Source organism: Dactylosporangium sp. NPDC049140, from assembly GCF_040648435.1.
Map to the genome: position 1 here is coordinate 429378 of NZ_JBEZDS010000002.1, position 55031 is coordinate 484408.

Sequence of the window (55031 nt, forward strand, 5' to 3'; positions counted from 1 at the left end):
TCGGGGTTGCATGGTCGGCTGCACGTTTGCGTTCGTGGAATGGCGCGGCGGACGTGCGTATGTGCGCCGGTTCGGCGGGAGCGGTCAGAATCGAGCGGTTGGACTGCGCGCAGGCGGCGGCCACCCGTCGAACTCGATGGGCGGAGCGCGCGTAAACGCGCAAGCGGGCCTCCTGGCGGGCAGAATCGGGCGCATGGAGAAGCCACGGATTGTTTCGGTGCAGGAGTACCGGGAGGCTCGCGACGAGCTGCTGAAGGCCGAGAAGGAGGCGACCCGTCAGCTGGACGCGATCGCCGCTCGGCGCCGGCGGCTGCCGATGGTGCGGTTCGGGGAGTACACGTTCGACAGTCCCAGCGGGCCGCGCACGCTGCTCGACCTGTTCGATGGGCGGTCCCAGCTCGTGGTGTACCAGTTCATGGACAACGGACCGGATCACTTCTGCCCGGGCTGCACAGGGTTCACGGACGGCATCCCGCCGACGGCTCTGGCTCCGCTCGCCGCGCGCGGCGTGAGCTGGTCGAATGTGTCCAATATGCCGCTGGCGCAGATCGAGCAGTACAAGGCCGAGCGCGGATGGACGATTCCGTTCGTTTCCTCGCGCGGCACGACGTTCGCGGACGACTGCGACGCCGGCGGCGGGTTCATGCTGAGCGTTTTCCTGCGCGACGGTGACGAGGTCTACCGCACGTACAACACCACCCAGCGCGGCGTCGACCGCCTCGTGTTCATGAACAGCATCTTCGACCTCACCCCGTACGGCCGGCAGGAGGACTGGGAGGACTCGCCCGACGGGTGGCCCCAACACCCGACCTACGGCTGATCGAGCCGACGGGCAGGAACGTCCGAACGCGTGCGAATGTGCGCGAGTGAACGTGCGTGTCGAAGCGCGCATGGACGTGAGCGTTCGGTTGGGCGGGTGGACGTCCGCGACCGAGCGCGCGTAGGCGTGCGGCGGCGGGCGGGCGCGCGGCGTGCGGCGTGCGTGCGGCGGTGGGCGCGCGGCCGGCGGTGTGCGCATGGACATGCCCGACCGAACGCCCGCCAATGCGAGCGGGCGGCATGCGGCGGTGAGCGAGCGGCCTGCCACGTGCGCACGTGCCCAGCGCAGGCGGACGTGCGCATGTGGACGTGCACGACCGAATGCGCGTCGATGTGGACGTGCGGTCGTGCGCGTGCGGCTCTCGGTCTTCGGATGTGTGCGTTCGACCGGCGGCGTGCGGATGTGGACGTGCGCATATGGACAATGGCCGGATGCGGCTGCGTATGGAGCTTTTCGTCGACGATCTCGACGCGTCGGTTGCGTTCTACGTCGAGGCGCTCGGGTTCGTGGTCGAGCGACGGAGTCCCGGCTACGTCAGTGTTCGCCGCGGGGACGTTGTGCTCGGGCTCGGGCCCGTCTCCGGGCTGCCCGCGCTCGGGGACGACGGGCCCGGGTTCAGCCAGGAGCGGCTCGCCGGGCGCGTGCGCGGGCTCGGGGTGGAGATCGTGTTCGAGGTGCGAGATCGTGCGGAGTTGCGCTTGCTGTACGAGCACTGCGCGAACGCGCAGGTTGTGGTGGAGGAGCTGCGCGAGCGGCCGTGGGGGCTGGCTGACTTCCGGGTGGGTGATCCGGACGGGTACTACATTCGGATCACCCACACCTGACGGGAACTCTTGAGCAGCGCAGCCCTGGGGCTGGTGACCCGGACCGGGTACACCCAGGGAGCGGGCCCTGCAGGGCGGTGACCCGGACCGGGTACACCCAGGAAGCGGGCCCTGCAGGGCGGTGACCCGGACCGGGTACACCCAGGAAGCGGGCCCTGCAGGGCGGTGACCCGGACCGGGTACTGCATCCGGGTCACCCAGCACCTACACGGAGCTCAGCCCGTGTACGCCGCGAAGATCTTTGAGAACTCGTACGGGGACTGCGCGATGTTCGTGCACATGTACAGCGCGCCGTTGCAGGCGTTTCTGTCGCGGGTCTCTTCCCAGAACGCCAGCATGCCCAGGTGGTTCGTCTGGGCGAAGGCGACCAGCTGGCGTGCGTCGTTCTGGTCGTACGTGCCGCCGTCGTCGTTCTTGCCCAGCATCGGGGTGACGCCGAGCATGCGCCAGATCTGGGCGTCGGTCTTGCTCGGGTACAAACCCTTCAGTTGCGTGAAGGTGGACTGCGCGGCCTGGACCGCGAAGTTGCCGTAGTCGCCGGTGCTGCGCTGGTAGTCCATCGCCATCACGTTGACGAGGTCCAGGTTGACGCCGGCGTCGCGGGCTGAACGGACCACGTTGACGCCGTCGCTGGTGAGGCCCTCGGGCAGTACCGGCAGGGTCAGCGAGATCTTCACGCTCGGGCGGGCGGCCTGCAGCAGTGCCAGGGCCTGCGAGCGGCGGGCGATCGTCGTCGGGTCGGCGACCGCGGCGCCCTCGATGTCGAGGTCGATGTACTTCAGGCCGTACGCGTCCACGACCGCCTGGTACTCGGCCTCGACCTGGGCCGGCGTCGAGCACGCCTGGGCGAGCTCGATGCCGCTGGCCCCGCCGAACGAGATCTTCACGTCGCCGCCGCGGGCGCGGACGGCGTCGATCTGGTCCTTGGCCCAGGCGGCGCGCGGGTCGTACGCGTTGAACCACGATGCCTTGCACCCGGCGCTGTTGACGAACGCGAGCGTGAAGTTCTTGAGGTTGCCGCTCGTCGCCATGTCGGTGAGCGTCGGGGTGGGCCAGGCGCCCATGTCGACGTACGGGGCCACGGCGAGCGTCGTGCCCGTACCGCCGCCGCCACCACCGCCGCCGGCCTGGGTGGTCGCGCTCACCTGGTTGCTCGCGCCCGAGGCGTTGCCGGCCGCGTCGCGCGCCTTCACCGTGAAGGTGTAGGCGGTCGAGGCGGAGAGGCCGGATACGGTACCGCTGGTGCCGGTGACCGACGCCGCGAGCGCGCCGGCCTGGTAGATGTCATAGCCGGCGACGCCCACATTGTCGGTGGAAGCGTTCCAGGCGAGGCTGACGCTCGACGAGGTCGTGGCGGTGACGCGGAGGGTGCCCGGTACCGACGGCGCGGTCGTGTCTGTAACCCCGGCGCAGGAAGCGCCGTTGAGCTTGCAGTTCGCGGGCTTGCCCGAGCCGGACACGAGGAACCCGAAGCTGGCCGTCCCGCCGGGGGCGACCGTGCCGTTGTACGTCCGGTTGTTCGCGGTCACGTGCGTGCCGCTCTGGCTCATGAGCGCGTCCCAGTAGCTGCCCAGCGCCGAGCCGGACGGCAGGTCGAACTCGACCTTCCAAGCCGAGACGGTGGCGGCCGTCCCGTTCGTGATCGTGTACTTCGCCTGGTAGCCGCTGCCCCAGTCGGAGTCGTAACTCAGCGTCGCGGTAAGGGAACCGGCGGCCTGCGCCGGCGTCGTGATCGCCGCAATGCCGCCCGCGGTCACGAGGACCGCCGCGGCCGCGAGGGCGATCCGGAGTCGGGATGTCATCGCTGCCTCCAGACAAGACAGAATCCTATTGAGGCACAACGATAAATAAACTTAACTAAAAGTCAATGCTTCGATGGCTCGGGTCCGTGGTGGTGCGGACCGTTCCTCCCGCGAGACACCGCTCGGCGCTGGCGCGCCGTCGCTGCCAGGTCCGCGTGTAGTCACCCTCCCTTATCCGGTGGTCCGGCTCCCGGTGGTGGGCCCGGAAAGTCGGGCGCTACGCGCCGCGACTTTCCGATTTTTCGCCTGGCAGGCCATAAATCCGTTACGCCGGAATCTTGGGGCTTCGGCTGGACGCTGCGGATCTCGAACGCGGACTCGACGTCGGTCGACGGCGGTGGGGCGGTTGAGCGTTCGGTCTGCGCGATGATGCGCGGGTACCGGTCGTTCGTGGTGGGCGATCGAAGCGTTTCGTCGTTCGGTTCGCGCGAGTTTGCGACGTTGCGATCGTTTGCGCGGTGGCGAGCACCGCGCAAGCCCGTCGCGACCATCTCGCCGAGCCGGTTGGTGATCGGCAGCGAGCGGCGGGTGCTCTTGCCGACGTTGATGCGCGAGTTGGTTGTGCGTGCCGGCATGCCCCGCGTGTTGGCGTGTCGGTGCGCGTGGCGGACCGTGGGGCGTGCTGTGTCGGGATCGTTTGTGCATTGGCGGCGTTGATGCGCGGTGTCGGTCGTGCATGGTGGCTTGACGGCGTGTCGGTGCGCGTGGCGGACCGTTAGGCGTGCGGTGCCGGGATCGTCCGGATCGGGTGATGCGTCGGGTGGCACAGTGTGAGGCTTCGATGTGCGGACGGGCCGCGTGCGGCATGATGTGCCGATGGGACGGCACGAGCAGCGGCAGCGGTCGGGGGTCTGCATCGTCCGTGATCCGCGCCGCGCCGTGCCGCGGTGGCCGTGGCTGCTCCCGCCGCTCGGGCTCGCGCTGCTTCCGGCCGGGGTGGCCGTGGGGCTCTTCGCGGCCGCGGTGCTGCTGCTGGTGGTCGGGGCGTGCATGCGGTACGGCCAGGGCGGGGTCCGCATCGAGGGCTCCGCGCTCCCGGAGTGGCAGGCGGCCGAGGCGGCGCTGCGGGAGGTGCGGCTGCGGTGGCCCGTGCTCGGGGCGATGGCCGAGCCTGCGGACATCGGGCCGACGCTGGACATCACCCGGTACAACTTGGCGCGTCTCATTGCGGCCCGGGTCCGGCTGCGCGCGAACCTCGACGAGCTGCGCGCCACGCGCAAGGACCTCGGGGCGGGGAATCCGCGCGGCGAGCTGCGTGCGCGCCGTGACGATTCCGGCGGGCGGGAGTCGTGGGGCGAGCTGTATGCGAGCCGGGACGGCGCGGGGGCGCTGCGGGGCGAGCTGTACCCGAGTCGGGACGGCGCGCGGGAGCCAGGCGCGATTCGTGAGGACGCTGGCGCGGGGGCGCCGCGGGGTGAGCTGTACGTGAGTCGGGACAACGCCGACGCGGGGGCGTTGCGGGGCGAGCTGGACGCTGGCCGCGATGTCTCCGGCGCGCGGGAGCTGCGGGCGAGCCGTGATGATTCCGGCGCGGGCGAGGTGCGCGCCGGTCGTTGGGTGCTCGGCGGTGGGGATCTGCGCGATGAGCTCGACGAGCGCATCGAGGCGGCCGAGGATCGGCTCCGGGAACTCGGTGCGCAGCTCGCGGCGCGGACCGCGGCGCTCGGGCGGCTCGCTGCTTCGCTGGACGCGCATGAGCGGCGTGAGGTTGCCACGGCCCGGGCTCGGGTGCTGCTCGCGGGTGACATGCCGGGGGCGACGCTGCTCGCCGATCCGTTCGCGGAGGTGGGGGAGCGGACGGCGGCGACGCTCGCGGCGTACCGGGAGTTGTCCGAGCTTCGGCCGTTGTCGTCTGAGCGGTGATCTGGGAGTCCCCGCAACGTATGGACTGCGCGAACGTGCGTGAGTCGCCGTCTGAGCGGTGGCATGGGGGTCGGCGCAGTGTGCGAAACGTGCGACCAGTCGCCGTCTGAGCGGTGCCGTGGGAACTGCGCGAACGTGCGCAAGCTGCGTCTGAGGGGTGGCGTGGGAGCCGGCGCAGTGCGGGAACCGCGCGACCGTTGCCGTCTGGGCGGTGACCTCAGAGCCTGCGCGTGGCGGGACGACTGTCGGCGGCGGGGCGTCGGGCTCGGGAACTGTGCGAAACGTGATGTAAGGGGCGGTGGCCCTCCTGCGGCGTATCGAAGCTGTCCGAACTGCGACCGTCACCGTCCGAAACGTGATCGTAGGGGAGCGTTCCGGCGAACTACGATTAGGGCATGTCACCGGCCTACGGGCTCGGGATCGACTTCGGTACCTCGAACACGGTAGCCCTGATGCGCTGGCCGGACGGCCGGGTCAGGCCGCTGTTGTTCGATGCCAACCCGTTGTTCCCGTCCGCCGTCTTTGCCCCGACCAAGCCGGGCGCGGGATCGGCCGTGCCCGGAGGCGATCTCGTGGTCGGGGGCGACGCGCTGCACCACGCGCGGTTCGACCCCGCGGGGCTGGAGCCCAATCCTAAGCAGCACATCGACGAGCCGACCATCCTCCTCGGCGAGCGTGAGGTTGCCGTCGTCGATCTTTTCGCGGCGGTACTGCGGTACGTGTTCACCGAGGCCAAGCGCGTCGCCGGGTCCGATGACTTCGCCGTGGCGATCGCACACCCGGCCGGGTGGGGGACGCAGCGGCGGGCGGTACTGGCCGAGGCCGCGCGCCGGGCCGGGCTCGGTGGTAGCGGCGGCCCGGGCAACAGCGGCGGCCAGGGCGGACAGGGCGGCGGCGCGCAGGGTGGTGGCGGTGGCGGGGTGCCCGCGCTGCTCGTGCCCGAGCCGGTCGCGGCCGCGCACGCGTTCACGGCGGTGCTCGGGCAGCAGGTGCCGGACGGGAAGGCGCTGGTCGTGTACGACCTCGGCGCCGGCACGTTCGATGCCAGCGTCGTGGTGCGCCGGGCCGCCGGGTTCGAGGCGGTTGCCGTGGACGGGCTCACCGATGTCGGCGGGCTCGATATCGACGCGACGATTGTGCGGTGGCTCGCGGAGCGGTACTCGCCGGGCGACCCCGAGCTCTGGACCCGCCTCGCCGACGCGCAGGACCCCGAGTCGCTGCGCCACCGGCGGATGCTCTGGCACGACGCCCGCGTCGCCAAGGAGATGCTCTCGCGCGCGCCCGCGGTGGTACTGCAGATGCCGGCCCCGCTCAACGTCGACTCGCAGCTGACCCGCGAGGAGTTCGAGGCGGCCGCGAAGCCGCTGCTGGAGCGCACCGTGTTCACCACGGCCGCGCTCATCCGCCAGGCCGGCATCGCGCCCGGGGACGTGGCCGGCGTGCTGCTCGTCGGCGGTGGCAGCCGCATCCCGCTCGTGGCGACCATGCTGCACCGGGCCCTGAACGTGGCCCCCACCATCACCGAGCAGCCCGAGATCGTCGTGGCGGAGGGGTGCCTGCTGTCGTTGTCGGCGCCGCCCGCCGACGGGACGGGGGAGGGCTCGCCACTGTGGCCGGCCGCGGCCGCGGCGGCCGCCCCGTACGCCTCGATGGCCGCCGGCCCGTCGTCCCCGGCGCCGTCGATGTCGCCCCCGATGGCCGGTTCATCCCCATTCGGCGGAGCCGCTTCGCTGGCCGGAGCCGGAGCCGGAGCCGGAGCCGGAGCCGGAGCTGGAGCTGGAGCTGGAGCTGGAGCTGGAGCTGGAGCTGGAGCTGGAGCCACAGGCGTAGCCGGAGCTGGCGCTGGGCTGGCCGGCGGTGCCGCTGGAGCTGGCGCCGGGGCAGGCGCGCTCGCCGGAGCCGGTGCCGCCGCGGGTCCGGCCGCTGCCCAGAGTCCGCAAGCGGCCCAGAGCCCGCAAGCGGCCCAGGCCCAGCCGATGCAAGCACCGCCCGCGGATCAAGCAGGAACGGATCCGGGCATCATGTGGCCGGATCAGGGCTCGCCCGCCGCGGCCGGATTCACCACGCCACCCGCCGCCTCGACCTCGGCCCCGCCCGCCGGCTACATCCCAACGTCGTATGCGCCGCCAGCCTCGGGCCCGCCGGCCGGGTACGGCGCCCCCGTCTCCGCGCCCCCCGTATCCGGAATGCCGTACTCGGCCCCGCCCGTGTCGGGAGTGCCGGCCTCCGGACCACCCGTGTCCGGCGCACCGGTCTCCGGAGTGCCGCGCGGTCGCGTGTACCAGACGGGCGCGTACCCCACCGTCCAGCCCCCGCCGAACCAGCCCCCGCCGAACCAGCCGCCGCCGTTCCAGCCGCCCGTGCCCGTGCCGATGCCGGCCGTGCCGCGGTACCTGCCGCCGCCGCCCGCCATGGCCGGCGCGCCCGTGTCGCCCGGGCCGTCCAGCCGGGTCGTGCCCGTGTACGACGACCGGCCCCCGGCGCCCCCGCGCAAGGGCGGGCGCAACTGGCTCAACGCGCTGCTCGTCGTCATCGCGCTGCTCGCCGTGGCCGGGGCGGGCACCACCGTGTACCTGGTGCAGCTCGGCAAGGACAAGCCCTCGGCCAACAGCCAGTCCCCGGGCGCCGGAACGTCGGCGAACCCGGGCAACGCCGGTGCGGGCAACGCGGGATCGGCGGATCCGACCGGCACCGGTACCGAGCCGACCGAGACCACCCACGCCCCGGCGACCACGGCCACCAAGACCGAGACGATCACCGCCCCGGACGTCAGCGGCCAGTACGTCGAGTACGCCAAGGAGCAGTTCCGGGACAAGGGTTTCACCGGCACCTTCAAGATCACGAAGCGGCCGACGGACGACCCGGACCAGGTCGACCACGTGCTCGCGCAGGACCCCAAGGCGAACAACCGCGTGGCCAAGAACGGCACCGTGACGCTGACCGTCGGCTCGGAGCCCGTGACGCCGTCCAGCCACCCCGCTCCGACGACGACCGGCCCCCGGCCGACGTCGACCTGACCGAACGAAAGGGTTGTACGCGGTTGGCAGACTGAGGCCGCACCGTCCACTGCGGACACCCCTTGAGGAGCGGCGGATGTCGAACACCAACACGTACCTCGACCAGGTCGTCAGGCAGCAGGAGCGGCTGGAGTCCGACCTGCGCTCGAAGCGCGCCGCGCCCGCGGGCGGGCCGCCGCCACCGCCGGAACGGGCGCGCGCCGAGGGCGGGCGGCAGCCCACACCCAACGCCGTCGAGGTGCGGGTGACCGGGTTCGGGCGCTGGAAGACGGTACTCGTCCCGCCGAACGCGTTCGTCGTGCACACGCGCCGCGGCCGGGCCGAGCCGCTGCACGTCGGGCTCGGGGTGTCGTTCCGGTACAACCCGGCGACCGACTCGTACCTGGTGGTGCCGGGCGCCATGCAGACCATCCTGATCAACGCGTACTGCATCTGCCGCGAGCTTCAGGGCGTACTGGTGCAGGCTTATGTGCAGTGGATCATTCAGGACTTCGCGACCGCGTACCGCCGGCTCGACTTCGGCGACGCCGAGGACCCCATGCGACTGGTCAACCTGCAGCTCAAGGAGCAGGCCGAGGCGGCGATCAAGGACAAGGTCTCAACCCTGGGCGTTGCCGATGTACTGAGCGACAAGCAACCGATCATCGAGGAGCTCACGGCGCGGCTGCGCGCGGTCGCGGAGGGCTCGGGCGCCGACGACGGGCTCGGGCTGCGGATCGTCACGGTGCAGATCAAGGAGGCGGTGGTCAGCTCGCCGCGGCTGTGGGAGAACCTGCAGAAGCCGTACCGCAGCGAGCAGGGCCGCATCGCCCGCCTGGCCGAGCTCGCGGCCGAGGAGGCCGTCGCCGAGCGCGAACTGACGGCCCAGCGCCAGCGCGAGACGCAGCGCATCGCCAGCGACCGCGACCTCGCCGACCTGCGGGCGCAGAGCGCGGCCCACGAGTTCGACCGCGAGGCGAGCGAGGCCCTGCGCCGCTCCCAGCGCGAGCAGGAGGACGCCCGCGCGCTCGCCGACCTGCAGGACGCGACGAACCGGCACGCCTTGACGCTGGAGCGCGAGCTCGCCGCCGAGGAGGCCGAGATCGGGCGCCTGCGCATCGAGCGCGAGGCGGAGCTGACGCGGCTGGGCGCGGAGGCGGAGCTGGCCCTGGGCGCGGCCCGGGCCCGCGACGCGCACGAGCGCGCGCTGCTGGACGTCGAGCGGGAGCGGCAGCGGGCGGAGATCGCCAACGTACGCTCGCCGGAGAGCGTGCAGGCGCAGCTGATCGACCGCCTGCCGGAGATCGTGGCGAAGCTGCCCAAGCCCGCGGAGCTGCGCTCGGTGACGATAGGCGGCAACGACGGCACGTCGATCGCGAGCGTCGTCGCGGAGCTCACGGCGGTCGTCAACGCCCTGCGGCAGCCCTGAGCTCCGGGGCCCTGCGGCAGCGGATGATCTCGACTGCGCTGACGGCGCTGGATTGCAACGGGTAAGGCGAAGGCCCGCCCGGGAAAACCGGGCGGGCCCTCGGAAAAACCGTTACGGCAGAACGTAGTTCTCGTTCAGCGCCGCGCCGCGGTCCGGCTTGTACTGGTCGAAGCCGCGCGGGTCGCACTGCAGGCCACCGTTGATGCAGTGGTCCGAGAGGGCCTTCAGGGTCGGGGCGTCCCACGCGTTGTAGACGTCGTAGTGGAACGAGTACCCGCGGCCGCTGGAGAAGTGCACGTTTGCCATGTTGCCGCTGACCGGCCAGGCCATCTTGAACTCGATCATCGGCACGGCGACCGGGTGGTCCTGCGGGCAGACGCCCACGACCGGGTACGCCATGTGCGACTTGTGGTCCGGCGTGTCCAGGTGCAGGCCGTCCCAGCAGCTGGGGGCCTGGAACCGGACGTTGAGCTGGCTGCCGGCGACGCAGTTGGCGGGGATGTCCCACTGGTTGGTGATGTCGCCGCACTCGAAGCCCTCGACGTGGCCGGGGTGGTTCTTGAACTCGTCGAGCGTCGAGGCCGGGCTGCCGACGACGTAGCGCAGGCCGGCCGGGAACGGGCGGACGCTGCGGTAGTCGAGGACCCCGCTCTTGTAGTAGATGACCTGGCGGCCGACCGGCTGCACGGCCTGGTCGCCGTTGAGCAGCGTCGGCATCCAGTACGCGGTCTTGTCGCCCGGCGTGATGCAGGCGGTGCCGCCGGCCTGCAGCGAGGCGAGCGTCGTGTTCGCGTTGGTGGTGGTGTTGCCCATGAACGTGTGCGAGTGCGACGCGCCCGGCAGGCCGTAGAACACGATCGGGTCGTCCGGCAGGTTGCTGCGGCTCACCGAGCAGTTGGCCTGGAACTCGTGGTGGGTCGTCGGCGGGTTGGTGGCCGGCGGGGTGGCCGTCGACGGGACCACGCCCGTGACCGGCGGGTTGGCCATGACGTACCCGGGGCCGTCCGACGCCGGCGGGGTGGTGCCCGAGGTGCCGTAGACCTTGAACTCGTACAGCGAGTAGCCGTAGCCGGTGCCGCGCTGCGTGCCGTACATGCGCACGTAGCGGCCGGAGCCGGTGACGTTCAGGGTCTCGGTGCCGCCGTTGCTCGTGGTGGTGCTGTAGATGCTGGTCCAGGCGTTGCCGTCGGCCGAGGTCTGGATCTGGTAGGCCTTGGCGTAGGCGGCCTCCCACTGCAGCACGACCTGGGAGATCGTGGCGGTGGAGCCGAGGTCGACCCGCAGCCACTGCGGGTCGCTCCACTGGCTGCTCCAGCGGGTGGTGTTGCTGCCGTCGAAGGCGGCCGCGGCCGGGGACTCGCCGAGCTCCGTCGACGAGGCGAGCGCGGGCCGGTTCTGTGACAGCAGGGTGGCGGTGGCCGCGTCGGCGGACGTCAGCTGAAAGGCGCCGACGACCATCGACGCCACCACGGCGGTGGTGACCCCGATGGGGATCCCGATTCTTCTGAGGCGTCTGGTTCTCAATGCAGCTCCCAGGGGTGTGGGGCGCCGGTGGCGGACCGGCTGGGTGCGCGCTCGGAGAGCGCTCTCCCATGTTGCGCCCGCTGCGGCGACCCGTCAATACGTTGGCCGTGCCGGATGCCTTGTAACCGTGCAAATAGGACGAAGATGAGCGGAATTTAAGACAGTCAGGGAGAGCGCTCTCCACTCGCAACGCCGCGTCCGATCACCGCCAGACCGCGGGTGCGGCGGCAGCCATGCTGAACGGCATGAACGAACTGCATGGCAAGGTCGCGCTGGTCACCGGGGGATCGCGGGGGATCGGGGCGGCGATCGCGCGGGAGCTCGCGGCCCGCGGCGCGGATGTGGCGATTACGTACCAGAGCGGGGCGGCCCCGGCGGCCGCGGTCGCGTGCGAGATCAAGGAGCGGGGTCGGAGAGCGCTTACCCTCCAGGCCGACAGCGCGGACGCGGCGGCGGTCGCGGGCGCCGTCGACGAGGCTGCCGAGCTGCTCGGGCGCCTGGACATCCTGGTCAACAACGCGGCGATCTTCCTGCCCGGCGCGGAGGGCATCGACGACCTCGACCGGACCCTGGCGGTAAACGTGCGCGGCCCCTACGCGGCCGCGCGGGCGGCGGCCCGGCATCTCAGCGCCGGCGGCCGGATCGTGAACATCGGCAACAACGTGGCCGAACGAGTGCCTTTTCCCGGACTCACGGTGTACGCCCTGAGCAAGACCGCCCTCGCCGGCCTGACGAAGGGCCTGGCGCGCGAGCTCGGCCCCCGCGGGATCACGGTGAACCTCGTGCATCCCGGCCCCACCGACACCGACGCCAACCCGGCCTCCCAGCCGAACGCGGCGGCGATGGCCGGGCTGACCGCGCTCGGCCGGTACGCGGACGCGGCCGAGATCGCCTCGGTGGTGGCGTTCCTGGCGGGCGACGACGCCGGCTACGTGACGGGCGCGTCGATCAGCGCCGACGGCGGCTGGGCCGCTTGAGCAGGCGGCCTGGGTGACGGCGAACGCGAGCAGCAGCGGGACCGCGACGTGAGGTACACCCCGCCCAGGCCGATCGCGGCCGCGCCCAGGGCCATCGTGCTCCACCGCGCGGCCGGGCGCAGCGCGAGCGCGACGCTACCGAGCGCGGTGGCGGCCGCCACGCCCTCGACCTGGCCATCCACCGCCGCGGCTGGGCGGCTGCGGGTGCACGCCGCCCGCGCGCACGCCCTCACCAGCGGTCCCGTGGGCCGGCGCCCCGCTGCGCACCGTACGCCCGCGCTGCTGATTCTGTGCATGGTCGTGGGGGCGGTGGCCGGGCCGCTCGGCGTGTCCGTCGGCTTCGCCGTCGGGGCCGCGCTGACCTGGCCCGTCGCGCTGCTGTGGATCCGGCACGCGACCGGGCTGCCGGTCGGTGGGCTGTTCACGCACGGCCTGCGGCCCTCGCGGCCCTGGCGCTCGCCGGCGGCGCGGCCTGGCTGACCGCGCGCCGCCCGGCTCGGGCTGGTGGGGGCTGATCGTCGCGGGCCTGCTGGGTTCCGGCGTACCTGGCCGTGCCGGCCCTGGTGGGGCCCGCCCTGCGGCGGTGGTAGCAGCGGCGGCGACCGTCAGAGGCGCTGGGGCACGCGCAGGCCCAGGTCGTGGTAGGCCGCGTCGATCACTGTCGCGTACGAGGCGATCATCCGCGTGTGGCTGAACCGCTCCCGGCTGCCCAGCAGCCTCGGGGTGAACTCCGCGCGGCGGTCGACCGCCTCCGACCAGCCCGCCGCGATCGCGTCCGGCTCCGCCGCCGTGATCAGGCCGTGGCCGGCGACGATGATCGCGGTGTCGCCGATGTCGGTCGAGACCGGTACGGCGCCGCACATCGCGCCCTCGATCAGGCACAGCGGGGCCGCCTCGCCGCTGGTGGACGTGAGGGCCACGACGTCGCTGGCCGCGTACACGGCCTCCATGTCGCGGCGGATGCCCAGCAGGTGCACGCGGGCCAGGAACCGCGGCTCGTCGTCGAAGAGGTCGTTGAGCAGCCCGCACAGCTCGGCGTTGGCCGTGGTCATGCCCGCCCCGCACAGCAGGACGTGGCCGTTGGGCTCGCGCTCGAGGTAGCGGCGCGCGGAGGCCAGGAACAGCGGGATGTTCTTCATCGGGTCGTAGCGGGCCGCGAGGGTGACCACCTCGGCCTTGGCCGGCACGCCGAGCGCGCGGCGCAGCGCGGCCCGACGCCGGGCCGGCACCGGCTGGAAGCGGGAGAGGTCCACGCCGTTCGGGATCACCTTGAGCAGCCCCGCGGGGATGCCCGCCGCCTCGTACGCCGAGCGCGTCGACTCCGCGCAGCAGATCGCGGCGGCGACCCGGCCGTCCGCGACAGCGGTCTTGAACTCCGTCAGCGCACTGCCCTGGTTCTCCGGGTCGGAGCGATGCAGGCAGACGATCACCGGGCGGTGCGGGAAGCCCGGCCGGTTCACCAGCCGCAGCGGCTGTTCCTTGAGCGACAGGATGATGTCGGCGCGCTCCGCGTGCGCGATCGCGGTCGCGACCTCCGACGGGCTGAACGTCTTGCGGGCCGCGGTTTCGCCCCCGATCCGGCGGCCCAGCGAGCGGACCTCGACGCCGATCGCGCTCAGCGAGCGGTAGCTGGCGTCCTCCTCCATGCGCTGCAGGAGCGTCTCGCGGCGCATTGCCGCGTAGATGCTCAGCACCGAATGGTGGTGGCTCCCACCGGTGTGCAGCCCGGCCACGACCGTGGTGTGCAGGGCCCGGGCACCCCCGGAGAAGAAGCCCTCATAGATCGACATCACGCGGAGTTGGCTAGTCACGGGCAAATCATCACCCGTCGTGGCCGTCCTGTCAGGCTGAACCAGTGAACTGTGCGTTTCCGGGAAGTCACGGATTGGCCGACGTCGTCCCTCGATACGGTGAGTCGTCCGAACGGCGCCGCTGGGTCATCCGAACCGCCACTATCATGTCCATTTTTGTCCGGACAAGTCGCGGCGATCACTCCGGGCCCGGCACGCTCACCAGGCCGGACTCGTACGCCAGGATCACCAGCTGCACCCGGTCGCGCACCCCGGCCTTCGCGATCGCCCGGGTGACGTGGGTCTTGGCGGTGAGCGGGCTGATGTACAGCGCCCGCGCGATCTCCTCATTGGACAGTCCACTCGCGACCAGCCGGACCACCTCGGCCTCCCGCGCGGTGAGGAAGTCCAGCCGCCGCCCGCCGCCCCCGAGCGGCCGCCGCGCGAACTCGGTCACCACCCGGGCCGTCACGCTCGGCGACAGCAGCGCGTCGCCCGCCGCCACCACGCGCACCGCCCGGCGCAGGTCGTCCGGCTCGACCTCCTTGGTCAGGAACCCGCTCGCCCCCGCGCGCAGGGCGGCGAAGACGTACTCGTCGGTCTCGAACGTCGTCAGCACCACCACTCGCGTCCCCGCCAGCGCGGGATCGCCGCAGATGAGCCGGGTCGCGGCGATCCCGTCCAGCCCGGGCATCCGGATGTCCATGAGCACGACGTCGGGCCGATGCGCCCGCGCGGCGCGCACCGCCTCGTCCCCGGTGCCCGCCTCGGCCACGACGTCGATGTCCCGGCTGCGCCGCAGCAGGCTGCCGAACCCGGCCCGGACGAGGGCCTGGTCATCGGCGAGCACGACGCGCACGGTCATGCCGGAATTTTCGCGTGTACCACGAAGCCTCCGTCGCCCGCCCCCGCGCTGAACGAGTCGCCGGGCGGCGCGCCCGCGCCGGACGAGTCGCCGGGCGGCGACCCCGCGCCGAAGGAGTCGCCGGGCGGCGACCCCGCGCTGAACGAGCCCCCGAGCGCCGCGACCCGCTCGGCGAGTCCCCGCAGCCCGTGCCCGGTCCGCCCCGCGCCCGCGCCCGCCCCGTCGTCGGCCACGGTGACCTCGGTGGAAGGTCCATAGTGGACCCGGACCGTCGCGTGGCGGGCCCCCGCGTGCTTGACCACGTTCGTGAGGGCCTCCCGGACGACGGCGGCCGCGACCAGCCGTACCGGCAACGGCACCTGATCCTCGTCGCCGTCGACGTGCAGGGCCGCGTCCAGCCCGGCCGCGCGGACGCTCGCGACGAGGTCCTCGAGCGCCGGCGGGGCCACGGGCGGGGCGACGCCGTCGCCGCCGGTGGTGCGCAGGACGCCCACGAGCGCGGACAGGTCGGCCATCGCGCGGCGGCGGATGTCCTGGGCGAGGCGCAGGGCCGCGCGGGCCTCGTCGGGGTCGGAGTCGAGCGCGTCCGCGGCGACGTTGACGTGCACGCCGACCACGACGAGCGTGTGCGCCACCGCGTCGTGCACCTCCTGGGCCAGCCGCAGCCGCTCGGCGGTGCGCTGCTCGTCGAGCTCGGTTCGCAGCCGCTGCAGAGACTCGGCCTGCAGGTTGCGCCAGTTGCGGTACGACACCGTGAAGCCGATCGCCGCGGACACCCACAACGCGTCGGTCGCGACGCCCGACATGGCCGCGCGGGCGGTGTGCCCGAGCACGGTCCAGTCGAGGTTGAACGCGATCAGCGCGTGCAGCACGACGGCCGCGACCACCGCGGTCGTACGCCGGGCGAGCGCCGCCTGCACGTAGAGGAGGGTGGCCGGCCAGAGCCAGCCCGCGTCGGTCAGGTGCGAGATGCGCAGCGCCGCGATGGTCGCGGCCGCGAGGGCGAGCGCGCTGAGGGGGTACCGCCGCTGCAGGAACAACAGGCCGAAGAGCGCCCCGGCGAGGCTGATCGGCCCCGGGTCGGCGAGCGGGGCCCCGGCCGCCGCGGTCGCGCTGAGCACGCCGAGCACGGTGATCGCGCCGAACGCGCCGGTGGTGGCCCGGGTCAGCGGTTGCATTGGACCACCGTCGCACGTCCGATGACGGTGAGCCCGCTCCCCGCCCGCGCGGCGGTGGGCGGGCCGAGCGTGGAGAGCACCCCGATGAGTGCGGAGGCCAGGCCGATGACCAGGCCCTGGTTCATCTTGTTCATGCCGCCGACGCTAGGGACCAGCGCGGTCGCGGTCGTCCTGCCGGCGGTGACACCGGGGCGTACACCATTTGGTGTATGCCCCGGTCCCGGGTGTCCGGGTGGGTGGGCGAACGGCCCGCGGATAGCTTGGCCGGCATGGCGAACCCACTCCGCTGCGGCAAGCACGTCATCCTGGCGAACCCGGCCTCGCGCATCCCGGTGTGGATGGAGTGCGCGGTGCACCGGTTCACGCCGCTGCAGGTGACCCGCCGCTACACCGGCATCGTGGAGCTGGAGTTCAGCCACGAGGAGACGCTGCGCCTCGACTGGATCGTCGAGCACGCGATGCTCTGAGCGGCGCGGCCGCTCAGTCCAGGTAGCCGGGGTAGAGCAGCGCCAGCTCGTCCGGGTACGCGGCGATCAGCCGGAGCTCGTCGTCGGTCAGCGGGCGTCCCGTCGACGCGTTGACCAGCTGGACGAGCTTGAACGTCCTGGCCTCGTCGGTCACCTCGACGCCGAGGTCCTCCAGCACGTGCCGGTAGCCGGCCAGCCCGCCGTACTCGCCGGTGAGCACGATCCGCCCGGCGCGCGCGTGCCGGTCGGCCGGGTACGGGCCGAGCAGTTCTTCGTCGTAGAGCTCGTAGTTGCGGTGGTCCTTCAGCGCCCCGTCGGCGTGGATGCCGGACTCGTGCGCGAAGGCGTTCGGGCCGACACCGGGCTGGTTGTTCGGCAGCGGCTGGCCGAACGCGTACGCGGCCCAGGCCGCGAACCGCCGCGCCCACGTCAGGTCGAGGGCGTCGCCGATCTCCGCGCCGTCCGGCACGCCGAAGCCGTGGCGCAGGGCCAGGATGCACGAGATCAGGTCGGCGTTGCCGGAGCGTTCGCCGATGCCGTTGACGCACGTGTTGATCCAGGCGTCCTGCCCGGCGGCCAGGTCGCCGAACGCGCCCGCGAGTGAGTTGGCCACGGCCATCCCCAGATCGTTGTGGCAGTGCGTCTCGATCGGCCGGCCGACGGCCGCGGCCAGCTTGGCGAAGCGCTCGCCGATGCGGGCGGGGGTGTCGCCGCCGATCGTGTCGCAGTACCGCAGCCGGTCCGCCCCGGCCTCCCGCGCGGCCAGCCCGAACTCGGTGAGGAAGCCCTCGTCGGTGCGGGAGCCGTCCTCGGCGTTGACCCCGACCGTCTCGGCGCCGGCGGACTTGGCCGCGCGCACGGCCGCCGTCATCTCCCGGATCAGCGCGTCGCGGTCGAGCCGGCCGCGGAACTTGTTCTGCAGCATCTGGTCGGACGTGGAGATGGACAGGTTGTAATGCCGCAGCCCGAGCCCCGCGGAGCGCTCCACGTCGGCGGCGACCGCGCGGCACCAGCCCGACAGCCGCAGCGACCCGAACGCGCCGGCGCGCTCGAGGGCGGTCTGGGCGCGGACGTACGGCACCTCGTGGAACAGGAACGGGAACCCGATCTCGGACTGCGCGACGCCGAGCCGGCCCAGGTAGAAGTTCACCATCGTCTTGCCGAACTTGGACAGCCCGGTCCGGGCCGTCTGTACCCCGTCGCGGTTGGTGACGTCGAGGAAGTGGATTTGAGGCATGCCCTCAGGTTGACTGTCGTACCTGATTTGTGTCAACGTTGACTAAAATCAACATCTAGCGAAGCGGAGGTCCGTGGCATGAGCGAGTGGATGAGTGCCGAGCAGGCGGCGCTCCGGCTGGGGGTCAAGGCGGCGACGCTCTACGCGTACGTCAGCCGGGGCACGCTGACCCGGCGCAAGGCCGACGGCCGCAGCGTCTTCAACCGCGCCGAGATCGAGGAGCTGGCCGGGCGCGGGCGACCGCGGCGCCAGGCCGGCACCACCGAGCTCGTCATCGAGTCGGCCGTCACGATGCTCGGCGCGGACCGGCACTACTACCGCGGGCGGGACGCGGTCGGGCTCGCCGCCACCTGGCGGCTCGAGCAGACCGCGACCTGGCTGTGGACGGGCGCGGAGGCGGGGGCGCCGGAGGTCTGGGAGACGGCGCCCGACGCGCTCGCCGCCGCCCGGGAGGCCCAGCGCGGCCTTTCGCCCGACGTGCTGCCGCTCGAGCGGCTCCAGGTCATCGTCACCGCGCTCGCCGTCGCCGATCCGGTGCGGTACAACCTCGAACCGGCCGCCGTCGCGCAGACCGGCAAGGGGCTCATGGCCGGCATGGTCGACGCCTTGCCGTCCGAGGCTTCGCCGGACGGCCGGGACCGGGGGCTGCACGCGCGGCTGTGGCGCAAGCTGTCGGGTGCCGGGGCCGGGGAGCGCCTCGCCGACGTGCTGCGGTTCGCGCTCGTCCTGCTCGCCGACCACGAGCTCGCCGCGTCCACGCTCGCCGCCCGCGTCGCCGCCTCGGTCCGCGCGGACCCGTACGCCGTGGTCACCACCGGGCTCGGCACCACCAGCGGGGCCCTGCACGGCGGGGCTTCGCTCGGGGTCGAGTCACTGCTGGCCGAGGTCGGCGAGCCGGGGCGGGCCGCGCAGGCGATGGGGGAGCGGCTGCGGCGCGGCGAGCGCATCGCCGGGTTCGGGCACATGGTGTACCGGGCCGGCGACGGGCGCGGGGACGCGCTGCTGGAGCGGGTACGCCAGGCGGTACCCGGCCACCCGCGGCTCGCGGTCGCCGACGCGGTGCTGGACGAGGCGCGGCGGCGCGCGCTGCCCGCCATGAACATCGACTTCCCGCTCGGGCTGCTCACCCACCTGGCCGGCATGCCCCGCGGGGCCGGCGAGGCGATCTTCGGCGTCGCGCGCACGGCCGGCTGGCTCGCCCACGCGATGGAGGAGTACGCGAAGCCGACGCGGCTGCGCCTCCGCGCCGCCTACACGGGCCCGCTGGAGTAGCCGACGACGCTACAGTCGGTTGGTGACCACGGACAATCCGTTCTTCGTGCCGAGCGACCTGCCCTACCAGCTGCCGCCGTTCGACCGCATCGAGGTCGAGCACTACCTGCCGGCCTTCGAGCGCGGCATGGAGGAGCAGCGCGCCGAGGTCGCCGCCATCGTCGCCGACCCGGCCCCGCCGACGTTCGACAACACCCTGGTGGCCCTGGAGCGCTCGGGGCGGACCCTGCAGCGCGCCTCCGCCGCGTTCTTCACCCTGACGAGCTCGCACACGTCGGACCGGCTCCAGGAGATCGAGGCCGAGGTGGTACCGCGGCTGTCGGCCCACAGCGACGCCATCATGCTCGACGCCGGGCTGTACACCCGCATCAAGGATCTCTACGACCGCCGCGGCGAGCTCGGCCTCGACGCCGAGGGTGCCTGGCTGCTGGAGCGCTACCGCACCGACTTCGTGCGGGCCGGCGCCGAGCTGTCGCCCGGGCAGCACGAGCGGCTGCGCGAGATCAACGCCGAGCTGGCCGGGCTGGCGACCGAGTTCGGCAACCTGGTGCGCGACGAGATGAAGGCCCGCGCCGTGATCGTCGAGGACGAGGCGGCCCTGGACGGGCTCTCCGCCGACGCCGTGGCCGCCGCGGCGGTCGCCGGCAAGGACCGGGGCCTCGACGGGCAGTACGCGCTCAACCTGGTCCTGCCCACGTCGCAGCCGCCGCTGGCCGCCCTGCACGACCGGGCCCTGCGCGAGCGGCTGCACAACGCCTCCATCGGCCGCGGGGCCGGCGGCGACAACGACACCACCGGCCTGGTGCTGCGCATCGTGCGGCTGCGGGCCGAGCGGGCCCGGCTGCTGGGCTACGAGCACCACGCCGCGTACACCATCTCCGACAACACCGCCCGCTCGGTCGCCGCGGTCGAGGAGATGCTCGCCAAGCTCGTCCCGGCGGCGATGGCCAACGCCGCCGCCGAGGCCGACGACCTGCAGGCCGTCATCGGCGACGAGTTCACGCTGCGGCCCTGGGACTGGTCCTACTACACCGAGCGCCTGCGCCGCGACCGCTACGCCATCGACGGGAGCGAGCTGCGGCCGTACTTCGAGCTGGAGCGTGTCCTGCACGACGGCGTCTTCTTCGCCGCGGAGAAGCTGTACGGGCTGCGCTTCACCGAACGGCCGGACCTGCACGCGTACCATCCCGACGCCCGCGTCTTCGAGGTCTTCGACCATGACGGGAGCCCGCTCGGGCTCTACATCGGCGACTTCTTCACCCGCGCGTCCAAGCGCGGCGGCGCCTGGGCCAACGCGCTGGTGCCGCAGGCGCGGCTGTTCGGCACGTCCCCGGTCGTGTGCAACAACCTCAACGTGAACCGCGCGCCCGACGGCGAGCCGACGCTGCTCACCCTCGACGAGGTCCGCACCCTGTTCCACGAGTTCGGGCACGCGCTGCACACGCTGTTCTCCTCGGTGCAGTACCCGAAGTTCGCCGGCACGCGCGTGCCGCGGGACTTCGTCGAGTACCCCTCCCAGGTCAACGAGGTGTGGATGTTCTGGCCGGAGGTGCTCGAGAACTACGCCCGCCACCACGAGACCGGCGCCCGCCTCCCACAGGAGGTCGTGGACCGGCTCGACGCGGCCGAGCGGTTCAACAAGGGGTACGCGACGGTGGAGTACCTCGCCGCGACCCTGCTCGACCTGGCCTGGCACACGCTGGACGCCGAGCGCGCCGAGGCGGTCACCGACGTCGTGGCCTTCGAGGCCGAGGCGCTGGAGCGGGCCGGCGTGGCCACGCCGTTCGTGCCGCCGCGCTACCGCACGCCGTACTTCGCCCACATCTTCAGCGGGGCGGCGTACAGCGCCGGCTACTACTCGTACATCTGGAGCGAGGTCCTCGACGCCGACACCGTCGACTGGCTCACCGAGCGCGGCGGCCTGCTCCGCGACAGCGGCGACGCGTTCCGCGACGGCCTGCTGGCCAAGGGCGGCAGCGCCGACTCGATGGACGTGTACCGCGCGTTCCGGGGCCGCGACCCACTGATCGAACCGCTGCTCAGGCGCCGTGGGCTACTCGGTGACGCTGAGTAAAGTTCCTTAGTCTTCCTTAGGTTTTTCATAAGGCGGTGGATCCCGCCTTTCGGTACGGGCGCCACGTTCGTAAGCTGTCGCGGTGCGTGGCGCCACCCCCCGGCGCAGGCGCGCGGCCGCACGTCGTCTGCACCTGAGCAGACTGATGCTGCTGGCCGTGGTCAGCCTCGTCGCCTCGTTGATCAGTGTCGGTGTGTCCTGGGCGATTTTCCCGGATCGGCCGGCAACCCCCGTTGCGGATGACGTCAGCTTCGACTCCGCCAAGTTCTACGAGACGCACGCCCGGGCGAACGCGGCCCGGGGCGCGGCCCAGGCGGTGCTGCCGGGCCAGCCGCTGGTGCCGAAGCCGGTCGCGGGCATGACCCAGGAGCAGACGAACAACGCCTACATCGTCGTGGAGGTCGCCCGGCAGATGAACCTGCCGGAGCGCGCGATGGTGGTGGCGATCGCGACGGCCCTGCAGGAGACGTACCTCAAGAACCTGGCGAACCCGAAGGTCCCCGCGTCGATGAAACTCCCGCACGAGGGCACCGGCACGAACTACGACTCGGTGGGCATCTTCCAGCAGCGGGTCAGCATCTGGGGAACGCCTGAGCAGCTCATGGACCCGGCATTCGCGTCGGCCAAGTTCTACGCGAAGCTGCAGAAGGTCAGCGGCTGGGAAAAAATGAGCGTCACGAACGCCGCGCAGGCCGTGCAGCGCAGCGCCTTCGCGAGCGCTTACGCCAAGCACACGACGACGGCTCAGAAGATCGTCGACGAGCTGACGGCTAACGACTGATTCGCGGAGTGTTGGCGCGATAAGTCGGGCGCTCCGCGCCGCGACTTATCGGATTTGTCGCCTGACCGGGCATAAGTACGATAAGTCCGATCACGAAAGCCTCGAACTTATCGAGGTCTCACCACTGGTCCAACCAGTTGATGAGTGGCAGACTCCCCGGACATGGAGTTCGTGCCCGCCAGCCGCACCTCAGTGTCCGACCACGTATTCGCCCAGCTCCGCGACGCCATCCTCGCCGGCGGGTACCGCCCCGACGACAGCCTCCCGAGTGAGCGCGACCTCGCCGCCGGGTTCGAGGTGAACCGGCATGCGGTGCGGGAGGCTCTGCGAAGGCTCCAGCAGCTGGGCCTCGTCCGGGTCGCTCAGGGCGGCGCCACCAAGGTGCTGGACTGGCGCGAGCACGCCGGCCTCGACCTGGCCATGGCCGCCGGTGTCCAGGATCTCCTCCCGGTCGAGCACCTCGTACGCGACGTGCTGGAGATGCGGGCCTGCCTCGGGGCCGATGCCGCGCGGCTCTGTGCGCGGCGCGGCCGGGAGGCGGACAAGGCCGCGGTCGCCGCCGCGGTCGAGGCGTACGCGGCCGAGGCGCCCGACCTCGAGCGGATGGGCGCCGCCAACATCGTGCTGTGGCGGGCGATCCTGCTCGGCAGCGGTAACACCGCCTACCTGCTCGCGTTCAACAGCCTCGTCGGCGGTGCGCTCGCGGTCGGGCGGGTGCCGGCCGCGCACCGGACGGCCGAGCTGCTCGACGTCGCCGGGCATCGGCGGCTCGGTGAGTACATCGCCGCCGGGGACGCCGCCGCGGCGGAGGTTCAGGCCGCGACGCTCCTCAACGCTCCGGTGGCCGCCGTATGATCCCCGCCGTCCTCTACGCCGTGCCGGCGTTCCTGCTGCTGATCATCATGGAGGCGGTCTCGTACCGCTTCCTGCCCGACGACGACGAGCGCGGCTACGAGGTCCGCGACACCGCCACCAGCCTGTCGATGGGGCTGGGCAGCCAGGTCATCGGCGTGCCCTGGAAGCTGCTGGTCGCGGTGGCGTTCGCCGGGCTCTACGTGCTGACCCCGCTGAAGATGGACCCGCACAGCCCCTGGACGTGGGCGGTGCTGTTCTTCGCCGACGACCTGGCGTACTACTGGTTCCACCGCCTGCACCACGAGGTCCGCGTGTTCTGGGCCGGGCACGTCGTGCACCACTCGTCGGTCTTCTTCAACCTCAGCACCGCCCTGCGCCAGAGCTGGACGCCGATGACCGGGACACCCTTCTGGCTGTTCCTGCCGCTGCTGGGCATCCCGCCGTGGATGGTCTTCCTGCAGCAGTCGATCAGCCTGGCGTACCAGTTCTTCCTGCACAGCGAGCGGGTGAACCGGCTCTGGGCGCCGATCGAGTGGTTCTTCAACACCCCGTCGCACCACCGCGTGCACCACGGCGCCAACGCCGAGTACCTCGACCGCAACTACGGCGGCATCCTCATCGTCTGGGACCGGATCTTCGGCTCGTTCGAGCCGGAGCGCGCCCCGGTCCGCTACGGCCTGACGAAGAACATCGCCACCTACAACCCGTTGCGCGTGGCCACCCACGAGTACGCGGCGATCTGGCAGGACGTCCGCGCGGCGACGCGCTGGAGCGACCGGCTGCGCTTCGTGTTCGGCCGGCCGGGCTGGGAGCCGGCGGCGTGAAGCTCAAGCTGTTCTGGCTCGCGGTCGCCGTGGAGCTGACCGGTGTCGCGACCGATGTGCACGTGCTGCAGTGGATCGCCAAGCCCTTGATGGCCCCGATCCTGATCTGGTACCTGAAAAAGGGCGGCCCGGTCACGATCGCCCTCGTGTTCGCCACGATCGGCGACATCGTGCTCCTGATTCCCGGGGCGTTCCTGTTCGGCATGGCCGCGTTCCTCGGCACCCAGGTCGCGCTGCTCGTCGCGTTCCTGCGCGACCACCGGCCGCGGGCGCTCGCGGTCGCGGGGTACGCGGTGCTCTGGGCCGGGGCCAACGCCGCGCTCTGGGGCGAGCTGGGCGCGCTGCGGGGGCCCATCCTGGGGTACAGCCTCGCCCTGGTTTCGATGGCGTGCGCCGCCACGGGCGTCTCGGTGCGGGCCGGGGCCGGCGGGGCCCTGTTCCTCGTCTCCGACCTCCTGATCGGGGTCGGGGCGGCCGGCCTGCACTTCCCGGGCCGGGACCTGGTGGTGATGGCCACCTACGCCGCGGCGCTGTACCTCATCGCGACCGCCGCTCAGTGCGCGTGGGCCGGGACCGAGACCCGCAGCACAGGGTAGTCGTAGGGCTACTCTGCGTTGTCGGTTTTGTGCAGGTCCAGCCCGTCCCAGCCCGCGTACCCGCGCAGCCGCTGCGGCCGCCGCCGGGCCCGCACGAAGAGCCACGCGCCCCCGGCCAGCGCCGCCCCGGCGAGCACGTCGAGCAGGTAGTGGTGCCCGGTCAGCTCCACCGACCAGGCCATCAGCGCGGCGAGCCCGGCCCCGGCGGCCCGCACCCAGGCGCGCCCGGCCGCGGCCGCGACGCTCAGGCCCAGCACGACGTCCCACCCGGCGTCGAGCGACGGCAGCGAGGCCAGGCCACCCCCGAGGTCGGGCGGCGCCACCGGGAACACCACGAAGACGAACACGGCGACCCCGGCGGTGAGCAGCATCGTGTCCCGCGCCCGGTAGTACAGCGCCGGCTGCCGGCGGGCCAGCCACACCAGCATCGCCGCCGCGGCCAGCCAGTGCCCCCACGTGTACAGCCACTCGGACGCGTCCGCGACGAACGCGTTCGTGGTCACGAACTCGCGCAGCCCGAGCGAGCCCTCCAGCCGCGCGACCGCGTCCGCGTTGGACTGGGCGCGGCCGTCGGTCGCGCTCACCGCCCCGCGCACGAGCAGGTACGCGACCGCCGCCCCGAGCCCGATCCCCGCCTGCCGCCCGAGCGACACTTCGCCCCGCGGCGCCCCCACCGTGATGCTCATGCGCCTCAGCCTCGTCCGGAGCGGCGGCGATGCCATCCGGTCGATGCCCCTACTTTTCCCCGATGTTCTTCAGGGGTGTCGGGTCCTCGATCTCGGCCGCCGAGCGCGACCTGTCTCCGCCGCGCGGATGGACACCGTGCCGATGTCCGGTCCGATCAGGTTGACTGCGGCCATCGTGCTCCTTCGGCAGGACCGGTTCAGGCAGGGATGAGCAGGTTCGTGTACCAGGCGGTGATCGGCGCGGCGGCGAACAGCGCCAGCAGCGCGCCGGCCAGCATCGCCGGGCCGAACGGCAGGGCGGTCCTGCGCCCGGCGCGCCCGGACGCCATCAGCGCCAGGCCCGCGGCCCCGCCGAGGACGAACGCGGCGAGCGTGCCGACGGCGACCGAGGACCAGCCCAGCGAGCCGAGGTAGAGGCCCAGCACGCCGGCGAGCTTGACGTCGCCGAAGCCCATGCCGCCGGGGTACACGATCGACAGCAGGAAGTAGAAGGCCCACAGCGCGGCCATCGCGAGCAGCCCGCGCAGGGCCGTGCCCCAGTCGCGATCGACGATCACGGCGGGCAGGAACAGCAGCGGGGCGACGGCGTAGGCGGGCAGCACGATCGCGTTGGGCAGGCGCAGCACGTCGAGGTCGATGAGCGCGAGGGCCACGGCGATCGCGGCGAGGTAGAGCCAGGCGGGCAGCAGCAGCGGGCGGGAGGCGCCGAAGCGGGCGGCGACGGCCACGAACAGCGCGGCGGTGCCGAGCTCGACCAGGGGGTACCGCACGCTGATCGGGGCGGCGCAGTCGGCGCACCGGCCGCGCAGGGCGAGCCAGCCGAGCACGGGGACGTTGTGCCAGGGGCGCACCGGGGCCGTGCACTGTGGACAGTGCGACGCCGGCCGCAGCAGCGACTCGCCGCGCGGGACCCGGTGGATGACGACGTTGAGGAACGAGCCGACCGCAAGGCCGAGGACGCCGGCGACGACGAGAACGAACGCCACGCCAGGTCTCCTTTCCGGGGGTCGGTGGCGGCCCGCACCCGGTGAACCCCGCTGCGGGCCGCCGACGGCCGAGTCGTACACGTAGATGACCTTGCCGTCGGTGTTCATGCCGCAGATGCGGTACGAAGCGCCGTTGTTCTTCTACTGCATGCTGTTGCCCGGCGAGAGCGTCGCGGTCTGCGGCGTGCCGCCCGTAGCCGTCACGCCACTCGCCGTGGTGCCGAAGACGAGCTTGCCGGCGCGCTCGGTGCGTCGTTGGAGGGTCGAGAGCACCAGGTGGCCGGTGAGCGCGGCCTCGACCGCCAGTTGCGTGGTGGTGCGGTCGCGGATCTCGCCGATGAGCACCACGTCGGGGTCGGAGCGCACCGCAGCTCGGAGCGGGCGACCACGACCGGGCGCACCAGGAGCCCCGTCGCGGCCCGGACGTCATCCAGGGCCAGGACGTCACCCGGGTCGGTGATGCCGACGGTGATCTCGTTGTCCTTGAGGGCGATGCCGAGCACGCGGTGCTTGAGCACCAGGGCCATCGGGATCTTGGTGGCGGCGGCCGGGTCCATCGGGTAGCCGACCAGGTCGAGGGTGGCGATGCCGTACGCGTCGGCCGACGCCTCGGTCAGCTGCTCCTCGGTGACGACGTGGTCGTTGATGAGCACGGCGCGGATGGACCGGCCGGTGCGCTCGGCCTCGTCGGGCCGCACGGTCGACCGCCCGCGCATCGGCACCGCGTTGTTTCAGCGCGTCCAGAAGCGGCCTGAACGTCTGGTACATCTCACCCCCGGGTCACTGCTGGTCCTATCGGCGCCAATCCGGGTGAGTTTCGGGTTTCACCCCGGGCGCGTCGGGCGCCCTCGTTGACGGGTCCCGGCGCTGTCGTGAGGATGCTTCGCTGTGTCGGTTGCCGTCGTGGAAGAACCCAGAAGCGAATTGCCCGGCAATATCAGCATTTGGCGAGCACGGTGGCTGCTGATGCGCTACGGCGGCCGCCAACCAGGGGAGGTTTCGTATCCGGGAGTGCCCGCCGCCGCGCAGACCGAGCTGCAGGCGCTCGTGGCTGAGGTGGCGGCCCGGGTGGGCGTGGCACGGCCCGACGCCGTGCTGCTGACCGGGTTCGGGCTGATCCGGTCGTGGGCCAGCCGCCGGCGGCGCCTGCTGCTCGTGGGGCTGCCGCTGCTGCAATGCCTGACGGTCGACGAGGTGCGGGCGCTTGTCGCGCACGAGCTCGCCGTCGTCGACCACCGGCGGGCGCACATCGTGGTGCGGCTGCGCGCGCTGTACGAGGAGGCGGTCGACCCGCTCGCGGTGCTCCCGTCGCCGCGGGCCGAGACGATCGCCCGGGCCACCCGCGACTTCGCCGCCGCGCTGGAGCGCAAGGCGGATCAGGCCGCCAGCTCCGCGTCCGGGCTGCACACCGCGGCCCGGGCGGTGGTCAAGGCCGACCTGGCCGCGTTCGAGTTCGCCGACCTGGCCTTCGACGTCGAGGAGCAGATCTGGCAGCGCACCAGCGCCGGGGTGCAGGACCTGCACGCCGGCTGGCAGGAGGCGGTGCGCGCGGGCGCGGTCGTGGCGGCGCTCGACGACGACACCCGTACCGCGCTCATGGCGCGGCATCCGAGCCTGGCCGGGGCGATCGCGTCACTGTCCCCGGCGCACGTGGCGCTGCGGGTCACCGACTCGGTGCCGCTGGGGCCGCTGCCGCCGGATCTGCAGCGCGAGCTGGCCCGGCACGTGCTGCGCCGGGACAGCGGCCAGTGGGTCACGTTCGCCGCGGTGCCGGGCGAGGAGTGGCCGGGCTGGCTCGAGCGGCAGTCCCGGGCGGTAAGCGACCAGGTGGCCACGCTGCTGCGCCGGCCGCCGCTGGGGCCGGCCGAGGTGGTCGAGGTACTGCTGACCCGGCTCGACGAACTGGTGGCGGCGAACTGGCCGGCCCAGCCCGAGCCGCCCGCCGAGCCCGAGGAGCTCGACGGGACGCCCTCCGTGGTGGTCGTGGCCGAGGCGGCGCTGGCCGCGATCGGCTGGCGGCGGGTGCACCCGGCGGCCGCGGGCGTGCTCGTGAGCCCCGACGGCGAGCAGCACAACCTCAACCTGCTGGCGCGGGCGGCGCTGGAATCGCCGGCGGCGATGGCGGTACTGCTGGAACTGCTGTTGCGCGCTCAGCGACCGACGTGATCGCGCCAGGAGTGGGCGGGGGAGTAGCCGAGGACCTCCCGGGCGCGGTCGATCGCGAGCAGGGTCTCGAAGCCGTCCAGCGCCCGGCGCAGCGGCACCTCGGGGAAGACCTCGCGCATGAGGTCGGCCGAGGGCCGGTCCATGATGGTGTCGGCGGCGGCGATGACGTACGACGTCGCCCCCGGCGCCGCGGCGGTCAGGGCCAGCCGGCAGGCCGCGGCCACGTCCCGGGCGTCGACGTAGCCCCACAGGTTCCACTTGCGCGCGTGCGGGTCGGCCCAGTAGCCGGGCACGGCGGCGTAGTCCTCCGGCACGTGCACGTTGGACAGCCGCAGCCCGACGAACGGGATGCCGCTCCAGCCCGAGATCTCCCGGGCGAGCGTCTCGCCCACGACCTTCGACAGCGCGTAGGTCGTGGTCGGCACCGGGAAGTGCTCCTCGTCGACCGGGGCGTAGCGCGGCGGCGTGTCGAAGGGCAGGCCCAGGGTGGTCTCGCTGGAGGACCACACCACGCGTCCGAGCCCGGCCGCCCGGGCGGCCAGGAACACGTTGGCGTTCATGGCGGTGTTGCGGTTGAACGTCACCGCGGGCGGATACATGCCCGGGGCCGGGATGTTCGCCAGGTGTACCACCGCGTCGGCGCCCTGCAGCGCCTCGAACGCCTGCCCGTAGTCGGTCAGGTCGGCGATCAGCAGCGGCACGCCCAGCGCGGGGATGCTCAGGTGCCCGGCGGCGCCCACCGCGTCGGTGGCGATCACCTCGTGGCCGTGGGCGAGCAGGTCTTCGACGACGACTCGGCCGGTCTTGCCGCCGGCACCGGTAACGACGATCCGTGACATGCGTTCTTTCTACTTGGCCGCGCGCAGCGTCCGGAACGCCGGGGCCAGGCGGGCCAGTTCCTCGAGGACGGCCTTGGCCGAGGCGTCCAGCGCGGGGTCGCTCTCGAAGGTCTTCTCCGCGGTGATGTGCGTGCGGGACGGGATCGCGACCTGCGACTTGATCGCCATCATGCCGAGCGCGCTCACGACCGGGCGCAGGGCGATGACGGCGCGGGTGCCGGCCGACAGCCCGCCGTAGCTCACGAACGCCAAGGGCTTGTCGCGCCATTCCTCGGAGAGGAAGTCGATCGCGTTCTTCAGCGGGGCCGTGAAGCTGTGGTTGTACTCCGGCATCACGAACACCACGGCGTCGGCCGCGTCGATGGTCGCGCTCCAGTCCTTGGTGTGCTGCTTGGTGTAGTTGCGCTGCGAGGGGTGGTGCGGCTCGTCGAGCAGCGGCAGGTTCAGCTCGGCGAGGTCGGAGACGTGCACGTCGAAGCCGTTGTGCTCCTCGGCCCGGCCGACGAACCAGTCGGCGACGAGACGGCCGACCCGGCCCGGGCGCGTGCTGGCGACGATGACTTCGAGGCGAGGGCGGAGCGCGGTTGTTGACATGTCACCATCGTGACACTGGTTTGGTGACACGTCAACGACTACGCTGTGAGACGTGGCAGACAACGAGGTACCGCGCTGGCTCGACGAGCGGGAGTTCCGGGCCTGGATCGGGTACCGCCGGATGAGGGCCCTGCTCGATCTGCAGATCTCCCGGGAGCTCGCGGCCAACCAGGGCCTCTCCGAGCCCGACTACGACGTGCTGACCAGCCTGGCCGCCGCCGAGAACCGGCGCATCCGGCTGAGCGAGATGGCCGAGCGGATGCTGTGGTCCAAGAGCCGCCTGTCCCACCACGTGACCCGCATGCAGCAGCGCGGCCTGGTCACCCGCAAGGAGTGCGACTCCGACGGCCGCGGCGCGTTCATCGTGCTCACCGACGAGGGGATGGCGACCCTGGCCGCCGCCGCGCCCGGGCACGTGGCCGCGGTGCGCGAGCACCTCATCGACCTGTTGACCGAGGAGCAGATCCGGGTGCTGGGCGACGTCGCCGACACGGTGGTGGAGCACCTGCGCACGCGGGTCTAGGAGCTGCTCACGAGGTCGGTGTGCGCGATCAGGTACGCCGAGCTGTGGTCGGCGGGCACGTGCACGACGATTATCGAGTCCGACCGGACCGCGTCACCCGGGCTCTGGTCCGGCCGGGTGTCGGTGCCGACGAGCAGGATGGTCTTCGCCCCGTTGATGGAGCCGTGGCGGCCTTCCGAGTTCTGGTCGGCGACCACCGCCGGCGGCTCGGTCAGCCGCCGACGGCGATCACCGCGATCACGCTGACGAGCACGAGGGCGGCAAGAAAGATCATCATGCCCTGCTCGGCGTCGAAGCGGGTCAGCTTGCGGGTGGTGGTCGGGGTGGGGGTGGTCATCGCCGGTCGCCTCCTGTTGTGCGGTGTGTGACTACTACGCTACGAACACCGCGGACCGGTTTGCTCCCGGGAACGTGCCACTGGCCTCGTGGAACGTTCCTTGGGTACTACCGATCCACACCCGCCGGGGGTAACGGTGCCCGGCCGTCCTCGTTGACGTCCGCGATCAGCTCCGGGAACACTTTGCCCACCTTTCGAACCAGATAATCCCCGTAGGTACCGGTAAATGCGCGCAGATCCTGACCGTCCCACCGGCGGGGGTCGCCCGTGCCGGTGCGGCCCGGCAGCGGGGGCACCTCGGCCGCGAAGTCCGGGTCGAAGAAGAACGGGAACGACAGGCGCTCGTTGCCGCTGGTGTTGCGCACGCGGTGGGGCGTGGAGCGGTACCAGCCGCCGGTCATCCGATCGAGCATGTCGCCGATGTTGCACACGAAGGTGCCCGGGATCGGCGGCGCGTCGATCCAGCCCTCCTCGTCCGGCCGGCGCACCTGCAGCCCGCCGTTGTCGTCCTGCAGCAGCAGGGTGAGCAGGCCGTAGTCGGTGTGCTCGCCGACGCCCCAGTCAGTGCCGCCCGGCGGGCTGGGCGGGTAGTGGAAGATGCGGAACAGCACCGTCGGGTCGGCGGTGTACCCGGTCGCGAAGTAGTCCGCGGGCAGGCCGAGGCTCTGGGCCACCCCGCGCAGCACGGCCTGGGCGGTGATCGTCAGCGTGCCGATGTACTCCAGCACGGCCGCCCTGAGGTCGGGCACCGCGCGCGGGAACAGGTTCGGGCCGTGCAGCGGCAGCGGCGACGGGGGTGCTTCGGTGCCGAAGTACAACCCCTCCTTGCGGTCCGGTACCCCCGAGGTGAGCTCGGCGCCGACCGGGAAGAACCCGCGCCAGGCCCGGCCGCCGCGGGCCATGGCGATCTCGAGCTTCTCGGCCTCGGGGAGGGCGAAGAAGGTCCGCGCGGCCGCGTCGAGCCGCTCGATGAGCGCCGGGTCCACGCCGTGGCCGGAGATGTAGAAGAAGCCGCTGGCCCGGCAGGCCGCCTCGATCTCGCGGGCGGCCCGCTCGTCCTGGCCGGCGCGGACCAGCCCGGCGACGTCGATGACCGGAAGTGTGTTCACGGCGTTCAGGCTAGGTGTCAACTTCGGTTGACTCTCTGGACTTGTGTCAACTACAGTTGACGACATGACGGAGGCCAACGATCTTGCCGAGGCGGCGGCCAGCGCTGACCCGCGCATCGGGCTGCGGGCTGCGGTGGCGCTGCGGCGGCTCGCCGACGCGCTCGAGGTGCTGCAGGTCGACAACGCGCGCCGGCAGGGCTGGTCGTGGCAGGAGATCGCCGACGCGCTCGACGTGACGCGGCAGGCGGTCCACAAGAAGCACGCCGGCCGGGCGTCTTCGAAGGAGGGGTAGATGTTCGAGCGGTTCACCGACCGGGCCCGCACCGTGGTGCGCCTGGCCAAGAGCGAGGCCGACGGCCTCGGGCACCCCATGATCGGCACCGAGCACCTGGTGCTGGCGCTGCTGCTGGAGGAGGGCGGGGTCGCGCGGACCGTGCTCGACGGGGCCGGCGTCACCCATGCGGAGGTTCGCGCCGCGATCGCGGCCGGGGACGACGCGGCCGCGCTGCGCTCGATCGGCATCGACCTCGACGCGGTGCGGACCAGCGTGGAGCAGACCTTCGGCCCGGGCGCGCTGGAGCGGGCCGAGCCGGCCGAGCGGGGCGGCTTCCTGTTCCGCCGCTCGAAGCTGCCGACCCGGTTCAACAACGGGGCGAAGAAGGCCCTGGAGCTGTCGCTGCGGGTCGCGCTGTCGCTCAAGCACAACTACATCGGCACCGAGCACCTGCTGCTCGGGGTGCTCAAGGAGGAGCGGGGGGCCGGGGGGCGGCTGCTGCGGGAGCACGGGCTGACGTACGACGGCACGGTGGAGCGGGTGCGGGCGGTCCTGCGGGACGCCGCATGACGGTGCTGACGGCCCGCGGGCTGAACCGGGCGCTGCTGGCGCGGCAGATGCTGCTGGAGCGGGCCGTCGTGCCCGTGCCGGACGCGCTGGAGCGGATGGGCGGCCTGCAGGCGCAGTACGCGCCCTCGATGTACATCGGCCTCTGGACCCGCCTCGCGGACCTCGACCGCTCGTCGGTGACGCGACTGCTGGAGGAGCGCGCGGTGGTCCAGGCGACGGTCCTGCGCGGCACGATCCACCTGGTGTCGCGGGCCGACTTCTGGCCGTTCGTCGAGGCCGTGCGGCAGACCCGCGTGCGCCCCGAGCCGGAGCAGGTGGCCGACGTCGAGGCGGTGGCGAAGCTCCTCGCCCAGGGCCCCCTGCGCCGCACCGAGATCGACCCGAGCGTCCGCCAGCGTATCCACCTGTACCTCGACCTGGTGCGCGTGCCCCCGTCGGGCACCTGGGCGCGGCGGCGCGCCGACGTCTACGGGCTCGCCGAGGACTGGATCGGCCCGCCCGCGGTCGCCCTGGCCGAGGCGCGCGAGTTGCTCGTGCGGCGGTACCTCGGCGCCTTCGGCCCGGCCCACCGCAGCGAGATCGCGAACTGGGCCGGGCTGCCGGTCGATGCGATATCGGCCGTGCTCGGCCGCCTGGAACTGCGCCGGTTCGCCGACGAGCGGGGGCGCGAGCTGGTCGACCTGCCGGACGCGCCGCTGCCGGACCCGCAGACCCCGGCGCCGGTACGGTTCCTGCCGACCTGGGACGCCGCGCTGCTCGTGCACGCCCGGCGCACGCTGATCCTGCCCGAGGAGCACCGCACGAAGATCTTCCACATGCGGATGCCGCAGTCCATCGGGACGTTCCTGGTCGACGGGCAGGTCGCGGGCACCTGGGCCGTCAAGGGCGACCGGGTCTCGTGGACCGCGTTCGAGCCGCTGCCCGACCGCGTGCGCAACGAGGTCGACGCGGAGGCCGAGCTACTGGGCGCCTTCCACGTCTGAGCGGTCCTCCATCTCCCACAGGTGATCCAGCACGTGCCAGATGAAGCGGCGCGCGGCGTAGCGGGCCGTCCATCCGTTCTCGGTGAGCGGCCCGCCGTCGCCCGGGGTGCCCAGCACCTCGATGACGGCGTCGCGCAGGGCCTCGGGCCTGTGCTTGATGCCGATCTTGCGCGCGTACGCGCCCTCGGAGTCGAGCACGTGCCCGACCATCTTGTCCCGGTCCCGCCCGCCGCCCCGCGGGCCCTTGCGCAGCTCCTCGGGGGCCTGCGTGGCGAAGGCGTCGAAGGCCTCCCACGCCGCGCGCAGCAGCTTGGTGTGGCGGGCCGCGACCGCCGCCGTGACCGGCTGGGCGTCGGCCCCGGGCCGGCCGTCGGGCGCGCCGAACTCGGTCGTCGCGGTGCCGGGCACCCGCTCGGCCACGCTGAGCCGGGGCGCGGCGGGGAACTTGAAGCCGGCCGCGGTCGCGATGGGCGCATAGCGGGCGCCGTACGCGGCCAGCGCCTCGATCGCGTCCTCCTCGCTCTTGCCGAACCGTCCCCAGCCGGGCCAGTCGAGGCTCCCGGCGAAGACCTTCTTCCTGCCCGTCTCGAGGTAGATCTCGGCCATGCTGTGACCTTAAGCCGCTTTCCTCGTTGGCGCGCGGGCCGGTACCTACCATGGTTCACATGCCTGAGCTAGTGAATCATCTTCGCGAAGCCCTGCTCGCCGGTGATGTCGAGACCACCCGGGACTCCAATCACGGCAACGCCGCCGCCTTCGCCGAAGGCCGCGAGGGCTACCTCTTCGGCCTGGCCCCGCTCAAGACGTGGACGCTCGCCGAAGTCCTGGCCGTGATGGCCGAACGGGTCGGCATCGACGCCGACCCCGAGCGCTCGACCGGCACCGACGTCATCGACCCCGACAAGACCGCCCGCGCGCTGGAGCGCATGCGGGACCGGCTGCGCCAGGCCGCCGAGCACCGGGAGCGCGTCATCGTGGCGACCGGCCACCCGGCCGGGATCATCGAGGTGCACCTGGCCGTCGCCGCGGCGCTGCGGGCGGCCGGCTGCGAGCTGCTCCAGCCGGCGCCGGGCGCGCCGTTCGCGTCGCCGGGGTGGTACATGGGGCGGGAGCTGCCGCTGGCGGTGCGGTACATCGGCGGGGTCGCCGTCGCCGCGGAGCGCGGGATGGCGCTCTGGCACACCCACTCGCCCGACGGCATGCGCGCCATGCTGGCCGAGCTCGACCGGCTCGGCGAGGCGCCGCCGGACCTCGTCGTGGCCGACCACGGCTTCGCCGGCGCGGCCGCCGCGGCCGGGCTCGACGTGGTGTCGTTCGCCGACAGCAACGACCCGGCCCTGTTCATCGGCGAGGCCGAGGGGCGCGTGCGGGTGACCGTGCCGATCGACGACAACGTGCAGCCCCACCACTACTGGCCGGTCAGCGACTTCCTGCTCGACGGGGTTATCGAGGTAAAAGTATGACTCGGGTGCTATGGGGGTAAATCGCCGGTGAATCTTGTGTGGGTTCCTTCCCGATGAAAGCATCGGTCGCGGCCGATATTTATCGGCTCCGATATAGGGGAGGCTCCCGTGAGACCCACCAAGACCTCATCCAGGCTGCTCGCGGTCATCGCCGCCGGGCTGGCCGCCGGTGCCGTGGTGACGCCGTCCGCCGCCCTCGCGGCCGCCGACCAGACGGCGCTCGCCGCCAAGTCGACCGACGCCCTGGTCGCCCAGCTGGGCACCCGGACCGCGGGCTCCTACTACGACGCCAAGCTGGACAAGATGGTCGTCACCGTGACCGACGCGTCGACGGCGGCGACCGTCGAGGCCGGCGGCGCCGTGGCCCGCAAGGTCGAGCACAGTGGCGCGGAGCTGGCGAAGATCACCTCGACGCTTGACGCCAAGGCCGCCATCCCCGGCACCGCCTGGGCCGTCGACCCGGTCGCCAACCAGGTCGTCGTCTCGGTCGACACGACCGTCCCGGCCGAGCACGTCAAGACCCTCGAGACCCTGGTGGCGAGCCTCGGCAGCGGCGCGCGCCTCGAGCGCCTCGGCGCCGCGCTGAGGCCCACCATCTCGGGCGGCCAGGCCATCTACACCGGCGGCGCGCGCTGCTCGCTCGGCTTCAACGTGGTCAGCGGCAGCACGTACTACTTCCTGACCGCCGGGCACTGCACCAACATCGGCGCGACCTGGACCACCAGCAGCGGGTCGGTCCTCGGCACCCGCGCCGGCACGAGCTTCCCCGGCAACGACTACGGCATCGTGCGCTACGCCTCGGGCGTCACGCACGCCGGCAACGTCTCCCTCGGCGGCGGCTCCTACCAGGAGATCAGCAGCGCGGCCAACGCGTTCGTGGGCGAGTCGGTCCGCCGCAGCGGCAGCACGACGGGCGTGCACAGCGGCCAGGTGACGCAGGTCAACGCGACAGTCACGTACTCCGAGGGCCGGGTCTCGGGCCTCATCCGCACCACGGTGTGCGCGGAGCCGGGCGACAGCGGCGGCTCGCTGTTCGACGGCACCAAGGCGATCGGCCTGACGTCGGGCGGCAGCGGCAACTGCAGCAGCGGCGGCGTGACGTACTTCCAGCCGGTGACCGAGCCGTTGAGCGCGTACGGGGTGAGCATCTACTGAGGTTTGCTCTTTTGCCTCGCAGGGGCCGGACGATCTCGTCCGGCCCCTTGCGCTTGACTCGCCGGCCCCTGTGCTTGATATGTCGGGCGCTTCGCGCCGCGACATATCCGCATTTTTCGCCCGACGGGGTATTCGCGGCACCCGAAGTGTCGTACCCGGGTGGCAGAGTTAGGGCATGCGCGTGGGGCTGCTCGGACCGCTCTCGGTCGAGGTCTCCGGCCGGCCCGTCGAGGTCGGCGGGGCCCGGCTGCGGGCGCTGCTGGCCCGGCTGGCGCTCGAGCCCGGGCGGTTCGTCGCCGTCGAGCGGCTCGTCGAGGCGCTGTGGCCGGGCGGGCCGGGGCCGGCCGATCCCGCCAACGCCGTGCAGTCGCTCGTCTCGCGGCTGCGCAAGGCCCTGGGCAACCCGCCGGAGCTGGAGTCGGGCCCGCGCGGGTACCGGCTGGGGATCGAACCCGGCGACGTCGACGCCGTGCGCTTCGAGCGGCTCGTCGCCGAGGGGCGCCGGGCGCTGCGCGACGACGACCGGGCCGGCGCCACCCGGCTGCTGCGCGAGGCCCTGGACCTGTGGCGCGGGGCTGCCCTGGCCGACCTCGGCGCGGCGGACACCGACGCCGTCGCGGCCCGCTGGGCGGAGCTGCGGCTGGCCGCGACCGAGGATCTCATCGAGGCGTCCGGCTTCGCGCCCGATACCCGGGCGGGCGCCATCGCCGAGCTCCAGGAGCTCATCGTCGCCCACCCGCTGCGCGAGCGGCTCGTCGCGCTGCTGGTCCGGGCCCTGCACGCCGACGGTCGCCAGGCCGAGGCCCTCGCCGCGTTCGAGGGGTGCCGCGCCCGCCTCGCCGAGCAGCTGGGCGCCGACCCGTCGCCGGAGCTGCGCGACGCTCACATCGCGGTGCTGCGCGCCGAGTCCGGGCCCCGCCGCGGCGGCAACCTGCGTGCGGCCCTGACCAGCTTCGTCGGGCGTACCGGCGATGTCGAGCGGCTGGCCGCCCAGGTCGCCGACAGCCGCCTCGTGACGCTCGTCGGGCCGGGCGGCGCGGGCAAGACCCGGCTGGCCGCCACGGTCGCGACCGAGCTGGCCCGGCAGCTGCCCGACGGGGCGTGGCTGGTCGAGCTGGCCCCGGTCGCAGAGGCGACCGAGGTCCCGGCGGCCGCCCTGCGCACCCTGATCGCCGGCGGCCTGGTCCAGCCCGAGGCGGCGGGGCGGCTGCGGCGCGGCGACGTGGTCGAGCAGCTCGCCGATGCGCTGGTCCTGCCGGGGGTAATGCTCATTCTGGACAACTGCGAGCACGTCGTCGACGCCGCGGCGGGGCTGAGCGAGGAACTGCTCGGCCGCTGTCCCAAGCTGCGCATCCTGGCCACGAGCCGGGAGCCGCTGGGCATTCTCGGGGAGACGCTGTTCCCGGTCGGTCCGCTGCCCTTGCCGGCCGTCGTCTTCCCGGCGCCCGACATCGCGCCGGCTCCGTTCGCGCCCGGTGCGATCGCGACCGCGGGTGCCGCGCCGACGACAGCAGCGCCGACAGCGAAAACGCCGATGACGAAAACGCCGATGACGAAAACGCCGACGACGGAAGCGCCGACGACGGAAGCGCCGATGACGAAAACGCCGATGACGGAAGCGCCGACGACGGAAGCGCCGACGACGGAAGCGCCGACGACGGAAGCGCCGACGACAGAAGCGCCGACGACAAAAGCGCCGGTGACCAGAGAAACGGTGACGAGGGCCGGGACCACCGGGGCCAAGCCAAACGCGGGCGCCCTGGCCGCCGCCGTGGCCGCGCCCGCCGTGCAGCTGTTGCGGGACCGGGCGGCGGCGGTGCGGCCCGGCTTCGAGGTCACGCCGGACAACGTGGCCGCCGTGGTGGAGATCTGCCGGCGCCTCGACGGGCTGCCGCTCGCCATCGAGCTGGCCGCCGCGAGGTTGCGCTCCTTCACGCCGGAGCAGCTCGCGAGCCGCCTCGGCGACCGGTTCCGGCTGCTCACCGGGGGCAGCCGCACCGCCCTGCCCCGGCACCGCACGCTGCATGCCGTGGTGGCCTGGAGCTGGGACCTGCTCGGGGCCGGGGAGCGCGCCTTCGCCGAGTCCCTGGCCGTGTTCCCGGGCACCTTCGACGCCGACGCCGCCCACGCGGCCGCGTCCGGTGGGGGCTCGGACGATCACGGGCGGCTCGCGGCCGAGGAGATGCTGCACACGCTGGTCGACCGGTCGCTGCTGCAGGTCGTGCCGGGCGGGGCGGGCCCGATCCGGTACCGGATGCTCGAGACCATCCGCGAGTTCGCGCTCGAGGAGCTCGGGCGGCGCGGGGCGGTGGGGGCGGTGCGGGCCGCGCACGCCGCGTACTTCCTGGATCTGATGGAGCGGGCCGAGCCGCACCTGCGCACCGCCGCGCAGCTGGAGTGGCTCGAACGGCTGCGGCCCGAGCAGGACAACGTGCACGCCGCCGTCGGGCACCTCTGCGACGCCGGCGACGTGGTGCGCGCCTTCCGGCTCGGCGCGGCCAGCGGGTGGTTCTGGACGTTCGAGGACAACCACGCGGAGTCGGCGCTGTGGCTCGGGCGGATCATCGAGGCGGGCCGGCGCGACCCGGCCGCGGTCCCGTCCGACCTGGGGCTCGTGGTGCGCTCGATGCACCTGGTCAACAGCGGGTTCGCCGGCGACTTCCAGTTCGACCGGGCGGAGCTCGACGCGCTCATCGCCGAAGCCATGGCCGAGCCGCCCGGCGGGCACCCGATCGTCGAGCTGATCGCGCCGGTGGTGGCGCTGTTCCGCGACGACACCGAGCACGGCACCGCGCTCGTGCGCGCCCGCCTCGCCGGGCCGATCGACCAGTGGAGCCGCGGCATGCTGCACTCGGTCCTCGGCCACCTGAGCGAGAACGACGGCAACATCGACGGCATGCTGCGGGAGCTCACCATCTCGGCGGCCGCGTTCCGCGACATCGGCGAGCGCTGGGGGCTGTCGATGACGCTGGCCTCGCTCGCCGACGCGTACACCCGCCGCGGCGACTTCGCGGCCGCCCTCGCCCACTTCGAGGAGTCCATCGAGCTGCACCGCCGGCTCGGCATCCGCTCCAGCCAGGCCTACCTGCTCGTCAGCCGCGCCGCCCTGAGCCGGCACACCGAGGGCCCGGCGGTGGCCTGGGCCCGGCTGCGCGCGTTCGTCGAGGACCTCGGGCAGTCCTCGCGAGACGTGTCCCACGCGATGCTGGAGCTGGGCCACCTGGCGCGGGCCGAGGGCGATCTCATCGAGGCCGAGCGGCTGTACCACGAGTCGTGGCGGCTGCAGCAGGAGTCACCGCTTGTCGCGCCGCAGTACAAGGCCATCGTGGTCACCGCCCGCGCGGAGATCGACCTGGCCCGCGGCGAGCCCGGCGCCGCCCGGGCCCGGCTCGTCGACGCCATGGCGTTCGCGCTCGGCGCCCGGGACATGCCGGTGGTCGGCAAGGTGGCGGTCACGGTCGCCGGGCTCGCCACGGCCCTCGGCGACCCGGAGCGCGGCGCGGCGACGCTCGGCGCGGCCCAGCGCCTGGCCGGCGCCCGCGACGCGTCCAACGCCGACTGGACCGGGCGGCTGGCCGCGCTGCGGGCCGAGCTCGGCGAGGAGGCCTTCGAGACGGCGCTGGCCCGCGGCATGAGCATGCCGCGGGCCGAGGCGCTGGAACTGGTGAATCCTTCGTCGGTACCGGACCAGGCCTTGCGGCGATAGGCACGGAACCGGATCAGGCCTTGCGACGCAGGCGCGCAGGTACCGGATCAGGCCTTGCGGCGATAGGCGCGCACCGCCAGCGGGGCGAAGACCGCCAGGATCGCCACCGACCAGATCAGCGTCTTGATGACCGGGCCCGCCACCGCGCCCTGGCCGACCATCAGGCCGCGCGCCGCCTGCATGGCGTCGGCGACCGGGTTGACCTTCACCCACGCCTGCAGCCAGCCCGGCAGGGTGTCGGTCGGCACGAGCACGTTCGTGCCGAAGGTCAGCGGGAACATGATCACGAAGCCGAGGCCCTGCACCGCGCCGGGCTCGCGCACGACCATGCCCAGCAGGACGAACATCCAGCTGAAGCAGAACGCCATGAACATGATCAGCAGGCAGGCGCCGAGCACCTCCGGCAGCGAGGTGGTGACGCGGAAGCCGAGCAGGTACCCGAAGCCGATCATCACCGCGATCGACACCACGAAGCGGATCATGTCGCCGAGGACGCCGCCGATGAGCGGGGCCGAGCGGCCGATGGGCAGGCTGCGGAAGCGGTCGAAGACGCCCGTCTTGATGTCGGTGTTGAGGCTGACGCCGGTGGGCGCGGACGCGAAGAGCACGTTCTGCACCATGAGCGCCGGCAGCAGGAACTGCATGTACTCGTGGCGGTTGCCGGCGATGGCGCCGCCCAGGAGGTACACGAAAAGGACGATGAAGATGATCGGCTGCAGCGTGACGTCGAGCAGCTGCTCCGGCGTGCGCATCGTCTTGATCAGGCTGCGGCGGGCCATCACCAGGCTGTGCCGCACCAGCCCGAACGGCCGCGCGGGGACGGCCGCGATGAACTGGGCCTCCTCGCCGGTCTTCGCGGGCGTCGTCGTGGTCGTCATGCCGGCACCTCCTGGCGCTCGCGGGTGAGCGTGAAGAAGACCTCGTCGAGGCTGGGCAGGTGCAGCGACAGCTCGATGACCCCGATCCCGGCCTCGTCCAGCCGCCGTACCACGGCCGTCATGGCGCTGTCGTCCGCGACCGGCACCGACAGCACCCCGCGCCCGTGCGACTCCGGCTCGTTGCCCGACACGGCGGTCAGGATGGTCGCGACGGTGTCCAGGTGGCTCGGGTCGGTCGGCCGGACGCTGATCGTCTGGCCGCCCACGATGTGCTTGAGCTGCGCCGGCGTGCCGTGGGCGATGACCTTGCCGTAGTTGATCACGGAGATCTCGTCGGCGAGGGCGTCGGCCTCCTCCAGGTACTGCGTCGTCAGCAGCACCGTCGTGCCCTCCCGGACCTGGGCGCGGACCATGTTCCACACGTCCTCGCGCTTGGCCGGGTCCAGGCCGGTGGTCGGCTCGTCGAGGTAGACGATCGCGGGCCGTCCGACCAGGCTCGCGGCGAGGTCGAGGCGGCGCCGCATGCCCCCGGAGTACGTCTTCGCGGTCCGGTCCGCCGCCTCGGTCAGGTCGAACTCGGCCAGCAGGGCCTTCGCCCGGACCTTGGCCTCCTTGGCCCGCAGGTCGAGCAGCTGGCCGATCATGACCAGGTTCTCGGTGCCGGTCAGGTCCTCGTCGACCGAGGCGAACTGGCCGGTCAGCCCGCTGATGCGGCGCACCTGGGCCGGATGGCGCAGCACGTCGTACCCGCCGACGACCGCCCGGCCCGCGTCCGGGCGCAGCAGCGTGGCCAGGATGCGCACCGCGGTGGTCTTCCCGGCGCCGTTCGGCCCCAGGACCCCCAGGACCGTGCCGGACTCCGCGGCCAGGTCCACCCCGGCCAGCGCGGTGGTCTTGCCGAAGCGCTTGACCAGGCCGGTGGCCTGGAAAGCGAGGCTCATAACTCATTCCCCCTGTGGAATGTCTCTTCTGACCCATGCAGCCTGCACGGCCGCGCTGTCAAACCGCGCACATCGGCCTGTCATCCGCTGACAGCTCCGAGTATCCGACGATTCCCGTATGTTGGACGTAAGTTGACGCTGGCCTGCGGTGCTGGGCACCATCGGTTGCATGGCGCTGTTGACCCGACGACTGGTCATTGACCTCGTTCGGATGGCCGGCGCCTGCTGTACCCGCTAGAGCCCCCGCTCGCGGAAGTCTCCCACCCGTTCCGGTAGTAGCCGCCCCCGGCATTGCCCATGGGGGCCTCTTCTCTGCTTTAATTCCTATCTAGTACGTCCGAATACTGGAGAACCCGCATGCCTGTCGTCACCACGGTCGCCCGCGCGACCGACCTCCTGTCGATCGCCCAGACCTACGCCGCGGAGCCCGACGAGTGGCCGTTCGCGCCCCGCTTCGACCCCGCGCAACGCTGGTACGGCCGCCTCGCCGTCGCCGGGGACCACGAGGTCTGGCTGCTGACCTGGCTGCCGGGCCAGGGCACGGACCTGCACGACCACGGCGGCTCGGCCGGAGCGTTCACCGTCGTCTCGGGCGAGCTCGTCGAGCAGACCGTCAGCGGCGGCGAGCTGTCCGCGGCCGCGTACGGGCCGGGGGACGGGCACCGCTTCGGCGCGCACTTCGTGCACCGCATGGTGAACGCGGGCGACCAGCCGGCCGTCACCGTGCACGTGTACGGGCCGGCGCTGACCGCGATGACCAGGTACCACCTGCACGACGGCCGGCTCTCGGTCGAGTCGGTCACGAAGGCGGGGGCGGACTGGTGAGCGCGGCACTCGCGCCCGGGCGCGGCATCGACACGATCCTCGCCGAGGCGCGCTCACGGCTCGACCGGCTCGACGCGGACCAGGCGCGGCTGGCGTTCGCGGAGGGGGCCGTGCTCGTGGACATCCGGCCGGCGGCCCAGCGGGCGCGCGAGGGCGAGATTCCCGGCGCGCTCGTCGTGGAGCGAAACGTGCTCGAGTGGCGGTTCGACCCGCGCAGCGACGCCCGGCTGGACATCGCCGACCGCTACGACCTGCCGGTGGTGGTGTTCTGCTCGGAGGGGTACACCTCGTCGCTGGCCGCGGCCGCGCTGCAGGACCTGGGGCTGCACCGGGCGACCGACCTCGACGGCGGCTTCCACGCCTGGAAGGCGGCCGGGCATCCGGTCACGTCTACGCTGGTGGGGTGAAGCTCAAGCTTGATCTCCACGACATCTTCAACCGCAACGGCGACATCGATCGTGCGCTGCGCGGGATCATCGACGAGGCGGTGGCTAAGCGCGCCACCCTCGTCGAGATCATTCCGGGCAAGGGCTCGGGGGCGCTGAAGAAGCGGGTGCTGCGGTTCCTCGACCAGCGGGAGATCAAGGCTCTGTACCACCGGGTGGAGAAGGATTCGGACAACTTCGGACGGTTGTTCGTGCATTTCCGCTGGAACGAGTCCCAGGGTCGTCGGCGCTGACGACTGTCGGCGGGCTTCGGGCTCAGAACGCGTCCGCGTCGTCGGCGAGGTGGCACACCGCGACCAGGCGCAGGACCGTCCAGTCGGCGTCGGCCCAGTTGACGCTGTCCGGGGTGGGCGGCGGCCGGCCGTGGCGCTGGTCGACCTTGGCGAGCAGGAGCGGCTGGGCGAGGGCCTCCACCAGGCCGTCGACAACCGACCGGCACCCGTTCATGAACCACAGCACACCGTTCGGGCGGCATCACGCTGCGAAGTCGGTCTCCGCGACCCCGGCCGGAACTGTCGGAGGGGGCGTGCAGAATGTCCTCACCCCTGCGCCGCTCCTGGAGGACGAGACCCATGTCCGATCCTGTTCCATCCGCGTTGTCCGACGCCGAGACCGCCGTTGCGCCCGATCGCGCGTTCGGGGAGCCGCCGCGGCGGCCCCTGGTCGCGGCCGTGGTGCTCCTGGTGCTGGCGTTGGTCGCGGCGCTCGGGATCGCCGACGTGCAGCCGCCCTCGCCCCGCCCCGGCTCGACGCCGGCCGCGGAGTTCTCCGCCGCCCGCGCGTTCGAGCACGTGCGGCGCATGGGGCAGGAGGTGCACGTGACGGGCAGCCCGGCCGCCGACCGGGTGCGGGAGTACATCGTCGAGACGCTGACCGGCTACGGGCTGAAGCCCGAGGTGCAGGACGCGGTCGGGGTCAACGCCGGGAAGTTCGGCGACGGCGGCATGGCCCACGTGCGCAACGTCGTCGCGGTGCTGCCCGGCACCGCCTCCACCGGGCAGGTCGTGCTCATGGCCCACTACGACTCGGTGCAGGTGAGCTACGGCGCCAACGACGACGGCGCCGGCAGCAGCACCCTGCTCGAGGTCGCGCGGGCGCTAACCCAGGGCGGCGGGGCGAAGCCGCGCAACGACGTCGTGTTCGTGTTCACCGACGCCGAGGAGGCCTGCCTCTGCGGGGCCGAGGCGTTCGTCAGCCAGCACCCGCTCGGGCAGAAGCAGTCGGTCGTGCTCAACTTCGAGGCGCGCGGCAGCAGCGGCCCCGCGGTGATGTTCCAGACGTCCGAGGGCAACGCCGACCTGATCGACGTCTACGCGCGCACGCCGCACCCGGTCGGCACCAGCCTGGCCGTCGAGGTCTACCGGCTGCTGTCCAACGACACCGACTTCACCCCGTTCCTGGCGCAGCAGCGGTTCACGGGGCTCAACACGGCGTACATCGACGGCTCCTCGGTGTACCACAGCCCGTTCGACCGGCCCTCCACGATGAACCGCGCCAGCCTGCAGCACCACGGGGACAACGCCCTGGCGCTGGCCCGCGAGTTCGGCCGGGCCGACCTGCCGCCGCTCATGAAGCCCGCGAGCGGCGACGCCGTCTACTTCCCGTTCGCCGGGCTGCTGGTCCGGTATCCGGCCGCCCTCACGTGGCCGCTGGCGATCCTGGCCCTGCTCGCCGTCGCCGCGCTGACGTTCCTCGCCCGGCGCCGGGGCCTCACCTCGGGGCCGCGGACGCTGGCGGGGGCCGGTCTGGCGCTGGTACCGCTGATCGTCGTCGCAGTCGCCGCCCAGCTGCTCTGGACCGTGCTGGTCGCGATCCGGCCCGGCTACGGCGAGCTGCTGGACCCGGCCCGGCCGACCTGGTTCCGCTTCGGCGTCGTGGCGCTGACGGCGGCGGTGCTCCTGGGGTGGTACGCGCTCAGCCGCCGCCGCGTCGGGCCCGTCCCGCTGGCCACGGGCGCCCTGGGCCTGCTCGCGCTGCTCGGCGCGCTGTTCGCGGCGGTCATCCCGGGCGGCTCGTACCTGGTGACCGTGCCGGCGCTGTTCGGGTCGGTGGCCGGCATCGCGGTGCTGTACATCCGGAACCGCCTCGCGAAGACGGCCGTGCTGACCGCGGGGGCGGCGGTGGCGACCCTGGTGCTCGCGCCCACGGTGGCGCTGTTCTTCCCGGCGCTGGGCCTGGCCACGGGCGCGGCGCCGGCGCTGTTCGCGATGCTGCTCGGCCTGGCCGCGCTGCCCGCCCTGGAGCCGCTGTTCCGCGCCGCGACCGCGCCCGGGCACCGGCGGCTGGGCTCGGCGCCGGCGCTGGCGGCCCTGGTCGTCGCGCTCGTGTGCACCGCGACGGGCATGGTCGTCGACAACTGGGACGAGGGACATCCGGAGCCGACGCACCTGATGTACGCGCTGGACCGCGACACCGGCACCGCCGAGTGGGTGAGCCTGGAGCAGTCCCCGGGCGACTGGACCAGCAAGTACGTCCGGAGCCACCAGCAGCTCAACCGCCAGTTCCCGGTGCTGCCCGCCGGTGGGCTGTCGGTGGGCCCGGCCGAGGCCGCGAACCTGCCGGCGCCCCGGGCCACCGTGCTCGCCGACGACACGTCCGGCGACCAGCGCACCCTGCACCTGCGCATCGCCTCCGGGCGCGACGTGCGCTTCCTGTCCTTCTACGGCGAGGCCGGCGACCACCGCGTGGTCTCGGCGACCGTGGAGGGCCGGGCCGCCACGACGTACATCGAGGACCAGGACCGCTTCGGCGTCGTCTTCCACGGCCCCCCGTCGGCGGGCCTGGACGTCACGCTGGTGCTGCGCGGGGCGGGGCCGTTCAAGCTGCGGCTGGTCGACGGCAGCGACGGCCTGACGGGGCTGCCGGGCTTCACGCCGCGCCCGGCCACGGTCGGCGTCTTCGGCAGCCACTCGAGCGAGCTCGTGGCGGTGGCGGCGACGCAGACGCTGTAGCGGCCCGGACGAGCGCCGCCCCGGACGAGCGCCGCCCGGGGCGGGTCAGCCGACGATCTGGAAGGCCCAGGGGCACGGGCCGTACGAGCTGGTGTTGATCCCGTACTGCAGGGTGCCCTCGTAGGACTCGGAGCCCTGGATGATCTTGATGACCACGCGGCCGCCGTCCTCCAGCGTGATGCGGCCGTCGTGGACCGCGGCGGTGCAGACCGAGGACGCCGTGGTGTAGGGGCTGGAGCCGTACACGGTGCCGATCGAGCCCTTGTTCGGGCAGTTGTAGGCGACAGTGGTGCCCGCCTTCTCGTCGTACTCCTCGGCCGTGGTGTACCAGTCGGGGCTGTCGCGTTCGAGGTCGGCCTGGACCTGGGAGCTGTCCCCGGCGCTCGAGTCGGAGCCCGGGCCCTCGCCGCCGTTGTTGCCGGTGGTGTCGCCCATGAGCTTGCTGATGCCGTACGCGCCGCCGCCGAGGATCAGCAGGACGGCCACGGCCGCGGCGATCAGGACTCCGGTGCGGCGTTGCCTGGGCGGAGCCGGCGGGGCGCCGTACGCCGGGGGGACGGGCGGGTGTCCCGCGGGCGGCGGCGCGTAGGCCGGCGGCGGTGAGAAGGATGTCGGGGGTGCCGAAACCGGCGGGGTGGAGACCGGGGACGCCGTCGGAGGGGCGGAGATGGGCGCGGCGGACATGGTGCGGCGGACATGGGCGCGACCGAGACGGGCGCGGCGGAAACCGGCGAGGCCGTCGGAGGCGGTGTCGGCGAGACCGGGGCCGCGGGCGAGTAGGCGGGCGACGACGGGGGCACCGCGACCGTGGCGCGGGCGGTGGCGGGGGCAGGCGCAGCGGGTACCGCCGCCGGGGTTGTGAATTGCGCCGAAGCGCCCACCGCGCCCTGGGCCACCACCAGCTCCGGCTGCTCCACGACGGTCGGCGCGATCCCGAGGGCCTGGTGCAGCAGGGTCGCGACCAGCGGGATGCGGCTCCCGCCGCCGACCAGGAACACGCCCTGCACGTCGGCGGGGGTGAGGCCCGCGGCGGCGATGGCGGCGCGCGTCGACGTCACCGTGGCGGTGAGGATCGGGCGGGCGAGCTGCTCGAACTGGTCGCGGCCGAGCGGGACGTCGGACTCCAGGGACGGGACGTGGATCATGGTCTGGGCCGTGCGCGAGAGCATCTCCTTCGCCGAGCGGACGTCGTCCCAGAGCATGCGGTGCGCGCGGCGGTCGTTGCTGGTGTCCGGGTGGGTCAGGCGGTGCCAGGCCTGCGGGTCGTGGCCGGCGTGGACCGCGCCGAGGAAGCCGACGATGGCGGCGTCGATGTCCAGGCCGCCGGACGTGGACAGGCCCTCGGCCGAGAGGACCTCGAACGTGCCGTTGCCGCGGCGGACGACGGAGGCGTCGAAGGTGCCGGCGCCGAGGTCGTACACCACGAAGGCCGCTCCCGGCCTCGGGCCGCCCATCGAGGAGAAGACCTCGGCCGCGGCGACCGGCTCGGGCACCAGCGTGACGGTCCCCAGGCCGGCGCGCTCGGCCGCGGCGAGCAGCACGCGCCGCCGGGTCTGGGCCCAGGCGGCGGGGCAGGTGACGGTCGTGGGGCCGAGCTCGCCGCCGGAGACGCGCCGGGCCTCGCCGGCCACGCGGACGAGGACGGCGGCGAAGAGGTCCACGGTCGCGACCTCGTGCTCGCCGAGCAGTACGGCCGGCTCGTCGATGCGCCGCTTGGGGTTGGGCTCGTAGCGCTCCGGGCTGATCCGCGCCGCGTGTACCGCGTCGCGGCCGGTGAGCAGGCCCTGCTGGGCGTCGGCGTACACGGCCGAGGGCAGCGTCGGTGAACCGTCGAAGAGCAGCGGCCGGACGTGCCCGTCCGGCCACGCCAGCATTGCCACGGTGTTCGAGGTACCGAAATCGACCCCGAGCCGGTGGCCTCGCGCGTCCACGCAGCCAATATACGGGCTGGTGAGTGGGGTGTTATCGGCTCAACGGGTCCGGTTTCCGCGCTTGACGGGCGCATCCACATCCGTTAGACCGGCAGGTGTCGTATCGTCGAACGTCTATGGAGGACAGCGTGGTCCGATCACTCGTCGCTCTCGTGGTGCTCGCCGCGGCCGTGGGCATCACCGCCGCCGCGCCGGCGGCCGCCGCGTCCGCGCCCGGCCCCTGCGGGTACACCGCGACCCCCGAAGACCCGCCCGCGCGCCCGGTCTCGCTGCCGCCCGACCCGCGGCACACGCCCGACCGCGGGACCGTCACCGTCACGCTGTTCACCAACCTCGGGCCGATCCCGCTGACCCTCGACCGCGCCGAGGCGCCCTGCACCGTGCAGAGCTTCCTGCACCTCACGCGGCACGGCTTCTACAACCGCACCGTGTGCCACCGGCTCACCACGTACCCCACGCTCAAGGTCCTGCAGTGCGGCGACCCGACCGGCACCGGCGAGGGCGGGCCCGGCTACCGCTACAAGGACGAACTGCCCACGAACCTGCCCCCGGCCCCGACCGACCCGACCGGCGTGCGGCGCATCTACGGCCGCGGCCTGCTCGCCATGGCCAACGCCGGCCCGGACACCAACGGCAGCCAGTTCTTCCTGGTCTTCGCCGACTCGGTGCTGCGCCCGAACTACACGGTCTTCGGCTCGGTCCGCCCGCTGGGCCTGCACACCCTGGACTACATCGCCGCGGGCGGCGTCGCCCCGACCGCCGACGACCCGGCCCCGGTCGACGGCGCCCCGGCCCGGCGCACGGAGATCATCCTGGCCTTCTGAGGGTTTTCCACAGGCGAAAAATCATCCTGTCGTACCACCTGAGCCGTTCCTAGCCTGAAGGTATGACGGTGGACGATGTCTGGCGCGTCCCGCCCGCGATGGTCCGGCGGGCGGGACGGGCCGCGCTCGACGCACAGTGGACGCTGACCGCGATCCTCGAGCGGATCGAGGTCCCGGTCGTGGTGGGCGAGGACGGCCGCCTGACGTTCTTTCCGCACGATGCCGCCGACGTCACCGCGATCCGGGAGGCCCAGCTGGCCGCCCGGACCGTCCACGCCCACCTGGCCGGGATGCTGCGGTAGCTACTTGGCGGCGCCCAGCGTGTCCAGGGCCGCCGTCGCGCCCGGGTGCAGCGGCACCGGCGCCGTCTTGCGCACCGTCTGCAGGGTGATGCCCTTCGCCGCCGGGTTCGCCTTCGCCAGCTCGTCGCGCTTCTCCACCAGCGTCCTGGTCAGCACGCAGGCCAGGCCCGCGTCCATGTCGGAGCGCACCAGCAGCACGTTCGGCACCACGATCGTCTTCACGTCCGCCGCCGTCCTGTACGTCGCGGCCGGGATCGTGCCCGCCTGGTACGCCGGGCTGAGCTGCTGCATCTTCGGCAGCAGCGAGTCGATGTCGAGGAACTTCACCTTGTCGCCGGCCGTGGTGAACAGGTCGGTGACGCCCGACGTCGGCAGGCCGCCCGACCAGAAGAACCCGTCGATCGACCCGGCCTTCATGCCGTCGGTCGTCTTGGCCAGGTCCAGCCGCTGCGGCTGGATGTCCTTGTCGGGGTCGAGCCCGGCCGCCTTCAGCAGCCGCTGCGCGATCACCTCGGTGCCGGACTTCGGCGACCCGGTCGAGATGCGCTTGCCCTTCATGTCGGCGACCGAGTTGATGCCGGAGTCGGCGCGCACGACCACGTGGGTGGAGTTGTCGTAGATGCGGCCCAGCGCGGCGATCTTCACCGGCTTGCCGTCGAACGAGCCGGTGCCCTGCACCGCGTCCGTCGCGGTGTCGAAGAGCGAGAACGCGACCTGGTAGTCGCCCTTGTCGAGGCTCTGGATGTTGCCCACGGAGGCCTGGGTCTCGGCCGCGGTCGCCTTCACCTTGTTGCTCGTGGCCTTGGTGACCTGCTCGGCGAGGGCGTTGCCGACGACGTAGTACACGCCGGTGGTGTTGCCGGTCGCGATCGAGATGCGGGTGTCGCTCTTGACGCTGCAGTCGAGCGCGGCGCCGGCCGCCGCGCTAGCCGACGTCCCCGCGGGCGTCTGCCGGCCCCCGCACCCGGCCACCCCCGCCAGCAGGATCGCCGTCGTGCACAGGATTTTCAGGGTTCGCACGTGAGCTCCTTCGCGGTGAGAGAAACACGAGCAGTCCCGCCAGCGCGAGCAGCACCACGCCGGCGACGACGGTCCACAGGTCGAGCCACAGCAGGGCGAGCGCGGCCAGCCCGGCCAGCACCCTCGGTACCGCCGGAGCCGCCCCCAGACCGATGAACCAGCCACCGGCGGCGACGGACAGCGCCAGGACCCCGGCGGCCGAGGCGGCCAGGGCGAACGCGACCCGGTCCCAGCCGCCGATGCCGAGCAGCCCCTGCCCGGCCGGGGTCACCACGAAGGCGATCGGGACCAGATAGGCCGGCAGGGCGTACCGCAGCGTCTGCCACATCGTCGGGAACACCCGCCCGCCGGTCACCGCGGCCGCCGCCACGGACGCGAGCGCGGTCGGCGGCGTCGCCTCGGAGAGCACCGCGAAGTAGAAGATGAACATCGCCGTCGCGGGCTCGGGGATGCCGAGGTTGAGCAGCGCCTGGCCGAGGATGACCCAGCCGATGATGAACGAGGCGGTGACGGGCACGGCCAGGCCGAGCAGCGTCATCGCGACCGCGGCGAAGATCGCGGTGAGCGCGACGACCGCGGTGTGGTTCGTGGCGAGGGCCTGGGCCCAGTCGACCATCAGGCTCGACAGCTGCGGCCCGAGCCCGGTCTTGGTGGTGCTCGCGGTGATGACCCCGGCCGCCGCGCACACGGCGACGACCGGCAGCACCCCGCGGATCCCGGCGGCGAGCGCCTGGACCAGCCGCCGCGGCGTGAGCCGGTGCCGCCGGTCCAGGAACGACAGCGCGGCCGCGAGCAGGGTCGCCCACACCACCGCCTGCGTCGCGGAGCGGCCGAGCGCCAGCAGCACGACGATCACGATCAGGGACAGGAAGTGGTACCCGAACCGTGCCAGCAGCGACCACGCGGACGCCACCTTCAGCCGCACCGCCCGCGCCCCGAACCGCCGCGCGTCGATCTCGACGGAGAGCAGGATGCCCAGGTAGTACAGGATCGTCGGCACCGTGGCCCAGCCGAGCACCTTGAGGTAGGACACGTCGAGGTACTCGGCGATGATGAACGCCGCGGCGCCCAGCGTCGGCGGGGACAGGATCGCGCCCACCCCGGCCGCGGCGAGCATGCCCCCGGCGCGCTCCGCGGGGTAACCGGCCCGGCGCAGGATGGGCCACGTGACCGCGCCGATGCTCACGGTCGTCGCGGCGCCGGAGCCGGATACGGTACCGAGCAGAAAGCCCGACGCCACCGCCGTGCGCCCGGCCGCGCTGCGGGAGCGCCGGAACGCGGCGACGGACAGCTCCACGAAGAACGCGCCGGCCCCCGACAGGTCGAGCACGGCGCCGTAGATGGTGAACAGCACGATGTAGGAGGCCGCGACGTCGAGCGGCGTACCGTAGAACCCGCTCGGCGAGTTGTACAGCGCGTCGACGATCTGGTCGAAGTCCAGCCCCGCGTGCGCGATCTCCCAGCCCTGCGGCAGCAGCCCGCCGTAGTAGTCGTACGCCAGGAACAGCCCGCACACGACGGGCAGCACCCAGCCCGTGGTGCGCCGGCACGCCTCGACGATGAGCAGCAGCAGGGCCGCGCCCATCACCACGTCGAGGGGGTCGAGCAGCCCTTGCCGGTCGAGGAACGCGTCGTACCCACCGCCGACGAAGGGCAGCACCGGGTACAGGCACGTGACGAGCGCGACGACGGCCAGGACCCAGTCCCCGGCGGTCGGGCCCCCGCCGAGGACCGGGCCGTCTCCCGGCGGTGTTCCGCCGCGTCGCCGCAGCCGGATGCCTGACGGGTAGAGCACGAACACGAGGGGCAGCACCAGCCCGAGAAAGATGACGAGGTAGTACTGGCTGCCCTGCGCGAGCGGCCGGAACACCTGCCACAGCACGAGCAGCGCCGCGATCGCCGCGACGGCGGTGACCCCGGCGTCGACTGAGCCGTACACGCGCCGCCCCGGCTTCTCCTCCTCGAACTGCGCCGCGAGCTCCCGGACGCCGGCGTCCTCGAGCACGGACGCGTTCACGGCTTCGCCCTCTTGGTGCATGCCGTCCACGGCCTCCTCGGGCAGGCCATCCGCGACGGTGCCGCGCGCCTCGTCCCGAGCCGTCCCCGTTCCGGACTCGTCCGACATGCGCCGGAGAATACGCGTTTTCATAAATATTCGTAACGGTCAACGTCTGGGATTTGGTAGCGAACGTGCAACAACGCGGCATGATGTTGCGCGTGTACGAGTTGGACGTCGTAGCGCCCGACAGCCTGGGCCGGTTCGTGTATCGCTGGTACGGCCCCCCGGACCGCCCCCCGGCCGACCTGGACCTGTCCGGCGTGCCCGGACCCCTGGCCGAGTGGCACCGCCTGGCCTCGCGCTACACCTACCCGCTGAGCCGCGACCACGCGATGCTCCCGCCCGGTGGCCCGCGCTTCTGGCAGGGCGCCACCGACTGGTACTCCTACGACGCCGAGGCCCACGCCAACGGCGCCCTCGACCCCGAGGTGATCGAGAACGACGAGCTGCACACCGGCCTGCCCCTGTCGCGGTTCCTGGTGTACGCCGCCGTCTACGAGGCCGCGTACGCCCCGCTGCACGGCCTGGTCCACATGGACCCGGCTCCCACCGCGGTCCGCGCGGTGAAGGTCCGCCTCCGCGAACTGGACGACGGCCTTTGGCAGTGGCCCGACCCGTCCGTACGCTGGTTCGGCGACGACGACCTGCTGGCCCACCTGGGCCCGGACCGAATCGTGATCGCGGGCCGGCACCGCGACGCCCTGGGCCGCTTCGACGGCCTGGCGATCCCTTGGGACTGGGACTCGAGAATGCTCTGATCCCACCCGGCGAAAGCACGTCCGACAACGGCCAAGCGCCGCCGGTCAGCCCCGCGTCCCGGTAAGCCCGCCGTAAAGCCACAAACCGGATATGCCACCCGGCAGGCGATAAATCCGATAAGTCGCGGCGCGGAGCGCCCGACTTATCGCGCCGAACACGCCGCGAATCAGGGCACGTGCACCAGCATCGCGCACACGTCCTCGTCCTCCGGCACGTTCAGCACCGTCATCAGGTGCGACACCACGGCGTCGAAGTCGGCCAGGTCGACGCTCTCCCCGGCCCGGCGCACCAGTTCCAGCCCGCCTCCCCGCCGCCGGTCGCCCCGTGAGCGCGCCACCGTCGCGTTCAAGCCGGTGTAGAAGAGCACGCGGTCGCCCGGGGCGAGGGTGACGGCCGTGTCCGAGTACTGCATCTGGTCCACCTCGCCCAGTGGCAGGCCGAGCGGGCCGGACAGCACGGTGCCCAGGCCCGCGGCGTCGTAGCGGATCGGGGCCACCTGGCCCGCGGCGGCCCAGCGCAGCTCGCGGGTCTGCGGGGAGTACCGGGCCACGATGAGGCAGGCCGTGTGCTCCACCTCCATCGCGCACAGCATGCCGTTGACGGCGGTCAGGATGTCTCCCGGCGACATGTCCAGCATGGCGTAGGCCCGGACCGCGTAGCGCAGGCGCGCCGCCGTCGTCATCGAGGACAGGCCTCGCTCGTCCACGTCGCCCAGCACGAGGATCGAGCCGTTTCCGCCCACCGGGGTGGCGTCGTACCAGTCGCCGTCGATGGTGCCCACGCGCTCGGGGGAGCGGCACCGGCCGCAGATCTCGACGCCCTCCAGGTGGCCCAGCTCGGGGTCGGTCGGCAGCAGGGCCTTCTGCAGCGCCTCGGCCGCTCGGCGCTCGTCGGCGAGGCGGTGCCGCTGGGCGGCCAGGGCCTCCTCGGCGCGGCGCAGGCGGCCCTCGATCGCGCGCTCCTCGGTGACGTCCTGCAGCGTGCCGCGGACCGCGGTGACGTTGCCCGTGTCGTCGTGGATCGCCTCGGCGGTCAGGCGGAGGCGGCGGCCGTTGACGCGGCCCGCGCCGCGGATCTCGGCCAGCAGCTGCTTGCCCTCGACGATCGTGCGGCGCACCGCGTCCTGCACGGCGAGCAGGTCGTCGGGGTGCACGCTCGCGGTGAGCTCGTCGACCGGGATGCGGCCCGCGTCGCCGCGGCCGGCCTGGCCGCGGTGGAACAGCCGGACGAGCTCGGGGGAGCAGCGCGGCTCCGGGTCGCGCAGTTCCCAGCAGAACGAGCCGATGCCCGCGATGCGCTCGGCCTGCAGCAGCTGGTCGTGCAGGAGATCGGCCTCGGTGGCGACCTTCCACACCGCGAACACCCGGTCCCACAGCCGCACCGCGTGCACGGTCAGCGTCTGCGGGCCCGGCACGCCGTCGGTGCGCGGGTCGGCCCGCAGGCCCTCCAGGCGGCGGGGCTGGCCGTCCTGCAGTACCCGCGCGAACTCCGGCAGCAGCGTCGCGCTGCCCAGCGCCGGGTACGCGGCCAGCAGCGTGGCCTCGTCCGGGTCGACACGCGCGCCGGAGAAGATCTGCCGGGCCAGGCCGTTGGCGTACTCCACCCGGAAGTCGACGAGCTGCCCGTCCTCGTGCACGGGGGAGAGCAGCGCGCCCGGGTCGTGCAGCGCGTCGACGACGGTCGGCAGCCACACCTGGGCCGGGGCCGCCTGCCCGCTCTCCTCGCCGCCCACGTGGAACCAGGCGCTGGCGATCTCGTCGCCGATGAGCGCGTCGACCTGGCGGCCCACCGGCTCGAGCAGGGCGGCCACGTACCGCCGCAGCTCCTCGCCGGCCGGCAGCCCCTCGGCCCAGGTCATGAGGATGCCGCCGATGACCCGCTCGCCGGCGATGAGCGGGGACGCCAGCAGGGTCTCGCCGCCGAAGGGCTGCTGGCCGAGCACGGGGAAGCGGCGGCGCGCGTCGGGCTCGGGCGCGAGCCACAGCGTCTCCACCTCCTGCGCGGCGACGACCAGTGGCAGCCCCGGGTCGGGAGGGATGCGCGACCAGCGGCTGCGGACCTCGCCCGGCACTCCGAAGGTGCCCACGCCCCGCTGGGCGCCGTCCGGGTCGAGCAGGGTCAGCAGCACCGCCGTGGGCGGCGGCCACGCGGTCGGGGCGGTGCCGAGCACGTCGCAGATCTCGTCGTAGCTGCGGGCGGCCGCGATCCGGGCGCTCAGGAGCTGGTGCTGGGACTGCAGCGCCTCGACCTCGGGGGTACGGCTGGCGCGCTTGCGGGCGGCCGGAACGGGTACCGTATCCGGCTTCTCCACCTTGGTGGAGGCCCGGGAGCGGGCGACGTGCTGGCGCAGCTCGTCGTCGATGAGGTTCACCACATCGGGGGCGTTCGGGTCCGGCGACGTGGTGCCGACGATCGCCGCGGCCACCTCGATGAGCTTGATGTTGGTGCGCTGGCTGAGCCGCACGAGCTGGTCGAAGCCCTGGTCGGGGGTGATCCCGAGCCGCTCGACGAGCACGCCCTTGGCCTGCTC

At 72.7% G+C, this 55031-nt stretch carries 54 protein-coding genes and 1 pseudogene (1 of these 55 only partly in view); 29 read left to right on the plus strand and 26 right to left on the minus strand.

What is annotated here, in order from left to right; genetic code table 11:
* Positions 1-193: 193 nt before the first annotated feature.
* Together AB0B76_RS05655 and AB0B76_RS05660 are read left to right on the plus strand one after the other, a co-directional pair.
* Positions 194-820, plus strand: a complete 627-nt coding sequence (locus AB0B76_RS05655; protein WP_360369816.1) for a DUF899 family protein — start codon at positions 194-196, stop codon at positions 818-820.
* Between the two features lie 431 nt (positions 821-1251).
* Positions 1252-1644, plus strand: a complete 393-nt coding sequence (locus tag AB0B76_RS05660) for a VOC family protein (RefSeq protein ID WP_360369819.1) — start codon at positions 1252-1254, stop codon at positions 1642-1644.
* Between the two features lie 215 nt (positions 1645-1859).
* Here the strand turns inward: AB0B76_RS05660 and AB0B76_RS05665 are convergent, their stop codons facing one another.
* Entirely contained in the window at positions 1860-3446 is a 1587-nt protein-coding gene (locus AB0B76_RS05665; protein ID WP_360369822.1) for a cellulose binding domain-containing protein, read from the minus strand.
* A gap of 161 nt (positions 3447-3607) precedes the next feature.
* Positions 3608-4021 carry a hypothetical protein gene (locus AB0B76_RS05670; protein WP_360369824.1) on the minus strand — a complete coding sequence of 138 codons (414 nt, stop codon included), beginning with the start codon at positions 4019-4021 and terminating at the stop codon, positions 3608-3610.
* Between the two features lie 241 nt (positions 4022-4262).
* Here AB0B76_RS05670 and AB0B76_RS05675 point away from each other — a divergent pair, with 241 nt between their 5' ends.
* The 3 genes from AB0B76_RS05675 (at position 4263) to AB0B76_RS05685 (ending at position 9734) form a co-directional block, all read left to right on the plus strand.
* On the plus strand, positions 4263-5309 hold the full coding sequence (locus tag AB0B76_RS05675) for a hypothetical protein (RefSeq protein WP_360369827.1): 1047 nt from the start codon (positions 4263-4265) through the stop codon (positions 5307-5309).
* Positions 5310-5704: 395 nt separating this feature from the next.
* Positions 5705-8326: an Hsp70 family protein gene (locus AB0B76_RS05680; RefSeq protein ID WP_360369830.1), complete on the plus strand. Its 2622-nt coding sequence runs from the start codon at positions 5705-5707 to the stop codon at positions 8324-8326.
* A gap of 76 nt (positions 8327-8402) precedes the next feature.
* Entirely contained in the window at positions 8403-9734 is a 1332-nt protein-coding gene (locus tag AB0B76_RS05685) for an SPFH domain-containing protein (RefSeq protein WP_360369833.1), read from the plus strand.
* A gap of 111 nt (positions 9735-9845) precedes the next feature.
* Here the strand turns inward: AB0B76_RS05685 and AB0B76_RS05690 are convergent, their stop codons facing one another.
* A complete protein-coding gene (locus tag AB0B76_RS05690) occupies positions 9846-11192 on the minus strand; it encodes a DUF1996 domain-containing protein (protein WP_360370243.1) in 1347 nt (448 codons plus the stop codon).
* Between the two features lie 311 nt (positions 11193-11503).
* Between AB0B76_RS05690 and AB0B76_RS05695 the strand changes: the two genes are divergently transcribed.
* Together AB0B76_RS05695 and AB0B76_RS05700 are read left to right on the plus strand one after the other, a co-directional pair.
* Complete coding sequence (locus tag AB0B76_RS05695; protein WP_360369836.1) at positions 11504-12235, plus strand: SDR family oxidoreductase; 732 nt, start codon at positions 11504-11506, stop codon at positions 12233-12235.
* 48 nt (positions 12236-12283) lie between these two features.
* Complete coding sequence (locus tag AB0B76_RS05700; protein WP_360369839.1) at positions 12284-12715, plus strand: hypothetical protein; 432 nt, start codon at positions 12284-12286, stop codon at positions 12713-12715.
* 125 nt (positions 12716-12840) lie between these two features.
* On the opposite strand, the gene AB0B76_RS05705 is transcribed toward AB0B76_RS05700, so the two are convergent.
* The 4 genes from AB0B76_RS05705 to AB0B76_RS05720 form a co-directional block, all read right to left on the minus strand.
* Entirely contained in the window at positions 12841-14046 is a 1206-nt protein-coding gene (locus tag AB0B76_RS05705; RefSeq protein WP_360369841.1) for a glycosyltransferase, read from the minus strand.
* A 178-nt stretch (positions 14047-14224) separates the two neighbouring features.
* The gene (locus AB0B76_RS05710; RefSeq protein ID WP_360369844.1) at positions 14225-14890 is read right to left on the minus strand and encodes a response regulator transcription factor; all 666 of its coding nucleotides are present in this window, start codon (positions 14888-14890) and stop codon (positions 14225-14227) included.
* On the minus strand, positions 14887-16068 hold the full coding sequence (locus AB0B76_RS05715) for a histidine kinase (RefSeq protein WP_360369847.1): 1182 nt from the start codon (positions 16066-16068) through the stop codon (positions 14887-14889). Before AB0B76_RS05715 ends, AB0B76_RS05710 begins: the two co-directional genes overlap by 4 nt.
* Positions 16056-16202, minus strand: a complete 147-nt coding sequence (locus AB0B76_RS05720) for a hypothetical protein (protein WP_360369850.1) — start codon at positions 16200-16202, stop codon at positions 16056-16058. Before AB0B76_RS05720 ends, AB0B76_RS05715 begins: the two co-directional genes overlap by 13 nt.
* Positions 16203-16337: 135 nt before the next feature.
* On the opposite strand from AB0B76_RS05720, the gene AB0B76_RS05725 reads away from it, so the two are divergent.
* The gene (locus tag AB0B76_RS05725; RefSeq protein WP_360369852.1) at positions 16338-16535 is read left to right on the plus strand and encodes a hypothetical protein; all 198 of its coding nucleotides are present in this window, start codon (positions 16338-16340) and stop codon (positions 16533-16535) included.
* Positions 16536-16548: 13 nt separating this feature from the next.
* Here AB0B76_RS05725 and AB0B76_RS05730 read toward each other — a convergent pair whose 3' ends face one another.
* Positions 16549-17772, minus strand: coding sequence for a hypothetical protein (locus AB0B76_RS05730; RefSeq protein WP_360369855.1), 1224 nt, complete (start codon positions 17770-17772; stop codon positions 16549-16551).
* Between the two features lie 78 nt (positions 17773-17850).
* Between AB0B76_RS05730 and AB0B76_RS05735 the strand changes: the two genes are divergently transcribed.
* The 6 genes from AB0B76_RS05735 to AB0B76_RS05760 all read left to right on the plus strand — a co-directional run bounded on the left by AB0B76_RS05735 (position 17851) and on the right by AB0B76_RS05760 (position 24174).
* Positions 17851-19044 (plus strand): citrate synthase, encoded by a 1194-nt coding sequence (locus AB0B76_RS05735; RefSeq protein WP_360369858.1) that lies wholly within the window; start codon positions 17851-17853, stop codon positions 19042-19044.
* Between the two features lie 22 nt (positions 19045-19066).
* Positions 19067-21118, plus strand: a complete 2052-nt coding sequence (locus AB0B76_RS05740; RefSeq protein WP_360369861.1) for a M3 family metallopeptidase — start codon at positions 19067-19069, stop codon at positions 21116-21118.
* 145 nt (positions 21119-21263) lie between these two features.
* The gene (locus AB0B76_RS05745; protein ID WP_360369864.1) at positions 21264-21899 is read left to right on the plus strand and encodes a hypothetical protein; all 636 of its coding nucleotides are present in this window, start codon (positions 21264-21266) and stop codon (positions 21897-21899) included.
* Between the two features lie 162 nt (positions 21900-22061).
* A complete protein-coding gene (locus AB0B76_RS05750) occupies positions 22062-22754 on the plus strand; it encodes a GntR family transcriptional regulator (protein ID WP_360369867.1) in 693 nt (230 codons plus the stop codon).
* Complete coding sequence (locus AB0B76_RS05755) at positions 22751-23578, plus strand: sterol desaturase family protein (RefSeq protein WP_360369870.1); 828 nt, start codon at positions 22751-22753, stop codon at positions 23576-23578. Before AB0B76_RS05750 ends, AB0B76_RS05755 begins: the two co-directional genes overlap by 4 nt.
* Positions 23575-24174, plus strand: a complete 600-nt coding sequence (locus AB0B76_RS05760; RefSeq protein ID WP_360369873.1) for a lysoplasmalogenase — start codon at positions 23575-23577, stop codon at positions 24172-24174. The genes AB0B76_RS05755 and AB0B76_RS05760 overlap by 4 nt, the downstream gene beginning before the upstream one ends.
* A gap of 8 nt (positions 24175-24182) precedes the next feature.
* Here the strand turns inward: AB0B76_RS05760 and AB0B76_RS05765 are convergent, their stop codons facing one another.
* From AB0B76_RS05765 to AB0B76_RS05780, 4 genes and pseudogenes are all read right to left on the minus strand, one after another.
* Positions 24183-24860 carry a phosphatase PAP2 family protein gene (locus AB0B76_RS05765; RefSeq protein ID WP_360369876.1) on the minus strand — a complete coding sequence of 226 codons (678 nt, stop codon included), beginning with the start codon at positions 24858-24860 and terminating at the stop codon, positions 24183-24185.
* Between the two features lie 197 nt (positions 24861-25057).
* Positions 25058-25846, minus strand: a complete 789-nt coding sequence (locus tag AB0B76_RS05770) for a prepilin peptidase (protein WP_360369879.1) — start codon at positions 25844-25846, stop codon at positions 25058-25060.
* A 141-nt stretch (positions 25847-25987) separates the two neighbouring features.
* The gene (locus AB0B76_RS05775; RefSeq protein ID WP_360369882.1) at positions 25988-26212 is read right to left on the minus strand and encodes an ATPase, T2SS/T4P/T4SS family; all 225 of its coding nucleotides are present in this window, start codon (positions 26210-26212) and stop codon (positions 25988-25990) included.
* A gap of 59 nt (positions 26213-26271) precedes the next feature.
* Positions 26272-26562 (minus strand): annotated as a pseudogene (locus tag AB0B76_RS05780) (type II secretion system protein GspE); the annotation flags it as partial.
* Positions 26563-26857: 295 nt separating this feature from the next.
* Here AB0B76_RS05780 and AB0B76_RS05785 point away from each other — a divergent pair.
* Positions 26858-28012 carry a hypothetical protein gene (locus AB0B76_RS05785; protein ID WP_360369885.1) on the plus strand — a complete coding sequence of 385 codons (1155 nt, stop codon included), beginning with the start codon at positions 26858-26860 and terminating at the stop codon, positions 28010-28012.
* On the opposite strand, the gene AB0B76_RS05790 is transcribed toward AB0B76_RS05785, so the two are convergent.
* On the minus strand, positions 27997-28851 hold the full coding sequence (locus tag AB0B76_RS05790; protein WP_360369887.1) for an NAD(P)-dependent oxidoreductase: 855 nt from the start codon (positions 28849-28851) through the stop codon (positions 27997-27999). The genes AB0B76_RS05785 and AB0B76_RS05790 overlap by 16 nt on opposite strands.
* Before the next feature lie 9 nt (positions 28852-28860).
* A complete protein-coding gene (locus AB0B76_RS05795) occupies positions 28861-29445 on the minus strand; it encodes an NAD(P)H-dependent oxidoreductase (protein ID WP_360369890.1) in 585 nt (194 codons plus the stop codon).
* A gap of 52 nt (positions 29446-29497) precedes the next feature.
* Here AB0B76_RS05795 and AB0B76_RS05800 point away from each other — a divergent pair, with 52 nt between their 5' ends.
* Complete coding sequence (locus tag AB0B76_RS05800) at positions 29498-29968, plus strand: MarR family transcriptional regulator (RefSeq protein WP_360369893.1); 471 nt, start codon at positions 29498-29500, stop codon at positions 29966-29968.
* On the opposite strand, the gene AB0B76_RS05805 is transcribed toward AB0B76_RS05800, so the two are convergent.
* The 3 genes from AB0B76_RS05805 to AB0B76_RS05815 all read right to left on the minus strand — a co-directional run bounded on the left by AB0B76_RS05805 (position 29965) and on the right by AB0B76_RS05815 (position 31414).
* Positions 29965-30165: a hypothetical protein gene (locus tag AB0B76_RS05805; RefSeq protein ID WP_360369896.1), complete on the minus strand. Its 201-nt coding sequence runs from the start codon at positions 30163-30165 to the stop codon at positions 29965-29967. The two genes, AB0B76_RS05800 and AB0B76_RS05805, sit on opposite strands and share 4 nt — an antisense overlap.
* A gap of 14 nt (positions 30166-30179) precedes the next feature.
* A complete protein-coding gene (locus AB0B76_RS05810; protein WP_360369899.1) occupies positions 30180-30305 on the minus strand; it encodes a hypothetical protein in 126 nt (41 codons plus the stop codon).
* A gap of 107 nt (positions 30306-30412) precedes the next feature.
* Complete coding sequence (locus AB0B76_RS05815) at positions 30413-31414, minus strand: 2-oxoglutarate and iron-dependent oxygenase domain-containing protein (RefSeq protein ID WP_360369902.1); 1002 nt, start codon at positions 31412-31414, stop codon at positions 30413-30415.
* A gap of 64 nt (positions 31415-31478) precedes the next feature.
* On the opposite strand from AB0B76_RS05815, the gene AB0B76_RS05820 reads away from it, so the two are divergent.
* From AB0B76_RS05820 to AB0B76_RS05830, 3 genes are read left to right on the plus strand one after another with little or no spacing between them, the layout of a single operon-like run.
* Positions 31479-31706, plus strand: coding sequence for a helix-turn-helix domain-containing protein (locus AB0B76_RS05820; protein ID WP_360369905.1), 228 nt, complete (start codon positions 31479-31481; stop codon positions 31704-31706).
* On the plus strand, positions 31707-32258 hold the full coding sequence (locus AB0B76_RS05825; RefSeq protein ID WP_360369908.1) for a Clp protease N-terminal domain-containing protein: 552 nt from the start codon (positions 31707-31709) through the stop codon (positions 32256-32258).
* Positions 32255-33241 carry a winged helix DNA-binding domain-containing protein gene (locus AB0B76_RS05830; RefSeq protein ID WP_360369911.1) on the plus strand — a complete coding sequence of 329 codons (987 nt, stop codon included), beginning with the start codon at positions 32255-32257 and terminating at the stop codon, positions 33239-33241. Before AB0B76_RS05825 ends, AB0B76_RS05830 begins: the two co-directional genes overlap by 4 nt.
* Here the strand turns inward: AB0B76_RS05830 and AB0B76_RS05835 are convergent.
* The gene (locus AB0B76_RS05835; RefSeq protein ID WP_360369914.1) at positions 33218-33847 is read right to left on the minus strand and encodes a hypothetical protein; all 630 of its coding nucleotides are present in this window, start codon (positions 33845-33847) and stop codon (positions 33218-33220) included. The genes AB0B76_RS05830 and AB0B76_RS05835 overlap by 24 nt on opposite strands.
* 59 nt (positions 33848-33906) lie before the next feature.
* On the opposite strand from AB0B76_RS05835, the gene AB0B76_RS05840 reads away from it, so the two are divergent.
* The 3 genes from AB0B76_RS05840 (at position 33907) to AB0B76_RS05850 (ending at position 39565) form a co-directional block, all read left to right on the plus strand.
* Entirely contained in the window at positions 33907-34704 is a 798-nt protein-coding gene (locus AB0B76_RS05840) for a phosphatase (RefSeq protein ID WP_360369917.1), read from the plus strand.
* 108 nt (positions 34705-34812) lie between these two features.
* Positions 34813-35859, plus strand: a complete 1047-nt coding sequence (locus tag AB0B76_RS05845) for a S1 family peptidase (RefSeq protein ID WP_360369920.1) — start codon at positions 34813-34815, stop codon at positions 35857-35859.
* 175 nt (positions 35860-36034) lie between these two features.
* A complete protein-coding gene (locus tag AB0B76_RS05850) occupies positions 36035-39565 on the plus strand; it encodes a BTAD domain-containing putative transcriptional regulator (RefSeq protein ID WP_360369923.1) in 3531 nt (1176 codons plus the stop codon).
* Between the two features lie 47 nt (positions 39566-39612).
* Here AB0B76_RS05850 and AB0B76_RS05855 read toward each other — a convergent pair whose 3' ends face one another.
* Both AB0B76_RS05855 and AB0B76_RS05860 read right to left on the minus strand, forming a co-directional pair.
* Positions 39613-40443, minus strand: coding sequence for an ABC transporter permease (locus AB0B76_RS05855; protein ID WP_360369926.1), 831 nt, complete (start codon positions 40441-40443; stop codon positions 39613-39615).
* Complete coding sequence (locus tag AB0B76_RS05860; RefSeq protein ID WP_360369929.1) at positions 40440-41384, minus strand: ATP-binding cassette domain-containing protein; 945 nt, start codon at positions 41382-41384, stop codon at positions 40440-40442. The genes AB0B76_RS05855 and AB0B76_RS05860 overlap by 4 nt, the downstream gene beginning before the upstream one ends.
* Before the next feature lie 357 nt (positions 41385-41741).
* Here AB0B76_RS05860 and AB0B76_RS05865 point away from each other — a divergent pair, with 357 nt between their 5' ends.
* From AB0B76_RS05865 to AB0B76_RS05875, 3 genes are read left to right on the plus strand one after another with little or no spacing between them, the layout of a single operon-like run.
* On the plus strand, positions 41742-42209 hold the full coding sequence (locus AB0B76_RS05865; RefSeq protein ID WP_360369932.1) for a cysteine dioxygenase family protein: 468 nt from the start codon (positions 41742-41744) through the stop codon (positions 42207-42209).
* On the plus strand, positions 42206-42616 hold the full coding sequence (locus tag AB0B76_RS05870; RefSeq protein WP_360369935.1) for a rhodanese-like domain-containing protein: 411 nt from the start codon (positions 42206-42208) through the stop codon (positions 42614-42616). The genes AB0B76_RS05865 and AB0B76_RS05870 overlap by 4 nt, the downstream gene beginning before the upstream one ends.
* Positions 42613-42888, plus strand: a complete 276-nt coding sequence (locus tag AB0B76_RS05875) for a Smr/MutS family protein (RefSeq protein WP_360369938.1) — start codon at positions 42613-42615, stop codon at positions 42886-42888. The genes AB0B76_RS05870 and AB0B76_RS05875 overlap by 4 nt, the downstream gene beginning before the upstream one ends.
* 22 nt (positions 42889-42910) lie before the next feature.
* Here AB0B76_RS05875 and AB0B76_RS05880 read toward each other — a convergent pair whose 3' ends face one another.
* Complete coding sequence (locus tag AB0B76_RS05880; protein WP_360369941.1) at positions 42911-43102, minus strand: DUF6401 family natural product biosynthesis protein; 192 nt, start codon at positions 43100-43102, stop codon at positions 42911-42913.
* 125 nt (positions 43103-43227) lie between these two features.
* On the opposite strand from AB0B76_RS05880, the gene AB0B76_RS05885 reads away from it, so the two are divergent.
* Positions 43228-45606 (plus strand): M28 family peptidase, encoded by a 2379-nt coding sequence (locus tag AB0B76_RS05885; RefSeq protein WP_360369944.1) that lies wholly within the window; start codon positions 43228-43230, stop codon positions 45604-45606.
* 45 nt (positions 45607-45651) lie between these two features.
* Here AB0B76_RS05885 and AB0B76_RS05890 read toward each other — a convergent pair whose 3' ends face one another.
* Together AB0B76_RS05890 and AB0B76_RS05895 are read right to left on the minus strand one after the other, a co-directional pair.
* Positions 45652-46092 (minus strand): LCCL domain-containing protein, encoded by a 441-nt coding sequence (locus AB0B76_RS05890; RefSeq protein ID WP_360369947.1) that lies wholly within the window; start codon positions 46090-46092, stop codon positions 45652-45654.
* An 11-nt stretch (positions 46093-46103) separates the two neighbouring features.
* Positions 46104-47537 (minus strand): Hsp70 family protein, encoded by a 1434-nt coding sequence (locus tag AB0B76_RS05895; RefSeq protein ID WP_360369950.1) that lies wholly within the window; start codon positions 47535-47537, stop codon positions 46104-46106.
* 116 nt (positions 47538-47653) lie between these two features.
* Between AB0B76_RS05895 and AB0B76_RS05900 the strand changes: the two genes are divergently transcribed.
* The gene (locus AB0B76_RS05900) at positions 47654-48361 is read left to right on the plus strand and encodes a peptidylprolyl isomerase (RefSeq protein WP_360369953.1); all 708 of its coding nucleotides are present in this window, start codon (positions 47654-47656) and stop codon (positions 48359-48361) included.
* Between the two features lie 62 nt (positions 48362-48423).
* Positions 48424-48663, plus strand: coding sequence for a hypothetical protein (locus AB0B76_RS05905; RefSeq protein ID WP_360369955.1), 240 nt, complete (start codon positions 48424-48426; stop codon positions 48661-48663).
* Here AB0B76_RS05905 and AB0B76_RS05910 read toward each other — a convergent pair whose 3' ends face one another.
* A complete protein-coding gene (locus AB0B76_RS05910; protein ID WP_360369958.1) occupies positions 48664-49683 on the minus strand; it encodes a TAXI family TRAP transporter solute-binding subunit in 1020 nt (339 codons plus the stop codon).
* Positions 49589-51808, minus strand: coding sequence for a TRAP transporter fused permease subunit (locus tag AB0B76_RS05915; RefSeq protein ID WP_360369961.1), 2220 nt, complete (start codon positions 51806-51808; stop codon positions 49589-49591). The genes AB0B76_RS05910 and AB0B76_RS05915 overlap by 95 nt, the downstream gene beginning before the upstream one ends.
* 92 nt (positions 51809-51900) lie before the next feature.
* Here AB0B76_RS05915 and AB0B76_RS05920 point away from each other — a divergent pair, with 92 nt between their 5' ends.
* Positions 51901-52500, plus strand: coding sequence for a hypothetical protein (locus AB0B76_RS05920; protein ID WP_360369964.1), 600 nt, complete (start codon positions 51901-51903; stop codon positions 52498-52500).
* A 167-nt stretch (positions 52501-52667) separates the two neighbouring features.
* Here AB0B76_RS05920 and AB0B76_RS05925 read toward each other — a convergent pair whose 3' ends face one another.
* Positions 52668-55031, minus strand: partial view of a SpoIIE family protein phosphatase gene (locus AB0B76_RS05925; protein WP_360369966.1) — the 3' portion only. Its footprint extends 132 nt past the window's final position; only the last 2364 of its 2496 coding nucleotides appear in the window; the start codon falls outside the window, past its right edge; its stop codon occupies positions 52668-52670.

What these genes read in the sequence shown, in the direction of transcription:
- AB0B76_RS05865 (WP_360369932.1), top strand. Translation starts at nt 41,742, where the DNA reads ATGCCTGTCGTCACCACGGTCGCCCGCGCGACCGACCTCCTGTCGATC.
- AB0B76_RS05750 (WP_360369867.1), top strand. Translation starts at nt 22,062, where the DNA reads ATGGAGTTCGTGCCCGCCAGCCGCACCTCAGTGTCCGACCACGTATTC.
- AB0B76_RS05720 (WP_360369850.1), bottom strand. Translation starts at nt 16,202, where the DNA reads ATGAACAAGATGAACCAGGGCCTGGTCATCGGCCTGGCCTCCGCACTC.
- AB0B76_RS05810 (WP_360369899.1), bottom strand. Translation starts at nt 30,305, where the DNA reads ATGACCACCCCCACCCCGACCACCACCCGCAAGCTGACCCGCTTCGAC.
- AB0B76_RS05880 (WP_360369941.1), bottom strand. Translation starts at nt 43,102, where the DNA reads ATGAACGGGTGCCGGTCGGTTGTCGACGGCCTGGTGGAGGCCCTCGCC.
- AB0B76_RS05840 (WP_360369917.1), top strand. Translation starts at nt 33,907, where the DNA reads ATGCCTGAGCTAGTGAATCATCTTCGCGAAGCCCTGCTCGCCGGTGAT.
- AB0B76_RS05915 (WP_360369961.1), bottom strand. Translation starts at nt 51,808, where the DNA reads ATGTCGGACGAGTCCGGAACGGGGACGGCTCGGGACGAGGCGCGCGGC.
- AB0B76_RS05830 (WP_360369911.1), top strand. Translation starts at nt 32,255, where the DNA reads ATGACGGTGCTGACGGCCCGCGGGCTGAACCGGGCGCTGCTGGCGCGG.
- AB0B76_RS05755 (WP_360369870.1), top strand. Translation starts at nt 22,751, where the DNA reads ATGATCCCCGCCGTCCTCTACGCCGTGCCGGCGTTCCTGCTGCTGATC.
- AB0B76_RS05690 (WP_360370243.1), bottom strand. Translation starts at nt 11,192, where the DNA reads ATGGTCGTCGGCGCCTTTCAGCTGACGTCCGCCGACGCGGCCACCGCC.
- AB0B76_RS05855 (WP_360369926.1), bottom strand. Translation starts at nt 40,443, where the DNA reads ATGACGACCACGACGACGCCCGCGAAGACCGGCGAGGAGGCCCAGTTC.
- AB0B76_RS05860 (WP_360369929.1), bottom strand. Translation starts at nt 41,384, where the DNA reads ATGAGCCTCGCTTTCCAGGCCACCGGCCTGGTCAAGCGCTTCGGCAAG.
- AB0B76_RS05795 (WP_360369890.1), bottom strand. Translation starts at nt 29,445, where the DNA reads ATGTCAACAACCGCGCTCCGCCCTCGCCTCGAAGTCATCGTCGCCAGC.
- AB0B76_RS05835 (WP_360369914.1), bottom strand. Translation starts at nt 33,847, where the DNA reads ATGGCCGAGATCTACCTCGAGACGGGCAGGAAGAAGGTCTTCGCCGGG.
- AB0B76_RS05680 (WP_360369830.1), top strand. Translation starts at nt 5,705, where the DNA reads ATGTCACCGGCCTACGGGCTCGGGATCGACTTCGGTACCTCGAACACG.
- AB0B76_RS05660 (WP_360369819.1), top strand. Translation starts at nt 1,252, where the DNA reads ATGCGGCTGCGTATGGAGCTTTTCGTCGACGATCTCGACGCGTCGGTT.
- AB0B76_RS05765 (WP_360369876.1), bottom strand. Translation starts at nt 24,860, where the DNA reads ATGAGCATCACGGTGGGGGCGCCGCGGGGCGAAGTGTCGCTCGGGCGG.
- AB0B76_RS05695 (WP_360369836.1), top strand. Translation starts at nt 11,504, where the DNA reads ATGAACGAACTGCATGGCAAGGTCGCGCTGGTCACCGGGGGATCGCGG.
- AB0B76_RS05665 (WP_360369822.1), bottom strand. Translation starts at nt 3,446, where the DNA reads ATGACATCCCGACTCCGGATCGCCCTCGCGGCCGCGGCGGTCCTCGTG.
- AB0B76_RS05885 (WP_360369944.1), top strand. Translation starts at nt 43,228, where the DNA reads ATGTCCGATCCTGTTCCATCCGCGTTGTCCGACGCCGAGACCGCCGTT.
- AB0B76_RS05670 (WP_360369824.1), bottom strand. Translation starts at nt 4,021, where the DNA reads ATGCCGGCACGCACAACCAACTCGCGCATCAACGTCGGCAAGAGCACC.
- AB0B76_RS05820 (WP_360369905.1), top strand. Translation starts at nt 31,479, where the DNA reads ATGACGGAGGCCAACGATCTTGCCGAGGCGGCGGCCAGCGCTGACCCG.
- AB0B76_RS05675 (WP_360369827.1), top strand. Translation starts at nt 4,263, where the DNA reads ATGGGACGGCACGAGCAGCGGCAGCGGTCGGGGGTCTGCATCGTCCGT.
- AB0B76_RS05900 (WP_360369953.1), top strand. Translation starts at nt 47,654, where the DNA reads ATGGAGGACAGCGTGGTCCGATCACTCGTCGCTCTCGTGGTGCTCGCC.
- AB0B76_RS05825 (WP_360369908.1), top strand. Translation starts at nt 31,707, where the DNA reads ATGTTCGAGCGGTTCACCGACCGGGCCCGCACCGTGGTGCGCCTGGCC.
- AB0B76_RS05745 (WP_360369864.1), top strand. Translation starts at nt 21,264, where the DNA reads ATGCTGCTGGCCGTGGTCAGCCTCGTCGCCTCGTTGATCAGTGTCGGT.
- AB0B76_RS05735 (WP_360369858.1), top strand. Translation starts at nt 17,851, where the DNA reads ATGAGCGAGTGGATGAGTGCCGAGCAGGCGGCGCTCCGGCTGGGGGTC.
- AB0B76_RS05710 (WP_360369844.1), bottom strand. Translation starts at nt 14,890, where the DNA reads ATGACCGTGCGCGTCGTGCTCGCCGATGACCAGGCCCTCGTCCGGGCC.
- AB0B76_RS05725 (WP_360369852.1), top strand. Translation starts at nt 16,338, where the DNA reads ATGGCGAACCCACTCCGCTGCGGCAAGCACGTCATCCTGGCGAACCCG.
- AB0B76_RS05685 (WP_360369833.1), top strand. Translation starts at nt 8,403, where the DNA reads ATGTCGAACACCAACACGTACCTCGACCAGGTCGTCAGGCAGCAGGAG.
- AB0B76_RS05655 (WP_360369816.1), top strand. Translation starts at nt 194, where the DNA reads ATGGAGAAGCCACGGATTGTTTCGGTGCAGGAGTACCGGGAGGCTCGC.
- AB0B76_RS05730 (WP_360369855.1), bottom strand. Translation starts at nt 17,772, where the DNA reads ATGCCTCAAATCCACTTCCTCGACGTCACCAACCGCGACGGGGTACAG.
- AB0B76_RS05790 (WP_360369887.1), bottom strand. Translation starts at nt 28,851, where the DNA reads ATGTCACGGATCGTCGTTACCGGTGCCGGCGGCAAGACCGGCCGAGTC.
- AB0B76_RS05905 (WP_360369955.1), top strand. Translation starts at nt 48,424, where the DNA reads ATGACGGTGGACGATGTCTGGCGCGTCCCGCCCGCGATGGTCCGGCGG.
- AB0B76_RS05850 (WP_360369923.1), top strand. Translation starts at nt 36,035, where the DNA reads ATGCGCGTGGGGCTGCTCGGACCGCTCTCGGTCGAGGTCTCCGGCCGG.
- AB0B76_RS05715 (WP_360369847.1), bottom strand. Translation starts at nt 16,068, where the DNA reads ATGCAACCGCTGACCCGGGCCACCACCGGCGCGTTCGGCGCGATCACC.